Source organism: Sinanaerobacter chloroacetimidivorans (assembly GCF_018128545.1).
Taxonomy (GTDB): Bacteria; Bacillota; Clostridia; order Peptostreptococcales; family Anaerovoracaceae; genus Sinanaerobacter; species Sinanaerobacter chloroacetimidivorans.
Genome location: NZ_JAGSND010000003.1, coordinates 346,029 through 401,780, shown reverse-complemented (window position 1 = coordinate 401,780; position 55,752 = coordinate 346,029). Strand labels below are relative to the sequence as shown.

Annotated in this window: 65 protein-coding genes, 1 other RNA gene and 2 riboswitches (2 of these 68 running past the window's edge); of the genes, 12 read left to right on the top strand and 54 right to left on the bottom strand. The window is 44.7% G+C overall.

All coding sequences use genetic code 11. The features are described from left to right. The 24 genes from KCX82_RS07330 to KCX82_RS07215 all read right to left on the bottom strand — a co-directional run. Positions 1–373, bottom strand: partial view of an Ig-like domain-containing protein gene (locus tag KCX82_RS07330; protein WP_227017797.1) — the start only. 965 nt of this gene lie to the left of the window's left edge; only the first 373 of its 1,338 coding nucleotides appear in the window; the start codon lies at positions 371–373; the stop codon falls past the left edge of the window. A 26-nt stretch (positions 374–399) separates the two neighbouring features. Continuing rightward, positions 400–879 (bottom strand): hypothetical protein, encoded by a 480-nt coding sequence (locus tag KCX82_RS07325; RefSeq protein WP_227017796.1) that lies wholly within the window; start codon positions 877–879, stop codon positions 400–402. Beyond that, complete coding sequence (locus tag KCX82_RS07320; RefSeq protein WP_227017795.1) at positions 876–1,289, bottom strand: hypothetical protein; 414 nt, start codon at positions 1,287–1,289, stop codon at positions 876–878. The genes KCX82_RS07325 and KCX82_RS07320 overlap by 4 nt, the downstream gene beginning before the upstream one ends. 62 nt (positions 1,290–1,351) lie before the next feature. Then, positions 1,352–1,495: a hypothetical protein gene (locus tag KCX82_RS07315; protein WP_227017794.1), complete on the bottom strand. Its 144-nt coding sequence runs from the start codon at positions 1,493–1,495 to the stop codon at positions 1,352–1,354. Between the two features lies 1 nt (position 1,496). Further along, positions 1,497–1,643, bottom strand: coding sequence for a hypothetical protein (locus KCX82_RS07310; RefSeq protein ID WP_227017793.1), 147 nt, complete (start codon positions 1,641–1,643; stop codon positions 1,497–1,499). 44 nt (positions 1,644–1,687) lie between these two features. Next, positions 1,688–2,518 carry a hypothetical protein gene (locus KCX82_RS07305; protein WP_227017792.1) on the bottom strand — a complete coding sequence of 277 codons (831 nt, stop codon included), beginning with the start codon at positions 2,516–2,518 and terminating at the stop codon, positions 1,688–1,690. A gap of 13 nt (positions 2,519–2,531) precedes the next feature. Continuing rightward, entirely contained in the window at positions 2,532–3,485 is a 954-nt protein-coding gene (locus KCX82_RS07300) for a hypothetical protein (RefSeq protein WP_227017791.1), read from the bottom strand. After that, a complete protein-coding gene (locus KCX82_RS07295) occupies positions 3,486–4,799 on the bottom strand; it encodes a P-loop NTPase family protein (protein ID WP_227017790.1) in 1,314 nt (437 codons plus the stop codon). 12 nt (positions 4,800–4,811) lie between these two features. Next, on the bottom strand, positions 4,812–5,444 hold the full coding sequence (locus KCX82_RS07290; RefSeq protein ID WP_227017789.1) for an SAF domain-containing protein: 633 nt from the start codon (positions 5,442–5,444) through the stop codon (positions 4,812–4,814). 96 nt (positions 5,445–5,540) lie between these two features. After that, positions 5,541–5,894, bottom strand: a complete 354-nt coding sequence (locus KCX82_RS07285; protein WP_227017788.1) for a SpoVG family protein — start codon at positions 5,892–5,894, stop codon at positions 5,541–5,543. A gap of 33 nt (positions 5,895–5,927) precedes the next feature. After that, positions 5,928–6,191, bottom strand: coding sequence for a DUF6133 family protein (locus KCX82_RS07280; protein ID WP_227017787.1), 264 nt, complete (start codon positions 6,189–6,191; stop codon positions 5,928–5,930). Positions 6,192–6,239: 48 nt separating this feature from the next. Next, a complete protein-coding gene (locus tag KCX82_RS07275) occupies positions 6,240–6,803 on the bottom strand; it encodes a YodL domain-containing protein (RefSeq protein ID WP_227017786.1) in 564 nt (187 codons plus the stop codon). Positions 6,804–6,816: 13 nt separating this feature from the next. After that, positions 6,817–7,578 carry a DUF3849 domain-containing protein gene (locus KCX82_RS07270; RefSeq protein WP_227017785.1) on the bottom strand — a complete coding sequence of 254 codons (762 nt, stop codon included), beginning with the start codon at positions 7,576–7,578 and terminating at the stop codon, positions 6,817–6,819. Further along, positions 7,568–8,116, bottom strand: a complete 549-nt coding sequence (locus KCX82_RS07265) for a hypothetical protein (RefSeq protein WP_227017784.1) — start codon at positions 8,114–8,116, stop codon at positions 7,568–7,570. Before KCX82_RS07265 ends, KCX82_RS07270 begins: the two co-directional genes overlap by 11 nt. A gap of 15 nt (positions 8,117–8,131) precedes the next feature. After that, positions 8,132–8,965, bottom strand: a complete 834-nt coding sequence (locus tag KCX82_RS07260) for a DNA adenine methylase (RefSeq protein WP_227017783.1) — start codon at positions 8,963–8,965, stop codon at positions 8,132–8,134. Between the two features lie 248 nt (positions 8,966–9,213). Then, positions 9,214–9,513 carry a hypothetical protein gene (locus KCX82_RS07255; RefSeq protein WP_227017782.1) on the bottom strand — a complete coding sequence of 100 codons (300 nt, stop codon included), beginning with the start codon at positions 9,511–9,513 and terminating at the stop codon, positions 9,214–9,216. A 195-nt stretch (positions 9,514–9,708) separates the two neighbouring features. Then, the gene (locus KCX82_RS07250) at positions 9,709–10,248 is read right to left on the bottom strand and encodes a hypothetical protein (protein WP_227017781.1); all 540 of its coding nucleotides are present in this window, start codon (positions 10,246–10,248) and stop codon (positions 9,709–9,711) included. A gap of 81 nt (positions 10,249–10,329) precedes the next feature. Further along, positions 10,330–11,499, bottom strand: coding sequence for an antirestriction protein ArdA (locus KCX82_RS07245; RefSeq protein ID WP_227017780.1), 1,170 nt, complete (start codon positions 11,497–11,499; stop codon positions 10,330–10,332). 1 nt (position 11,500) lies between these two features. Beyond that, positions 11,501–11,731 (bottom strand): hypothetical protein, encoded by a 231-nt coding sequence (locus KCX82_RS07240; RefSeq protein WP_227017779.1) that lies wholly within the window; start codon positions 11,729–11,731, stop codon positions 11,501–11,503. A gap of 78 nt (positions 11,732–11,809) precedes the next feature. After that, entirely contained in the window at positions 11,810–13,681 is a 1,872-nt protein-coding gene (locus tag KCX82_RS07235; protein WP_227017778.1) for a DUF6329 domain-containing protein, read from the bottom strand. Positions 13,682–13,768: 87 nt separating this feature from the next. Continuing rightward, positions 13,769–14,821, bottom strand: a complete 1,053-nt coding sequence (locus KCX82_RS07230) for a hypothetical protein (protein WP_227017777.1) — start codon at positions 14,819–14,821, stop codon at positions 13,769–13,771. A 163-nt stretch (positions 14,822–14,984) separates the two neighbouring features. Next, positions 14,985–15,239 (bottom strand): hypothetical protein, encoded by a 255-nt coding sequence (locus tag KCX82_RS07225; protein ID WP_227017776.1) that lies wholly within the window; start codon positions 15,237–15,239, stop codon positions 14,985–14,987. A 140-nt stretch (positions 15,240–15,379) separates the two neighbouring features. Beyond that, a complete protein-coding gene (locus tag KCX82_RS07220) occupies positions 15,380–16,069 on the bottom strand; it encodes a Crp/Fnr family transcriptional regulator (RefSeq protein ID WP_227017775.1) in 690 nt (229 codons plus the stop codon). Positions 16,070–16,108: 39 nt separating this feature from the next. Next, entirely contained in the window at positions 16,109–16,687 is a 579-nt protein-coding gene (locus KCX82_RS07215) for a TetR/AcrR family transcriptional regulator (RefSeq protein WP_227017774.1), read from the bottom strand. A gap of 179 nt (positions 16,688–16,866) precedes the next feature. Between KCX82_RS07215 and KCX82_RS07210 the strand changes: the two genes are divergently transcribed. The 5 genes from KCX82_RS07210 to KCX82_RS23220 all read left to right on the top strand — a co-directional run bounded on the left by KCX82_RS07210 (position 16,867) and on the right by KCX82_RS23220 (position 20,649). After that, entirely contained in the window at positions 16,867–17,604 is a 738-nt protein-coding gene (locus KCX82_RS07210; RefSeq protein WP_227017773.1) for an ABC transporter ATP-binding protein, read from the top strand. Beyond that, on the top strand, positions 17,594–18,616 hold the full coding sequence (locus tag KCX82_RS07205; protein ID WP_227017772.1) for an ABC transporter permease: 1,023 nt from the start codon (positions 17,594–17,596) through the stop codon (positions 18,614–18,616). The genes KCX82_RS07210 and KCX82_RS07205 overlap by 11 nt, the downstream gene beginning before the upstream one ends. A 62-nt stretch (positions 18,617–18,678) precedes the next feature. Continuing rightward, positions 18,679–19,644, top strand: a complete 966-nt coding sequence (locus KCX82_RS07200; RefSeq protein WP_227017771.1) for an HlyD family secretion protein — start codon at positions 18,679–18,681, stop codon at positions 19,642–19,644. Between the two features lie 62 nt (positions 19,645–19,706). Next, complete coding sequence (locus KCX82_RS07195) at positions 19,707–20,042, top strand: cupin domain-containing protein (protein WP_227017770.1); 336 nt, start codon at positions 19,707–19,709, stop codon at positions 20,040–20,042. Beyond that, on the top strand, positions 20,035–20,649 hold the full coding sequence (locus KCX82_RS23220) for a 4Fe-4S binding protein (RefSeq protein ID WP_227017769.1): 615 nt from the start codon (positions 20,035–20,037) through the stop codon (positions 20,647–20,649). The genes KCX82_RS07195 and KCX82_RS23220 overlap by 8 nt, the downstream gene beginning before the upstream one ends. Before the next feature lie 424 nt (positions 20,650–21,073). On the opposite strand, the gene ssrA is transcribed toward KCX82_RS23220, so the two are convergent. The 7 genes from ssrA to KCX82_RS07155 all read right to left on the bottom strand — a co-directional run bounded on the left by ssrA (position 21,074) and on the right by KCX82_RS07155 (position 25,380). Next, positions 21,074–21,443, bottom strand: a transfer-messenger RNA (tmRNA) gene (gene ssrA / locus KCX82_RS07185). A 272-nt stretch (positions 21,444–21,715) separates the two neighbouring features. After that, positions 21,716–22,030, bottom strand: coding sequence for a hypothetical protein (locus tag KCX82_RS07180; protein WP_227017768.1), 315 nt, complete (start codon positions 22,028–22,030; stop codon positions 21,716–21,718). Between the two features lie 113 nt (positions 22,031–22,143). Next, complete coding sequence (gene smpB, locus KCX82_RS07175) at positions 22,144–22,611, bottom strand: SsrA-binding protein SmpB (protein WP_227017767.1); 468 nt, start codon at positions 22,609–22,611, stop codon at positions 22,144–22,146. A 94-nt stretch (positions 22,612–22,705) separates the two neighbouring features. Continuing rightward, positions 22,706–23,233, bottom strand: a complete 528-nt coding sequence (lepB, locus tag KCX82_RS07170) for a signal peptidase I (protein ID WP_227017766.1) — start codon at positions 23,231–23,233, stop codon at positions 22,706–22,708. A 100-nt stretch (positions 23,234–23,333) separates the two neighbouring features. Continuing rightward, a complete protein-coding gene (gene lepB, locus KCX82_RS07165; RefSeq protein ID WP_227017765.1) occupies positions 23,334–23,846 on the bottom strand; it encodes a signal peptidase I in 513 nt (170 codons plus the stop codon). 4 nt (positions 23,847–23,850) lie between these two features. Then, positions 23,851–24,393, bottom strand: coding sequence for a signal peptidase I (gene lepB / locus KCX82_RS07160; RefSeq protein WP_227017764.1), 543 nt, complete (start codon positions 24,391–24,393; stop codon positions 23,851–23,853). 12 nt (positions 24,394–24,405) lie between these two features. Beyond that, complete coding sequence (locus KCX82_RS07155) at positions 24,406–25,380, bottom strand: RluA family pseudouridine synthase (protein WP_227017763.1); 975 nt, start codon at positions 25,378–25,380, stop codon at positions 24,406–24,408. A 254-nt stretch (positions 25,381–25,634) separates the two neighbouring features. Here KCX82_RS07155 and KCX82_RS07150 point away from each other — a divergent pair, with 254 nt between their 5' ends. Further along, a complete protein-coding gene (locus KCX82_RS07150) occupies positions 25,635–26,216 on the top strand; it encodes a hypothetical protein (RefSeq protein ID WP_227017762.1) in 582 nt (193 codons plus the stop codon). 22 nt (positions 26,217–26,238) lie between these two features. Here KCX82_RS07150 and KCX82_RS07145 read toward each other — a convergent pair whose 3' ends face one another. After that, positions 26,239–26,523 carry a hypothetical protein gene (locus tag KCX82_RS07145; RefSeq protein WP_227017761.1) on the bottom strand — a complete coding sequence of 95 codons (285 nt, stop codon included), beginning with the start codon at positions 26,521–26,523 and terminating at the stop codon, positions 26,239–26,241. A gap of 155 nt (positions 26,524–26,678) precedes the next feature. Between KCX82_RS07145 and KCX82_RS07140 the strand changes: the two genes are divergently transcribed. Continuing rightward, complete coding sequence (locus tag KCX82_RS07140; protein ID WP_227017760.1) at positions 26,679–27,185, top strand: hypothetical protein; 507 nt, start codon at positions 26,679–26,681, stop codon at positions 27,183–27,185. A gap of 105 nt (positions 27,186–27,290) precedes the next feature. Next, a complete protein-coding gene (fba, locus tag KCX82_RS07135; RefSeq protein WP_227017759.1) occupies positions 27,291–28,220 on the top strand; it encodes a class II fructose-1,6-bisphosphate aldolase in 930 nt (309 codons plus the stop codon). 139 nt (positions 28,221–28,359) lie between these two features. Here fba and KCX82_RS07130 read toward each other — a convergent pair whose 3' ends face one another. The 3 genes from KCX82_RS07130 to KCX82_RS07120 form a co-directional block, all read right to left on the bottom strand. Next, positions 28,360–29,175 (bottom strand): epoxyqueuosine reductase, encoded by an 816-nt coding sequence (locus tag KCX82_RS07130; protein WP_227017758.1) that lies wholly within the window; start codon positions 29,173–29,175, stop codon positions 28,360–28,362. A 136-nt stretch (positions 29,176–29,311) separates the two neighbouring features. Next, the gene (locus KCX82_RS07125) at positions 29,312–29,908 is read right to left on the bottom strand and encodes a hypothetical protein (RefSeq protein WP_227017757.1); all 597 of its coding nucleotides are present in this window, start codon (positions 29,906–29,908) and stop codon (positions 29,312–29,314) included. A gap of 212 nt (positions 29,909–30,120) precedes the next feature. Then, positions 30,121–31,128 carry a LysM peptidoglycan-binding domain-containing protein gene (locus tag KCX82_RS07120; RefSeq protein ID WP_227017756.1) on the bottom strand — a complete coding sequence of 336 codons (1,008 nt, stop codon included), beginning with the start codon at positions 31,126–31,128 and terminating at the stop codon, positions 30,121–30,123. Between the two features lie 2 nt (positions 31,129–31,130). Beyond that, a riboswitch (cyclic di-AMP (ydaO/yuaA leader) is annotated at positions 31,131–31,255 on the bottom strand. A gap of 217 nt (positions 31,256–31,472) precedes the next feature. On the opposite strand from KCX82_RS07120, the gene KCX82_RS07115 reads away from it, so the two are divergent. The 3 genes from KCX82_RS07115 (at position 31,473) to KCX82_RS07105 (ending at position 32,764) form a co-directional block, all read left to right on the top strand. After that, complete coding sequence (locus KCX82_RS07115; RefSeq protein ID WP_227017755.1) at positions 31,473–31,775, top strand: DUF2089 family protein; 303 nt, start codon at positions 31,473–31,475, stop codon at positions 31,773–31,775. Beyond that, a complete protein-coding gene (locus KCX82_RS07110; protein WP_227017754.1) occupies positions 31,776–32,099 on the top strand; it encodes a hypothetical protein in 324 nt (107 codons plus the stop codon). Positions 32,100–32,167: 68 nt separating this feature from the next. Continuing rightward, entirely contained in the window at positions 32,168–32,764 is a 597-nt protein-coding gene (locus KCX82_RS07105) for a YdcF family protein (RefSeq protein ID WP_227017753.1), read from the top strand. Between the two features lie 120 nt (positions 32,765–32,884). Here the strand turns inward: KCX82_RS07105 and ilvN (KCX82_RS07100) are convergent, their stop codons facing one another. The 8 genes from ilvN (KCX82_RS07100) to uvrB all read right to left on the bottom strand — a co-directional run bounded on the left by ilvN (KCX82_RS07100) (position 32,885) and on the right by uvrB (position 44,038). Next, a complete protein-coding gene (ilvN, locus tag KCX82_RS07100; protein ID WP_227017752.1) occupies positions 32,885–33,370 on the bottom strand; it encodes an acetolactate synthase small subunit in 486 nt (161 codons plus the stop codon). 4 nt (positions 33,371–33,374) lie between these two features. Next, positions 33,375–33,845: an acetolactate synthase small subunit gene (gene ilvN, locus KCX82_RS07095; protein ID WP_227017751.1), complete on the bottom strand. Its 471-nt coding sequence runs from the start codon at positions 33,843–33,845 to the stop codon at positions 33,375–33,377. A 16-nt stretch (positions 33,846–33,861) separates the two neighbouring features. Beyond that, positions 33,862–35,481 carry a biosynthetic-type acetolactate synthase large subunit gene (gene ilvB, locus KCX82_RS07090; RefSeq protein WP_227017750.1) on the bottom strand — a complete coding sequence of 540 codons (1,620 nt, stop codon included), beginning with the start codon at positions 35,479–35,481 and terminating at the stop codon, positions 33,862–33,864. A gap of 27 nt (positions 35,482–35,508) precedes the next feature. Then, positions 35,509–36,576: a branched-chain amino acid aminotransferase gene (locus KCX82_RS07085; RefSeq protein WP_227017749.1), complete on the bottom strand. Its 1,068-nt coding sequence runs from the start codon at positions 36,574–36,576 to the stop codon at positions 35,509–35,511. A gap of 171 nt (positions 36,577–36,747) precedes the next feature. After that, positions 36,748–38,178, bottom strand: coding sequence for a nicotinate phosphoribosyltransferase (locus tag KCX82_RS07080; RefSeq protein WP_227017748.1), 1,431 nt, complete (start codon positions 38,176–38,178; stop codon positions 36,748–36,750). Then, the gene (locus KCX82_RS07075; protein WP_227017747.1) at positions 38,171–39,139 is read right to left on the bottom strand and encodes a DMT family transporter; all 969 of its coding nucleotides are present in this window, start codon (positions 39,137–39,139) and stop codon (positions 38,171–38,173) included. Before KCX82_RS07075 ends, KCX82_RS07080 begins: the two co-directional genes overlap by 8 nt. 45 nt (positions 39,140–39,184) lie before the next feature. Beyond that, positions 39,185–42,028, bottom strand: coding sequence for an excinuclease ABC subunit UvrA (gene uvrA / locus KCX82_RS07070; RefSeq protein ID WP_227017746.1), 2,844 nt, complete (start codon positions 42,026–42,028; stop codon positions 39,185–39,187). 33 nt (positions 42,029–42,061) lie between these two features. Next, complete coding sequence (uvrB, locus tag KCX82_RS07065) at positions 42,062–44,038, bottom strand: excinuclease ABC subunit UvrB (protein WP_227017745.1); 1,977 nt, start codon at positions 44,036–44,038, stop codon at positions 42,062–42,064. 173 nt (positions 44,039–44,211) lie between these two features. Continuing rightward, a riboswitch (cyclic di-AMP (ydaO/yuaA leader) is annotated at positions 44,212–44,389 on the top strand. Between the two features lie 328 nt (positions 44,390–44,717). On the opposite strand from uvrB, the gene KCX82_RS07060 reads away from it, so the two are divergent. After that, entirely contained in the window at positions 44,718–46,172 is a 1,455-nt protein-coding gene (locus tag KCX82_RS07060; protein ID WP_264373215.1) for a citrate/2-methylcitrate synthase, read from the top strand. A 194-nt stretch (positions 46,173–46,366) separates the two neighbouring features. On the opposite strand, the gene hypE is transcribed toward KCX82_RS07060, so the two are convergent. The 11 genes from hypE to KCX82_RS07005 all read right to left on the bottom strand — a co-directional run. Further along, positions 46,367–47,347 carry a hydrogenase expression/formation protein HypE gene (gene hypE, locus KCX82_RS07055; protein WP_227017744.1) on the bottom strand — a complete coding sequence of 327 codons (981 nt, stop codon included), beginning with the start codon at positions 47,345–47,347 and terminating at the stop codon, positions 46,367–46,369. 71 nt (positions 47,348–47,418) lie between these two features. Beyond that, complete coding sequence (hypD, locus tag KCX82_RS07050) at positions 47,419–48,465, bottom strand: hydrogenase formation protein HypD (RefSeq protein WP_227017743.1); 1,047 nt, start codon at positions 48,463–48,465, stop codon at positions 47,419–47,421. Between the two features lie 59 nt (positions 48,466–48,524). Further along, positions 48,525–48,743 (bottom strand): HypC/HybG/HupF family hydrogenase formation chaperone, encoded by a 219-nt coding sequence (locus KCX82_RS07045; RefSeq protein WP_227017742.1) that lies wholly within the window; start codon positions 48,741–48,743, stop codon positions 48,525–48,527. Between the two features lie 139 nt (positions 48,744–48,882). Then, positions 48,883–49,728 (bottom strand): formate dehydrogenase accessory sulfurtransferase FdhD, encoded by an 846-nt coding sequence (gene fdhD / locus KCX82_RS07040; RefSeq protein ID WP_227017741.1) that lies wholly within the window; start codon positions 49,726–49,728, stop codon positions 48,883–48,885. Between the two features lie 22 nt (positions 49,729–49,750). Beyond that, complete coding sequence (locus tag KCX82_RS07035) at positions 49,751–52,213, bottom strand: carbamoyltransferase HypF (RefSeq protein WP_227017740.1); 2,463 nt, start codon at positions 52,211–52,213, stop codon at positions 49,751–49,753. Positions 52,214–52,252: 39 nt separating this feature from the next. Beyond that, positions 52,253–52,951: a hydrogenase nickel incorporation protein HypB gene (hypB, locus tag KCX82_RS07030; RefSeq protein WP_227017739.1), complete on the bottom strand. Its 699-nt coding sequence runs from the start codon at positions 52,949–52,951 to the stop codon at positions 52,253–52,255. 125 nt (positions 52,952–53,076) lie between these two features. Continuing rightward, positions 53,077–53,424 (bottom strand): hydrogenase maturation nickel metallochaperone HypA, encoded by a 348-nt coding sequence (gene hypA, locus KCX82_RS07025; protein ID WP_227017738.1) that lies wholly within the window; start codon positions 53,422–53,424, stop codon positions 53,077–53,079. Next, complete coding sequence (locus tag KCX82_RS22950) at positions 53,424–53,891, bottom strand: 4Fe-4S dicluster domain-containing protein (RefSeq protein WP_264373213.1); 468 nt, start codon at positions 53,889–53,891, stop codon at positions 53,424–53,426. Before KCX82_RS22950 ends, hypA begins: the two co-directional genes overlap by 1 nt. Before the next feature lie 9 nt (positions 53,892–53,900). Next, positions 53,901–54,983 carry a hydrogenase large subunit gene (locus tag KCX82_RS07015; protein WP_227017737.1) on the bottom strand — a complete coding sequence of 361 codons (1,083 nt, stop codon included), beginning with the start codon at positions 54,981–54,983 and terminating at the stop codon, positions 53,901–53,903. Between the two features lie 19 nt (positions 54,984–55,002). Then, entirely contained in the window at positions 55,003–55,359 is a 357-nt protein-coding gene (locus tag KCX82_RS07010; protein WP_227017736.1) for an NADH-quinone oxidoreductase subunit C, read from the bottom strand. A 1-nt stretch (position 55,360) separates the two neighbouring features. Next, a protein-coding gene (locus KCX82_RS07005) for an NADH-quinone oxidoreductase subunit B family protein (protein ID WP_227017735.1) crosses the window boundary here: on the bottom strand, positions 55,361–55,752 show its 3' portion. Its footprint extends 76 nt past the window's final position; 392 of the gene's 468 nt are visible here — the last part of the coding sequence; its start codon lies beyond the right edge, outside the window; its stop codon occupies positions 55,361–55,363.

Here is a 55,752-nt window from a genome sequence, read left to right as displayed (position 1 = left end):
TCTGCTGAATCGTTAGAATATCTCCGGCATTCAAGTTTAAGGTGAATCTTACGCTCTGGCCCGTTCCGCCTCTTCCTCCGTCTCCGGTAGGTGCGTTTCCGTTTGCCCCGGCTGTCGCGCTTGCCAGGATTTCATAGATGCCTTTCGTCTGTATTGTGCAGGTATTCCCTGCACCGATCGACGTATCAACACCGATAACCGTTGGCCCATTTATATTCGCGGCGTAGGATACATTAGGAGAAAAGAACTGGCCTGCATAAAATGATCCTGCAATCAGAATGGCAATTAGAAATATGCTAATCGCTTTTCTGGTAATATTAGGCTTGTATCCCTCTCCCCTGAAATTCATTATATTCGTGGTTTTATTTCCCATTGTAAATCTCCAATCTTCTAATTGTTTTATCTCCTTCCATTTACGGTGTACATTGAGCTCCTCATTATGACCTTTTGAGGGACTCCGTTAAGCCTGTAAAAGTCCGATTCGTAGCTTACTGTGACGATAACAGCGGGCTGCTCGATTACGGTTTCATGCCCTGCCTCGTCTATAAAGGTGTAGGGATAAGAAAATGCGGTGTCAGTCTTCAGCTTGCCGTCCTCATATGTCCTGTGCCTGCCCGAATCGTCAAAAATGTGCATCTGCCATGTGCATTTTTTATTCAGCATTCCTTCCACTGTCGCCACCGCATCCTCATCCTTCAACAAAAGCTCTCCTTCACCATAGGCTTCCTCGTTAAAATACAAGACAGCGGCGGCAGCACATTTGTCAGCCTCGTTTTTCATTGCCTGTTCTGTCAGCTCATAGCGCGCGTAGTCGGCATGAAACGTGAGTGACATGACATTGATCAATATAATCGCAACTCCGACAATCAATATTTTCATGGCCTTAACCTCTCACTCGCTATTTCGTTTTCAATTACAAAGATGCCCCTGTTTTCCTCGTCGCTAATGCCGAAGAAGCGATTGCCCGCCATTACACTTGCTACCGGCACTTCTATCCTGTAATGGATCCTTTCATTTTCATTGTAGCTGTTCACCCTGTATTTCGGCACCTCGTCCGCGTCGATCACGATTTCCGATTCCTGCGTTCCTGCCCTTGAGGCAAGCTGCTGCCTCAGTCTGCTGAGGTTTGCCTCAGTGAAGCACCCGTCCTGCCTGGCCTGCTCCGCCGCCGTATAAACATCACTCGCAACGTCCATCTTCATCTGCGCGTTTTTCTCCTGAAGGGTAAACTGCACGATGAAAATAAGGAGCAGAGGAAGTATGGCGGCCAATACGATCACCTGTTTCATTGTTGCTTTCTCCCTAGTAATAAAGCCGGAGAAGCTTCCCCGGCTTTATATATATTCTCTTTTTACGGGTATGTCTGCTGCTGCTCGATTTCACTTCTCCACAAGCCTCCCACTGAACTTTTGATGGAATCGTCGTCGCCCGCGACGAGAGAGTAAATGGCAAGTCCAAGCATCAGCATTGCGATCATCACGATTACCTGTTTCATCCTATCTTACGGATGGAACCGTGATCTCTTCGATCTGATCCATGGACGAATCCGCAATGGTACCCGCGCTTTTCGCAAACTCGCCGACCAGCCCCGCGAGGGCAAGGCCGAGCATTACCATAGCGATCATTACAATAACCTGTTTCATATTATCTTTCCTCCTACTAAATGTTTTTCTGAGCTTGGGATCAATCACTGAAAGACCCCGTATCCGATTTTCATTTGAATTAAAACGACAAAATCCAAGAATACCACCATGATGGCGGCGATGACAGGGAGATAGACCAGCACGCTGACTGTCTCGTCGCTGCGCCGGAGCCTGGTGCTCCTTATGCTTTGCGCCTGTCTTTGCTGCATTAAGATGACCTCCTGCAGCTCAAGGGGTTTCAGTTCATCAAGCTCAATGAGCAGGTGAGCCAAATCCCTTCCCATTTCTGTGTTGACAGCGGATGAAAAGGTTTCATACGCCTCCTCTTTCCGATTCAGCCAAAGCTTGTTCAGCATCATGAGAAACGCCGGTTTTGTGAATTCGGCCACCGACGCTAGCTCTGAGATGATATATTCCGCTCCCACGGAGTTTCGGCTCTGCAGCGTCGCCAAATTTTTCAAAAACCCGATCAGCTCAAGCAGTTCGCCGTCAGCTTTCCGTTTTTCATACTGAGAAAATGCACGGTTGAAATAGAAGAAAGGCGTTTTGATCCCCTTCAGGTTGCTCTTTGGGATTGTCAAAAGAATAAACGCGATGGCGAGCATTATGAACGCCCAATTGTGCGAGAGAAACCCATACCCAAATAAAAAAGCGCCTCCCGCGAAGCGTATTCCATGATAAATATCCTTATCGAAGTAGTAACGAGTCCCCGTCAGGATATTATCCTGCCTTCCCTTAAACTGGCCTTTTATAATGTCAATCTGAACCTGCAGCTTTTGCCCTGTATTGAAGCTTTTCTCACGGTATATGAGAATTAATATCCCTGTAATGAGAAGAATCCCCGCCAGGACATAGATCACAATGTCCACAAACAAAGCTCCACCCCCTCTAAAAATCAAATTTTTTATTTTGCACCAACTCCAGCAGAAGGTAACCGGTAAAAAAAAGAAGCAGAAAATAGATAAACAGGATGAGTCCCTGTTTCGTCATGAACTGCTGATACAGAAAGCCGGTAAGGCCCAAATCGAATTTTTCTATGGCAAAATATGAGAAGACCAGATAAATTCCCGGACAAAACAGCTTTACCAGGATAACGGATTCTAAATTGCTTCGCTTCCTTTCCTCAGCAAGTACCCTTGCTTCCCTCAGCTGCGACAGGATATCCTCCAGGGATACAACAACGTTCATTCCTTTAGCTTCCGCCTGAAAGATATTGTTTGCAAGCATTTTCGCCCAGTTGGTTCCGATATTGTACGCAAAGATCCTTGTCGCGTCCCGGATTTCCTCCATGTTTTTCGTAGTCCTCATCTTGATCAGAAGATGAAAGAGCATTTTTCGTGTCAGCGGCAGATCGGCGACATCCTCAATCACCGCCTCCAACGCTTCTTCAATGTTAAAGCGGGATATCCGGTACTTGTTGAGAATGGAAACAACAAGCTGCTCCGCCTCAAAGCTGGCGCGGGACCGTTCTCGTTCAAGTTTCACACGCAAAAGAAGAAAAGGCGCTGCGCCAGCTGCCGCCGCCATTACCAGCCCGGTTGAATAATTAAAAATTGCGGAGCCGATAATGAGAAAGAGCAGAAAGAGAAGTGCGGTGATGCTCTTAAACGCCCCCACTGAGACCCTTCCACCCCACGCCGTTTCAAGCAGATACCGGAGAGACCGATCAAGCCTGCCTTCCGGTTTCCCCGCCGCCTTTTTTTCTCTGCGCTTGCGGTAACTGTTCATCTCAGCTAAGATCAATTGCTTCCATTCCGTTAGACCTTTCACGACAAGGATAGTTATACCTGCTATAAATAATATGGATGCAAGAAGTATGATTGGTAAATTCCGATAGGACAACTAGACCACCTCCTCTGATTGCTCATCCAGTTCTTTCAGTAATTGATCAAAGGCCTTAAATGCAATCAGATCCTCATCTTCGCCCAGCATCTGCTTCTCCTCACCTATATAATAGTTCCACCGCCAGGTATCCCTGTCCAAATCATAGCTGCAAATCCGGACCATGGAGATTTCTCCTGTTACGCGGTCACAGCTCATCTCATAGATTGCATTCAGTCGTTTCCGGCTTTTATCCTTAAGCTGAATAAAATGAAAGATATAATCAAAGGCGCCGGCTACCCGCAGGGCCATCGTCTTCATATCCCCTCCAACGGAACGGGAAATTTCCCATGCCGCGTCATTTGGGAAATCCAAAGGTTCACGGATATGGAAGGTCATCTTCATCCGCCTCGTGCCCTTCCCCGCGATTCTTACGGCGGTGTCGAGGGCTATGCCGTCTCTTGCTTCTCCCAGGATGAAATAGTCTGCGTCGCTTCGGAGCAGGTTCTTTGAGATCCCGGCAAGTTTTTCGTTGTCTGCGATAAGCTGCACTACCGGGGCCTCTGGGATGAGCTTGTGAATGGGGATCTCCGGATCCGTCTCCAGCATGACACCCTCGAGGCTGGGATCCTCATAGCTTTGCCAAGTGGCAAGAAAAGTCGTCTTTGAGCTTCTGATGGCGCCCGTAAACACCACGTTATACCCAAGCTTCACCCACTCTTTGAAAAGCGGCACGGCCTCCGCGGGGATTGTTCCCCTTTCCGCCTGCTCTTCAAAGGTATAGGTGGGGATGATATATCTCCTAAAAATGATCACATCCTGGTCCGGCTTTGTCATGCCGCCGCTGAAAATCGTGATCCTGGTCCCGTCCAACATGTAAATCTCATGGAACTCCTTGTCCAGCCTTTCCTCAGGAGTGAGAAGCAGGAGCGCCCTCACAAGCTGTTCCCGTCTTTCGCGGCTTATCTTCTGGGGCATGAGCTTCATCTGACCGTCATCCAAAAAATATATCCTATCACCGATTATTTTTGCGGAGCTGCTTTCCCTGTAGCTTTCCGAAAACCATTCCGCCATGCCGGAGAGTCCCCAGTTCTCGTGGTAGACTGCCCATTCAAGCGATTCGTAACAGGCAGGATACCAGACATCTTCACACTTGTTCTGTACAAGGAAGCTCCTAATTTTTTGGATGAATTCTTCAACCTCATCCTGATACCCTATGATTGCCTTCTTTATTTTCTGCGACTGGTCCTGCATATGGGAGGCGTTTTCCCATTCCTCGAAGAAGTTGTCGGAAACGCTTCTGCACAGCTCCTGGAAATATTCTTCCTGGTTCAACTTCGTTTCCTCCTATTCCGCTTTCTGTACAATCAGAAGGCGCTGCCCAGTACTGCCTATCACCTGATAGAGTGCCTCGTATTCCTCCTGAGTGGCGATGATCTCTATGTGGTCAATGACTCCCGTCGCATCCGTGCGGTTCAGCATGTCCGCATACTCCTGCCCCGCCGCGCTGGAGACTTCGCGCTCCTGGGCATCCCTCACATAGGCAACCATGTATTCCCCAAGTTTCTGCTTGCCGTCCGCGAGGTAGATTTCGATCGTGTCGCCCCTGCGGACGGCGGCGCTCCGGCTGTCGATCCACTCTGCCGGTAGCTTATAGATGGACTCTCCCCGGTCCGTATCGATATAGAAGTCGTTTGTATAGGTCATTTTCCTGCAGACCTGAGCCCCGGCAGGGATATATTGAGCCGCAACGGTTCCGTCGAGCTCCGATTTATCTTTTATCACTCCGTTAATGAGGCTGTCCTTCGGCAGGGATTTTTCTGTAAGCAGCTCATCCGTGATCGTCTGCCCCTTCTGGATTTCCGCGGACGCGCAGATTACCTGCTCATACTTTGTATGCTCCCTGCCGTAACCCTCCCAATAAAACAGCAGGCTCAACGCCGCGATAATGACGATGATGCCTGCCATTGCTTTTTTCATTTCCATGCTTATTCTGTTGTTTTGCTGCAAGTTTGTTCTCCCTTCCATCCAATTATAAGCTTCATTACACGGAAAACTAATTTCTCAATTTTCCTCCTACATTCCAGTCATGGCAGGCTGGTTCTGGGACGGAGAAGAGGCTTCCTGCTGAGTAGCCTTGACTTGTCCCTGAGCCAACGTCTGCTGGTACGCAGAGAGCACTGCGTTATCAAATTCAGCTTTCGCCTCCTTGGTGCAAGGGAAGCAAATATCCTTATATTCTCCGTTTCCCGCCTTGTAGCTGGGCATGGACACAAACAGCCCATTCGTACCCTCCATCACCTTAACGCCGCGGACGGCAAAATCACCGTAGATATTCACCGACGCAGTGGCGCGAAGAGTACCCTCCGGATGAATGGAGTGGATTTTCACGTCGTACTTGGGTACGGCTTCTTTCATGTTTTTTGACATTGTGTTGATCTCCTTTCAGAATGGCCGGCATTCTCAGCCGCCATAATTAAACATATCCTCGATACGCTCTGTCAACGTTGGCAGCACCGTATCGCCAAACAGTGCATACAGCCCCGCCAGTATCAGGGCGCCGATAACCACCGACATCAGAATCTTGATGGCTGTATCCACGTAGCCTTCGGCACGGTTATCGGCAAGTACGATTTTCGCTCCGGAAAAAACAGGAACGGCAAAAGAAATCGCCGCTCCGATCCTGCTTACCATGCGATCCTTTATTCTTTTTAAAAATCTGATCATTGGATAATCCTCCATTTGTATTCGTTTCAGGGCAGTAAAAGAGACAGCTTAGACTGTCTGCATACTCATTCCCTTGCGTTGGGTTTGTTCCTGCCTCTCAAATCCGATCTGGCGAAAGTCGGAGCGGTCCACATAGTAAAATGTGCTTCCATCTGCATCATACAGCTCGATCACGTCGGACATGTTCAGAGGATGACCGGAAAAGCCGGGAGGCTGCCGTGTACTGAACCGTTCATAGATTCTCTCCAGATCATTGGTTTCAAGCTGACCGTCGTAGGCGACCCGGTAATCCTGCGGTTGCGGCGCTCCAAACTGCTGGAGCATATCCTCATAGCGGATGAATTTCATGCGCACATCGACCCTGGAATCAAGCTGCCAGATGCGGACACTTTTCAGTGGGGCGGCATTTTCACTGCCATTCATCCCCTCTCCTGCAAGGAATCGCTCCAGTACGCCGTCAGTCCAAATCGGCGTCAACCCCCGGCTCTGCAGCCATGCGGCCAGCTCGTCACACTGAAAGATGCGGTCGACAACCGCCTGATCCTTTTCGGTATATCCGGCAGGGGTTCCATAGTAGGAAATCATGCCGCTTTTGATCATAATGCCCGGCATGTTATCACCTCCATCACTTCATTTCCAGCCCTCCCATAACGGCCGTTTCACTGTCCGATGTTTGCTGTTTCTGAAGCTCCGCAAGTTTTTCGCTGGCCCAGTCAGGAAGAAGGGCCTCCTTGAGAATTCCCGTAAAGTCCGCGCGGTTCCAGCGGGTTTTCTCGCCATCGGCGAGGCAGGTGGCAAACACCGCCCTGCCGGAAGAATTAGGGTCGCAGCCGAACCCCCAAGTTGCCAGCCAGAGCTGGTTCTTCGGATTCCAGTGACTTTCGCTGAGGATATCCTGCGACAGTACCAACACCTTTCCCTCATAGTTCAGATATTTGGAGTCTAATTCGCAGTTGGTAAAGTCAAACAGTCCGAGAGCCTGATATGCGAGGCGATACTGATAGATGAAGCCGTCCAGCACTGCGGGGTGACTGTCCATCACGAAGTCCAGATTATAATTTTGGTTATAGACGCTGTCCTTGTCGGGCGGAATATAGGGGTGCTTCGCCCATTCTTTGTTATCCTCGGAGAAATCCTTGTTCCAATCCTGCTGCTTGACGGTGTTTGCAAGCACCCAGTTCACGCGCTTGTAGCCATATGCCGCGATGACGCTCTCGGCGCAGTCGGCTTTCAGGTGCGTCCCGTCGAAATCTCGACGGATCGCGTCCTCTATGAATTTTTTGCAGAGGATGTTTTCCTTATGACTGTCACGCCAAAGGTTAATCTGATTCAATCGCTTTGCTTCATTTCGGGAATAGGGATAAAGATAAATAAAATCATTTTCCATAGACGATTTCCTCCAGCATAATCAACTCATCCAGCTCCGCGAGGCAGATACCGCTCTGTGCCAGTACTGTAAGAATGCCGGGCGGGACATCGGAGATGTCGAACTGATTTCCCGCTTCTGTGACCGTAATCTCACCGCCGTCCCTGTCCGCACTGGCTTCCAGCTTGGCACTGCTGGAGATCCCTGCTTCTTTCAGAAGATAATCGGGGATATAAATGTTCTGGCTGTCGTCCAGCAAATCCCGGCAAAGAGAACAGCTCTCCACCCACTGGGCAGGGTCATTTTCGCCTGTGTCGTCATCCTCGCCTCCGCAGTTATTACACCTGCCGCAGGCTTTGGCGAGGGCTACGGTCAAGTCGGTGGACATTTCGCTGAGCATGGAAATCACATGTACCATCTCTATCGCGGTCATCTGTTCTTTGTGAATGACGAGGACATCCTCGCCGGCGTGAAGTTCCAGCGCGTTCCCGCCGTCAAAGCCGCATAACTCACAGGCGCGTTCGGGGAGCATAATCTCGGGGTACTCGTTATTTTTCATATGGTCTAATCCTCCTTAAAAATTTTCGCTGCCCGGCAGCTCGAACAAATTTATCTGCATGGGCGCTTCTCTGCCTCGCTCCCACATGTCGTAATTGGCGATGAGTATTTCAGGGAACTGTGCGCCGTTATCGTACCGCTGCTTGATGTTGTTGATCCGGGTAAACGCTTCGATCATGACGCCTGGAGTGTCGTACAACTCTCGGATAAAATCACAGTCGTTGTAGGACAACAGGAATTTCCCCTCGATTCGCATCAGGGTATCCCTAAGCCGGACATGATCCTTTCTGCAGAATCCGTCCTCGCCGATATTTTTGTAGTACCCCTCGGTTTCAAAGTACGGGGGATCGCAATAAAAGAAACTGACAGGGCGGTCGTACTGCCGGATCAGATGGACGCAGTCCTTGTTTTCGATCACCACCTTTGCAAGGCGCCGGTGAGCTTGCTCAATGAGGGGAAAGTTGGAGCGGATATCGTGTGGCTGGCTGCCATAGCTTGTAAGCCCAGAGGCATAGCTGTAGCGAATAAGCTGATAAAACCATGCCGCCCTTTGTACGTCACTTGCGGTGCTGTCGCGGGCAAGGGTGCTGCGCACCAGTTCAAAGTCCTCTCTGGAGTTGAGTACAAACCTCAGGGCTTCCGTCAGTTCCTGCGGCTTTTCCCGTACGCATCGGTAAAGGTTTGTGAGCAGGCTGTTGAAATCGTTGTAGACCTCGAAATCATTGGCGGGAGGTTTGTGAAACAGCACCCAGCCTCCGCCGCCGAACACCTCGATATATCGCTCGTAATACGGTGGAAAGAGAGCGACGATCAGCTCACGCAGGGCCTTCTTTCCGCCAATCCATGACATGAAGCTGTTCAGGAATCATCACCTCCCCCCAGCGTCAGTCGAAGCTGCCCATTGCCCAAATGCAGGGTTCGTGCTTTCATGAGCCCGCTCTGAGCTCCGCCATTTTTTTGTTCCACATCGGAACACCTCCTTTTTCAGGCTGCTTTCCCGAAAAAAGGCGCAAAAAAAAGCAGGGTCGCTATCCTTTTGGGAAAACGGCCCCACTGATCAAATTTGGGATAAAAAAAGCACGGTTGTCTTTGTCCGTGCTACTTGATTACGCCAAGCTCTCTGAGTATTGCCACACAGTCCCTGGCGCCTTGGATGTACAGGTATTTTTGATATTCATAGTCTGCTTCTTTGGACAACGATAAAAACCGCTTCATCAACTCCCTGCTTCCCGTGTCCATGGCTTTGTTTTGCTCAATTTCCTCGCTGAGCCCGGCAACCTCGTGGGCGGTTTCCTTAAGCCGGGGATGGTCTGCCATCATCCGCTCATAGGCAACCTGTGTCCGCTCAAAAAGGCTTTGCTCCAGCAGTTCCAGTATTTTTATATCCATCTGCTCCATTGGCTCACCTCCTTAGCACAACACAATGCCACACTTTTTGTGGAATAGCTAGAAATAAAGAATTCTTTATTTTATAGCTTTATCATGAAAAAGAAATTATCTCGAATAACCTTTAATACACATTGTCCCAAGCGGGATTTGCTCATTATTCGTGATAATTCTATGGCTCGGATAGGGGTAATCCTTCATATGCCCTCATCCCATTTCCACGCCCTGCCCTGGGATATCGCTGTGCTGCTCCAGCTCTGGCTGATCCGGATAGCAGGAATTCAACAGTTCCGCGACTTTCTCTGGGATATGGTCAAAGTCCACGTGATGATCACGCTCGATAGATACGGTATACCAATAGTCATAAGGAATATATACCGCCGAAAGGTATTTGGAATCCGCAGGCCTCATCTTTTCAAATCCCTGGTCAATCACTCCCCGCGGGGTTAAAAAGAAGGTGCCCCAGTGTTCACCGGAGGACTGAAGATCAAGGTAGATTAGGCCAAGTCCAATATGGCCGGTGTTTCGCCCCCGGATAACAGCCGGCAGCTGAACGAATTCATATCCACAGTCGAGATTGTCGGTGTTGTAGACCTCCACGAACAGATCGTGCATCTGCTTCAATATCTCTTTGGCGTATTCGTCATTGTTTGAATTGCAGGATCTGTCCAGCCTTGCAAAGTCCACTTTCGGCAGCAGGGCATTCAGCTGCTCAATATAGGCCGACTGTAAATTTTCATTATCCATTTTTTACACCTCTCATTGCAATTTTAGTGATGTTCAGGATGGCCCAGGAACATAGCTATCCCATTTGCATGTTTCAGCATGCTACATACCCCCCATTTTTATATTTTGCCGATCATTTTGGCAAAGCAGTTCCTCCACGGCGGGAGTGCTGCCCCGGTAGACAATGTATCCATAATCGGTAAATCTTCCGTTTTCCATTTGGATGCGGTGTTCTCCATATCCTTTGAAATCAATGTATTCCTCCAGATTTTCATCTAAATCGTAATGGCCGGATTCTATGATCATGTACCTGCCATACTCCGTGGGGGTTTTGAGCCCCGGCACTGCAGTGAATTCATAAAAATTATCCGCCAGTACCGCTACATCCTCCGGAGTTTTGGGCTGTGCCATTTTCACGATGGCATGGAACGCGTCACGGCCTTGATCATCAAAGCCAGTATATGACCGCGCCAGATTATTGAGGGTGTCCATGTGTTCGGAGAGAGGATAGTCTTCGGTGAAAATCCGGTAGACCTCCTCGCTCATTGCGTGGCAGTCCAGCGTTGTGACGCAGGGTTGGATGGTTTCTACGCCAAGGCGACAGAGCGCCTTTCGGATTTCGACCTCCCAGCAGGGCAGATACAGATATTCGTATTTTACTCCACTCTGATAATCGCCCACCTCTAGCCTGACTGTTGCCACATCTTCGCCGCGATAGCTGTACTCCGGGAACTGTTCGCCGTTGTAAAGCTCCTGTTTCTCATTTCCGGTGGAATACAGCACGCCATATGGTGTAACGACGCCTTTTTGGTCACTAATAAGCCTTCTCCCAATCTCTGCAAAATCTGTCTGCTCCATTTGCCGGGTGTTCATGACAAGCTGCCGATTCAGTTCATAATTTTTTCCGATTCTGGTGATATCGGAGAAGTCGATGACAACAGTATATGCGTGAAGATTGAAGGTAAGGTTGATCATGTCTTTTACTGTAATAAGCTGCTCGGCATGAACTGCTGCCCGAAAGGTCTGCATCTCGCTTTTGTCAAGACTGTCCAGACGCTTGGCGAGGTACTGCATCTCATCGGCGTTGATGTACTGGTCGACCAACCCCTGCAACGCCCTTTCATCACCGCTGATCTTGTCCACCAGACAATTTTTCTCTATAGTTATGCCAACGCCGATTTCATCCAGAAGCTTTTCCAAATCCGGTTCAGATGCGGGAAACGCAATGACAGCTGTACGGTAGGATGGGGCGTCATATCTTCGTAGCGTCATTTCAAACATCGACTTCTTCCTTTCTGTTTTTTCTCTGGATTTTTTCCACATCGGTCCTGAGGCAATCGCCCTCTGATCTGTAGCAGATAAATCCGTGGGAAGGATACGGGCATTCGCCGCAGCTTTTGAATGGGCCGTGCAGAGATTCAATCGATTCGCGCTTTCCGGTTGTCGTGAAGCTTTCCGAATCGTAATGGGCGATGTTCTTATTTTTTCGGTATCGTACTATCATGGCATTTTCCCTTTCCTGAAAGCAAAAGGGCCGGAGAATAGAGGTGCATCCCACGCTCGGCTCTCCAGCCCTTGCAGTTTACATATTTAGTTCCTGCGTTATTCCCATTTCTTTTATTTGATCTGCCGGAGTTTTTACATTCTGAGGAAGTAACTCATAGCGGTCAAGCTCATCCATGCAATCGATGGCGTCTGATAATTCACTTGGCCTTGCTTCCTCCAGTACGGCAAGAAATTTTGTTACGCGCTCCTGGTTTCCAATCATATCTTTAATTTGAGCTGCAAGCCGATTTAACCCATGAATATTCCCTTCGAGATTCATGGTGTTGGACAATCTTTTTATGGAGCACTCACAGCTTGCGACATCACATTGGCTGAAATCATTAATACCGTGTTTGGAAAGCGTAATCCACAATTCACTTTCTGATACGGGAAGCTCCAGTGTGAATTGTCTTCCCCTTTTTTCGGGAAGATAGGATGGATAGACTTGAAGCTTGAAAACATATTCCGTGTCACCGTTAAGTTCTGACTGCGTTTGATGATGGCTGTCAGGATCAAATACTTCGTTCAGTTTTAATTCCCGCTTTGGCTTAATGTCATTTTCCCAATACTCTTTTAGGATACTAATCAGACTTTCATCCTTCTCTCCGGAATGATATTTTTCCGCCCACTCCAGATAACCGTCAAAATCCGTGCCGAGCTCAATCAGTCTTTTTGCGGCATCTATTGACTCAGGCCGAATGCAGGCATGAAACGCGGCAAAATTATTATTATCAATCTTCATACCGCGGTCGACACAGCTGTATATCATCCAGGCATTCCCTTGCCTGGATAGCTGGTCGAAAAATTCTGCGGCGTATTGGTTCGCATTGATCCCCTGCTCAATAAGCCGAAAAAGTATCTGCCAATCCTCGCGGCGCTGCGCAAGCAGCAGAAGAGCAGGGTCGGCAGCCTGGATTTGCCCAGGGGTGCACTCCTGAACAAGGGTGTGTGCCATGCGACGATTGTGGCCGTTTTCACTATGATATTCAAGGGAGCAGCGGACAATCTTGCCGAACAGCCCCATATCCAAATCTTTCACCGAGGATTCTGCATTCCGCATCATCAGCACCACCCTGTCGGAATCCCCAGCGTTGACAGCTTTTTTACAGGCATCCAGGTAGATGTCATTCGGGATGCTGTTCTGCGTTTTCTGGAGCATCTCCAAGGTCATCTGCGTTCCAATCCTGCCCGGACGGCCAGCTGCGTGGATTAGCACGACACCCTGATCCTCTGCTTTTGGGAACGCCTCAAGAAACGCTGCCATGTTGCCGTCCTGTATTGCCAGGATAGCAAGATCCGTATCGCTGATCCTAAGTGGGAGGTCGCCGACCATGTTGATATATTCGGTAATGCTTCCGGCTACTCGGCGCAGAAGATTCTCTACCGCCATGGTTTTATCCTGAAGCTGCGTTCTCATCTCTATGAGACTGTCAGCGACAATCAGACGTTCCTCTTCGTTCAGGTGCACAATGAGACCCTCGGACCTTTCAGCTTCACCCAGTCGAATGAACCGGGCATGTATGCCGTCTGAATGAAAGGCTTTTGTGATAGCTGAGGCGATGAGGTTCATACGATCAAGATCGCTCTCGCTTTCTCCAAGGGTCTTTCCCGTGGCGAATTTCTTTGTGGTGCCGTTGCCCTCATCATAAATCCGAAGATAAACGTCTGTATATATCCCCTCACTGGCGCCATAATCCGTCGTGCAGAAGATATCGGCGTTCTGGGGGAATTCCTTTCCATCCAGCCACTCGCTATCCAATAAAAAATATTCTTCCGGGAGATATCCTGTGTTTTCAAGGCGATAGGAGAGTTCTTCAAAAACCTCCTGTGCCGTGCGCTGGCCGTCGTACTCCAGTTTGCTTGGCTGATTGGGTGTGGGTTTCCATCGGGCAGTTTCTATGCGTTTCATATGATTTCCTCCTTGTATTCGTCATGCCCTGTTAAGGTTGTAAAGTAAAAATAACAGCTTCATATTCAAAACTGCCATTATACAAATTTACATATTCAGATGGTTTTGTATGAACCGTAACGGCCCATGGATATTATCACAGAGTTCTTTTAGTTGTACTTCATCTTCCGGAGGATTACCTCTCATTGATAACTGCAATTCTGAAATTTGCAATTCATCCATTTGGTCAATTATCTTTGCCGCTTCATTCAAGCAATCCAAATCAATCACGGACATATCACCGACCAAATCCAGATAGCGGATACACTTCACGATTTGATAGAAGGTTTCGTTTTTGGTTTGAAAATTATAGGCTTCTTGCAGCTCGGAAGCAGTTGCAGGCAACTTCAGTTCATGCATAAGAACAGCGCCATCAGTGTCCTTTTTAACCCTCAGAAGATCTTCTTCCAGATCGCCAACCACGATTTGAATATGGAAGATGGGCTTCTCCATTTGTGTCTCTTGCTCTGTTTTATATGCTTCAACCGCTTTTGGTGAGACATGTTCGATTTTCTTTTTTAGCTCAAGTATCTTTTGTTCCTGGTCAAATGTAAGATAAGGGATATATTTCTGGCTCTGGTCTAAAGCACGATAGACTTCCTTTAATTCTTCGTTGTCAAACAGCTTGTGCTTATTTATGAGTCCGGATCGAACTGCGAAATCCTCTTTGGCTCCGGAATAATCATTATGATAGTAGTGGCCAAGGGTAACACCTTCTCTGTCATAGGTATATCGCCAAGTTACAAACTGATAGCCGTGTTCTCCCAGATCTGTTCCTGCCAAGACGATATTCTCATGTTCGCTTAGCAGCTTATATCCGTCTCGCAGATCGGCGGCTTTTAGTGGCGAGGCATTTTCCACTGCCTGTACATATATTCTTGTCTCCTCAGAAATTTCCGTCACCAGACTGCAAAGTCCTTTTTTCTCTTCCGTGTCCAGATGCTCTGAATAATGATAGTTCGCGCCATCTGGCGCCACATGACAAAGCGGTGCACCGTCGAAAGAAAAATAGAAGGCGCCGTTTTCCTTGATTCCTTCCGCGGAGATATTAAACTGCATGAGTCTGCGGCTAATCTCCTGAAAATATCTGTTGCTGTTCAACTTAACCCCTCCTTTAAAGCAAGTTGTTTCAATAAAAAAGACCATATCGCAGCATTATGCTGTAATATGGCCTGATACAAATACCTATTCTATTTTACAGTTATCCTATAGATAGGAAAGCTGCACTAGTAAATTTTACTTGATTTATCTCACAACGTAGTTTTTAATTAATTAACTGTGGAGCGCTTCCAGCTCTGGAAATTTGTTTACCAGTTTCACTTAATTCTAATGAATCATATTTGTTTCTGGCAGAGTCCGTTACACCAGAGTATTTGGTTTCTGTCTTAGAAACAGGAGCATCATTTTTCATGGCCATTAACGCTTCTTGCCTCAGCCGATTCATTTCGGGCTTATTATTTTCGCTTTTAGCCATCATATATGCGCTCTTAATTGAGTTTAAATCCTTAGGTATTTCCATAATGACACCTCCATTAATTCATAATAATAGAAAACTCTTGGCTATTATTTTTCATCTCATTGGTATCCCTCCCAAACAATTAAAAATTTAATCCTTATAGCCATTATACTTTCTAAAAAGCTCTAATAATGTTGCCGATGTTACACATTTGAATTTTTAATAAACGGCATGTTTTTAATAGTTATGGATTTAACATCATAATCGATCAAGCCATTTCTTTTCATTTTGCTTAGCTCTCTAGAAAGAGATGCTCTTTGAATACCTAATCTCTCTGCCAATTCTTTTTTTGTTGTTCTTAATCGAATAGTCTTACTTCCTTGCTGATGGAACTCATAATCCAGAAAATCTACAATTCGTTGCCTTATTGATTTCATGATAATCTCATTAATTTTGTCGGTTAGAATTAATGTCTTATTTGAAATTTCTTTTAGCAAGCTGTTCATAAACAATTCGTTCCCCTTGCATATTTCAAGTACTAGTTGTTTTGGCAAGTGAAGTATTGTAGATCTGGTTAGTGATGTGACCGTCATCGGATATTCGTTTCTACCTGAAAACACCAAATTAGCTCCAATCACATCTCGATTTGAAAATATCTTGATTGTTAGTATATTGCCATTTTCATCTATGCTTTGAATTGCAATTTTACCTTCCAGAATAATATCCATAGTGTTACATTTATCATATTTCAGATAAATGATTTGACCTTTGCCATATTCCTTCAGTTCACGCTGAGGACTGCTTAGTAAATGCTTCAATTCATCTTTTTCCAGGCTACTAAAAATCGGTATCTGTGCCATTGCTTCAAAGTAATGCGATAAAACTATCCCCATGCTGTCACCTCAATTAGTTACTACGGAAAATGTGATTTTCTATTTCAGCAACTTCATATATCCAATCGGCCCATATAGACTCATCTTCTTCAATAAATCGCCGATCACTTCCATGGGCAACATCATTTCACTTTGAAGCCAGTATGTTAATACGCCAATTTGAGCAGATGCTAAATATTCTATTATATAGTCCAAATATGGAACCGTTTGCAGTTCTTCACTTTTTAACAACTCAGACAAATTATTTTTTATTATGGCCTTCAATTTATGAGCAAATACCGGATCACCGTTACTTCCAAGCAATACCATCAAGTATTTACTATATTTCTGATAAAACTCTAGTGACGGAATAATTGGATAGATGTCTCCATCTTTTAAAATGATAGTATATACATCTTTAATTTTATTCGTGAAGTCTGCTAGAAACTCATTTTCAATGCTTTCCAGCAAGTCGTAAATATCCTTGTAATAGAGATAAAAAGTGCTCCTGTTTATATGTGCATTCGTTGTGATGTCCTTTATGCTGATTTTCTCAAGTTTATTTTCTTTGCAAAGTTCAAGAAAAGCGTCTTTGATTATCCCTTTCGTTTTTGCAACTTTTCTGGATTCATGATTCATTTTCTTTTTCTCCTTCAAAAAATTCGACATCATCAGATACATTGATGGTTTTTTTTTATGAAACGATCTAGTAATATAATTATAGACATCGTGTTGTCTAAATGCAAGCGTTATTATCATATTTCTTACGGGGTGACACCTTTAACCCAAGAAATGAGATAAATGAAAAGAAGGGTAAAATGGAAAACAAATCTGATTGTATCATTGTAAATCACGTTAATAAGTTCTTCGGAGAAAGACAGGTCCTTAAAGACGTTACGCTGCAGGTACCCTATGGTTCTATTTATGGCTTGCTGGGACCGTCAGGCTGCGGTAAAACCACCACAGTAAAAATAATGGCGGGAATTTCCGAATCCAGCTCGGGAGAAACCTTTGTCCTGGGAAGGAAAATGCCTCAGCTATCTTTGATGAAAGAGATTGGTTATATGGCGCAATCCGATGCGTTATATACCGCGTTATCAGCAGCAGAAAACCTGGAATTCTATGCGACAATATACGGTATGAAAAAAGAGCAATATAAAAAACGCATGCTTGAAGTTATGGAATTGATGAACCTGTCCGATGACCTGTATAAGCCGGTAGCTGCATATTCAGGCGGTATGAAGCGAAGGCTTTCTCTGGCCATGGCCATGCTCCAGCAGCCGAAGGTGCTGATACTGGATGAACCGACAGTTGGGATTGATCCACTCCTTCGCAAGGATATCTGGAGGGAATTATACAAAATGTCAAATAATGGGGTAACTATTCTTGTAACAACTCATGTGATGGATGAAGCTGAAAAATGCCATCAGCTCGCGATGATGCGCAACGGGCTGCTGATCGCGCAAGGAACCCCGAAGGAACTTCAGCGGGAAATCGGTGTAAACAGCATAGAAGAAGCATTTATTTATTATGGAGGTGGTAAATATGAGGATTAAGGCTATGGTCATACGAATCCTGAATCAGCTTCGCCATGACAAACGAACGCTGGCTCTGATCATATTTGCGCCATTGCTGTTGCTGACGATGATCTATTTCATCCTGGACTCTTCCACTATGGATTTAACAGTTGGTATCGTTAACGCTCCGCAGCAATATATGGACAATTTGTATGAAAACAATATCAAAACAGTACGCTGCACAGAGTCTGAAGCAATGCAAATGATGGAACATAAAGAGATCATAGCTGCCGTCGAAATGACCGGGGGGAAACTCTACATAAAACTGGACGGCGGTAATTCAACAAAGGCCGAAACGGCGCTTGCATCCATGGAGGCTGCAAAAAAAAACATGATACCCTCTTCTGAGCGGTACGATTTAAAAACCGACGTTAAATATGTGTATGGCGCGAGTGATTTATCCACCTTCGACAACTTTGGTTCACTGCTGATCGGGTTTATCGTGTTCTTCTTTACATTTTTGATTTCCGGCATCTCCTTTCTGCAGGAAAGGACCACGGGGACTTTGGAAAAGCTGCTGTCGACACCGATTAAACGCTGGGAAATCGTCACCGGATATGTACTGGGATTTGGAGTCGTTTCTGTTATACAGGCAGCGATCATAACATTTTTTGTTATTTACATCCTGGATATTATGATGGTTGGTTCCCTCTGGCTTGTTTTGCTTATCACGCTGCTGTCTGCAATGGTGGCCCTCGCGTTCGGGATTCTGATGTCAACTGCAGCAACAAGCGAGTTTCAGATGATCCAGTTTATCCCGATCATTGTGGTTCCGCAGGTATTCTTCACCGGTCTGTTTGATTTATCGCCGGAGTGGACACTGGTTGGGAAGTTCATGCCCCTCTATTATGTGGCGGATGCATTGGATAAGGTCATGATACGCGGAAGCGGGTTCGGTTCGATTTTACCCGATGTTCTAATCCTATTAAGTTTAACAATCCTATGTATGGCGATTAACACAATTCTTCTCAAGCGCTATCGAAGGATATAAATATTTGTAAATCCCAGCTTAAAAGTACTTAAATATTTACGATATAAAGGAGAATCTAGATTATGAAGATTTTAAAACATAAGAATAAAATGATTCCGTTGGCCTTGATCGTTATTGTATCGTTGGGTATTTTCTTATACGGTAACAACAATCAAAAGTATATCGGCGTGGTGGAAGCTACAACCATTTCTCAGACGACTGAAGTTTCAGGAAAAATTATTGAGATGCCGGTCGAACTTGGCACTCATGTTTCAAAAGGAGATGTGATAGCCAAAATCGACAGTACTGCTCAGGAATATTCCTATGAACAGCTTCAGCTTACGATGGAAAAGGAAAAGACCGCTCTTGCGGAGTTGAAGTTGGGAAGCGGCGAAAGTCAAGCGGAGAACAGCGTTACTGTAGCTGAGTCCAATTACCGCAGCGCCTTGTCATCAAATGAAAAAGCTTCGCAGGATTATCATAATGCGCAATCATTATATGACCAAGGTGCGATCTCCAAGGATGTCCTGGATAAGGCAAAAGTAACCGCGGATTCCGCAGCAAATACAGTGACTGCAACGAAAGCCCAATTGGACAATGCAAGAAGCAATTCCTCCGCGGAATCCACACAGCTTGATATTGATAAGACCGAGAGTCAGCTTCGGGAAATGAAAGAAGACCTTGACAAATATACGATTTTAGCGGCATGCAATGGGGTAGTTATGAGCAAGAGTTACGACAAGGGAGATATGGTGTCGTCAGGCTATAGCCTTGTCGATATCGCTGCTGATGATGAAAAATATTTTGTCTTCTATCTGCCGGTTGATTATTTAAACGAAATAGAATATGACCAGGTTTTTCAGGTAAAAAGCAATGGAAAAGCTTATGATGCAATTGTAAAGTATATTGATGTGGAAAGTGAGTATACCCCCAAGGATTTGCAGACCGCAGCTAATAAGGACCGGGAAAGTGTAAAGATTAAACTTCTTCTGCCGGATAATTGCACCTTGAAGCCTGGCGAAGAGGCAGAAATCAAATTAAAGTTTTAGACTGCGAAGCGCAGTTTTCAATACAATAATAATTTTTTAAAAAACAAAAGGAGATGAGTTTTATGCTTGAAAAAATTTATGAGTTTACAAAAAGTGATGGTAAGATTATTGAAAAGCTCGTTGATGACACACCATTGCTGATCAATCATATGGTTTTACCCACCGGAGAAGGACTTCCGGAACACTATTCCAATTCAAATGTCTATATAATAATCATACACGGTATAATGACATTGACGCTTGGAGACCAATGTTCCGCGAATTATCACGGAGGCCAAATTATCAATATCCCTTACAAAACAAAAATGAATATTATTAATTACCAAAGTGATGTTCTTGAGTTTTTTGTGGTAAAATCCCCAAATCCCAGTGTCTATAAGGAGTATAGCTATGAATAAGATATTACAGCATTTAATACAAATAGCCTTTCTGATTTTGTTTGTTGCTCTTATATTGATAGGAAGGGTGCACCTGTGGATGGGTTTATTTGTCCTGAGCTTCATCGTATCATTATGGTTCAGCCGTATATACTGCGGTTGGATTTGTCCAATCAACACAGCTATGAATTTTATCACTTTATTAAAATCAAGACTCCATATAAAAAGTATTAAAATACCGTCCTATTTATCAAGGCCCTTGATTCGATACATAGTATTGGCGGCTTTTATTGCCGCTTTCCTTTTTACTGTAGTCTCCGGTCGCCAATTACCAGTGCTGCCTGTTTTATTCGCATCGGGAATAATAATAACTTTGCTTTTTCCGCCTGAACTATGGCATTATAATCTATGCCCGTTCGGAACCATTTTTAGTTTTTCTGCCAGACTATCCAAGCATTATATGAAAATTGATTCAAGTAAGTGTATCAACTGCGGGCTATGTTTTCAGGTATGTCCTGCTAAGGCTGTTAATAAAGGAGAAAATTCATATAGAATTATTAAAAACGAATGCCTGGTATGCATGAATTGCGCTAGAAAGTGCCGAAAAAATGCAATAACTTATCAATAGTCTTGAAAAGAGTCCACCAAAGGCAGACTTATAAATTCATCCCCTATATCCATAAGGCCGCTCACAGCTTAATGAAGATTAGTATGTGAGTTTTCACATCAGAAAATGCAAATAAAATCAATGGATTTCTACATTATTAAAAATAGCGCTGACTTAAAAAGCTGCTTTTCTGCCATCTCAAAAGATGCACTCTTTCCATGCGTATTTTTTTACCTTTTTTAAGGAAAGCAAATACCACTTTTTTCTGCAATTGGGGTAAAAATAGGTAAAATGAGAGTTCGACTCCCCCAGACCACTGAAATTTCCCACATGACATCCACGAAATCGATGTTCTAAAAAACGGCTTTTTAGGAGGCAAAAAACACCCAAAAACGGCAGAAATCCTGCGTTTTTCACGCAGGACATCTTTTTTACATACACATAATGGTGAAGGTGGCGAGAGTCGAACTCGCGTCCGAAAGCATTTCCACAAGACTTTCTCCGAGCGCAGCTGATGTTTTTTTGCTTCGCCTCTGTTAACGCCCGTCAGCAGGCTTTATCATCGGCTATCCTATTGGTCCCCCGTGCTACTAGGAGCTCACACGGAGTTTTCCTGTATAATCGACGCCAGGTTTCCCACCTACAGGTGAATGGGAGCTGACGACGCGCCGCTTAGCGGCTGCTGCTTATGCAGCTAAAGCGTAATTGTTATTATTTTTAGCGTTTATATTTAAACGTGCCCCTTTTAACGTAGACTAGGCAACTACGGCTCGCTTATCCGGCTTCTACACCCCCGTCGAAACCTTTACACCCCCATATCATGCTTTTATGCATCAGGGGTTTTTTCAACTTCTGATGTATGTATTAATAATACCACACATAATTTATTTAAAACAGTCTTAAAAAATTAATAATTTTGTTAATTATTTGAATTTGAATTCCTTTTACTAATTTCTCACAGACTGCAGGGCCTAACCCGCTGACCGATCTCAAAGAGCAGCCATTCAGATGCCCCGATAACACCTTCAAAACGCTTTGCTGTACAGAGTATTTCCTTTGAAATCCATACAATTGAAACTTTGCAACTTTACATAGAATCAATCAGTGCATCAAAGCATGTCAAATCAAATTCAACGACATCATACTTTTCGGTGTGAATTAAAAGGTCATGAACCTTTGCTGACTGGAAATCTATAACCAGATAGATCTCTTCAACCTCATCCAAAGAAAATTTTACCGGAAAAGGCGTTATGTAATCTGAATATTCCCCTTTATCCAGTACTAATGGAAACTGCATATCCTTTGTTTTTACTATGATTGGATTGTCAAGCGTCACTTCCTTGCTTTCTGTCGCTTTTCTGAGATGCTCTAAAGATGCCACGTCTAATTTCATTAAGTGCATATTCGTTTTCTCCTTTTCCATCTTCGTTATTGTTGGTTTTATCTTTCAGTACTATTGTAATTCATTTATTACCCTGTTGTATACAGTATATTCAGTATTTTTTTCATCTGTGTTTAGTAATTTTTTGCAGCATGCTTCATTTCCTGCTGAATTCTTCTATCGGCATCGCGTTTTGCAATATCTTCCCGCTTATCATAATTTTTCTTTCCCCGGGCCACTGCGATTTCAATTTTGGCCAGCCCTTTTTCGTTCAGATACACATTCAGCGGAACCAGGGTCAAGCCCTTCTGGGTGGTGTAGCCTATGAGCTTTCTGATTTCCTGCTTGTGCAAAAGCAGCTTTCGGGGCCGTAAGGGGTCCACATTAAAGCGGTTTCCCTGTTCATAAGGGCTGATGTGCATTCCATAGATGATCAGTTCATTGCCTTCAATTTTTGCATAGCTTTCCTTCAGATTCAGCCTTCCCTGACGCATGGACTTGATCTCGGTTCCGGTCAGAACCATACCGGCTTCATACACTTCCTCTATGAAATAATCGTGCCTTGCTTTCTTATTGTTTGCTAAGATCTTTTTTTGTTTCATTCTATCACCTGTCCATAATCCTGTTTCATAAAATGGATCCTAAAATTTCTCCTGTCAATGTATTCGAACTCATTAACTGTATCCTAAGATAAAATCATCTGTTAATTAATCCAATTTCATTAAATGGAAATAATCTGAGGTCTACTCTTCCAAGGATGTCGGATACCGGTATTTCTCCGATGCTGGGATCTCTGCTGTCCAGGCTGTTGGGCCGATTGTCTCCCATGACAAAGATATATCCGTTATCTACAGTAAATGGAGCCATATCTCCGGGAGTGACGCCGCCGTAGATGTATTCTTCGGTCAAAGCCTCGCCGTTTCTGTAAACGACACCGTCCTTCACCTCAATGACATCATCTGCGACACCGATGACCCGTTTGATCAAATCCTTTTCCTCCCCCGTATCCGTGTAAATGTGCGCTTTAAATACGATGATATCTCCATGAGCCGGATCTCCTGTCAAATAAGGTATCTTATTTACAATCAGATAATTGTTAGGCTCAATGGTAGGATACATGGAGTAACCTTTCACCAAAGTCGGTTTAATAAATGTGGTAATAATCAGTGCAATTACCAATGCAACAATAATTGTTTTTGCAAATTCAAAAATCGTCTTTCTCATCCCTGTTTTTATCCCCTTTCAGTTTTTCTTATGTAACCTCTTTTCCTAATCCTGACCCAATGTTTCATGAAACCGCCAAGCGTAAAACCCAATCATTCCACTAATGAAGTGACCCGATCTCGCTGAAGGGATATAGACGGAAAACCGCCTTCCCTATGATTTCATCAATCTTCACGAAGCCTACGCTGGGGTCTCTGCTGTCCGCACTGTTTTGACGATTGTCTCCCATGACAAAGAGACAGCCTTCCGGCACTTCCAGATCCTCCACAAAACCGGAGGTGTAAGGCTCCAGGGTATAATCTTCCTCCTGCAGTTCATCGTTGATGAACAGCTTTCCGTCTTTAATATTGATCACGTCTCCGGGAAGCCCAATAACTCGCTTAATCAGCAGTTTTTCTTTTCCGGCCTGGGTTTTCAGATCTGTGTGAAATACGATAATATCTCCCTTTTCAGGCTCGCTGAAGCGGTAAGCCTGCTTGCTCAGAAATATGTAATTATTTTCGTATAAAGTAGGCTGCATGGATGTCTCTTTTACGATGGTTGGTTTGATAAACTGCATGATGATCACTGCTACAATCACTGCAATAACAATATCTTTGATCCATTCCTTCATAATATTATTTTATCCTTCCAATTTGATTGATAGGCCATACGGTTATGGCACAGGAGCCTCTGATCATCTCCATTTTCAGCGGTCCGACCCTGGAATCCCGGCTGTCGACGCTTTCTTCTCTATTGTCTCCCAGGACAAAAACTTCATCCTCGCCAATGAACATCGGGCCGACGTCCCCCTCGGTATCCCCTATAATGTAATCTTCCTCCAGGACTTCATCATTTCGGAAGACCTTGCCGTCTTTGATTTCTATCTTATCACCGGGCAAACCGATCACTCTGCGAATGGTATTCTCCCCTTTTTCGCCTTCCTCGAGAAAATCCTCCCGGAATGCCACCACCTGCTGAAATTCCGGCGTTCCCCTTACTGTAGTATAGGTGTGCTTTGCCACGATGATCACCTGACCGTCCTGGATTCCCGGCAGCATTGCATTTCCGTCTGAAATCACCGGCCTTACAAGCATGGTAACAATCCAGGCCAAAACCACAGGATAGATATAAATTCTATATTTCTCCTTAAAAGGTCTGTTGTCCTCTGAATTTGCCATCTTCGTCTCCTTTTACTTAGAATCTATCAATTTTGCTTTAATGGCTTCCAAATTTACAGGCAGCGGCGCGATAAACTCTTTGCCTTTTAAATAGGCAAGCGGTGATACGCCATCTTCAAAGTATAAACGATAAGCGTGAAGAAATTGTGTCGTTAAGTGAAATTGCTGTTCTATTTTTTTATTTTGACCGTTTTTTCCGTATTTGACATCACCAATTACAGGAAAACCGGCTTCCGCAAGATGAGCACGGATCTGATGAGTCCTTCCCGTCACCAGCTCCACCTCTACCAGCGTATATCCTTTAGAGACTTTCAGAGGACGGGCAATGGTCTCCATCACCTTACCCTCCGTGGCATCCAGATCCATTACTTTGACTTTATTGCTCTTTTCATCTTTCGTCATTTTATCAAGGAGCTGAAGTTCTTTTTTCATTTCCCCATGGACAATGGTCAAATAATATTTTTTAACATAGCCCTTTTCCCGGATCATCCGATTCAGGCCTTGCAAAGCCAGCTGATTTTTACCGAAGATCACCAGCCCCGTGGTATTTCTGTCAAGTCTGTTTACCGGTGAAGGTACAAAGGTTTTTTCCCGTTCCGGAACATAATCTCCCTGTTCTGCCAGGTATCCGGCTACTTGATTTGCCAGAGTATTCTTTTTTTCGGTTTTATCGCCATGAGTCAAAAGCCCGAAGGGCTTTTCAACGATGATAATATTTTGATCCTCATAAGCAATTTTAAATTGCTTTTTGGCACGGGTTATCTTTTTCTTTTCCTGATAACCAGCGGCTTCTTCTTCTGAAATATAGAGGATTACCTCGTCACCCGTCTGAAGAATTGTACTGATATCGGCTCTGACCCCGTTTAATTTTACATTTTTTCTGATTAATTTATAGATATAGCTCAAAGGCGCGTTCTTGAAATATTTTTTCAAAAACCTGTCCATTCTTTGGTTTTTCTCATTATCCGTTATGGTAAGTTTTATCATGTAACATCCTCGGTTATCGGAATATCCTATGTTTTTTGGTTTTCCCAAATTATTCCCGTAATAGATTATACAACAATACATTGCTGAAATATACGATGTAAAGAAAACTTAATAAAAAATCCGCCTTTATGGTTTGTCAATTCTAACTAACTATGATAGACTAAGACTTAGTTCAGAGGCCTTTTTAGCCGGCCCCTGAACGTAAATCATGTAATTCAGAGTAAATCTTTGAGATATATTTAGGGGGAATTGTGATGAAAAAGTTAAAAGACATACTGTATGATATGAATGATATTTTAGTGGCACTGGTTATTATTGCCCTGGCAGCATTCGTTATCGTCGGAAGAATTGACTCCATTTTAGCGTATCCTTCCACTTTGACCGCACAGGTTGAAACCGAAGAGGATTCCGATGTGCCCCCAAGCTATCAGACTCCGGATCAAAGCAACGCCGGAGACAGTGATAGCGATGATACTGATTCAAATAACGGGGATCCCAGCGATTCCGACAATGATTCCGGAGAGGAAGACAAACCGGATCAGCCATCTTCCGGAAACGGTACCAATTCCAATGAAGGACAAGGTTCAAAAGGTCAAGGCTCAAATGATCAAGGTTCTTCCGGAGCTGATACGGGAAACATTTCCGTAACGATAGAGCCGGGTTCTACCGCATCAAAAATTGCGGATGTTCTGATTGGCAAAGGCCTTTTTGAAAACAGGCAGCAGTTCTACGATGCCGTAGCTGCCGCCAGTGCAGACACCAAATTAAAAGCCGGAACCTTTACAATTCCTTCCAACGCAACTCCTGCAGAAGTAGTAACGATTCTAACCAAGTAGTACATATCTTGAGCTAAATAGATTACTCATCTGATTCCAAAAGCCGGATTACTTTATCTAATCTGGCTTTTTGTTCATCATTCATCATCAGCCGCAGTGATTTGATCGCTTTCATCTGCTTATCAAATTGCGCCCTGTCGTTTTTCATGCTATGTTTTAGTTTCAGAATCTCGTTGAGTAACTCTTGATCACTTTTCCCTTTGTATTTATCGGCTAAATCGGCAGCTCTTTTTGCCTTATTCGCATTGGAATTTTCAAGGCCAACCTGACTTGCCAGTTCCATTAACATTTTATTGTTAATTTCCATATACTGTCCCCTTTCTTTCTGTTGCCAAAAACTGAAGTTTATCTGGCTACCAATAATATATGCACCACTTGGGTTTTTTTTTCATATTATGATGAATAAACTTTGATCTTCGTGCAGGTAATTCCGTTTGTACCTGCAGGAATGGAGGTACATAAATGAATCCGCTCCTTATTTTGATTGTCATTCTTATTTTCTCCAATCAGGGAGGATCTCAGGGCTTTAATTTCCCCATGCAGTTCTTGAATCTTCCCCTGCAGGGCATGAAATCGCCCGTTCAGGGGCTTAAGTTCCCGCCTTTTCCGGGGAAAGCCGGCGGTCCGGGATTCGGCGGCCCGGGATTCGGCGGCGGCCAGGGACCTTTTTTTGATACCTTTAAAATGGAACTGCTGCTGGATCGTCTGCACACCATGACCAATACCCTGGAAAAAGTAAATCATTTAAATCAAATGAGAAATGTACCACTGAGCAAGGATAATGCCATTGACAGAATCCAAGAGTCGCTGGATGCCGCCAGGGGGTTCCTCTATGATTCCAAGTCCACAAAGAAGCTGGATACCATCGCGTCAACACTGACCGGAGTGAAGAAACTTGGTGACATTGAAAACCTTATGGGTAATATAGGGCCAATCTTATCCATGTTATCCAGAGAAGATGATAAATAGTTAACAAAAAATATAAAAAAAGCATATGCAATTCCCTCAAATTGGGGTATAATAACATCGATGATTCGTTATTAATAAAAATGTTAATTATAGGAGGGAATTATTATGGCATTGGTTACATCCAAAGAAATGTTCGCAAAAGCGTTAAAAAGCGACCATGCAGTAGGAGCTTTCAACGTGAACAATATGGAAATTATCCAAGGTATCGTTGATGCTGCAAAGATAGAAAATGCACCATTGATTTTGCAGGTATCAGCAGGAGCAAGAAAATACGCAAAACCAACTTATCTGGTTAAGCTTGTAGAAGCAGCAATTGAGGATTCCGGACTGGATATCGTTCTGCATCTGGACCATGGTGAAGATTTTGAAATATGCAAAAAATGTGTAGATGACGGATTTACATCAGTCATGATCGATGGATCAAAGCATTCCTTTGAAGATAATATCGCTTTAACAAAGCAGGTTGTTGAATATGCACATGCAAAAGGCGTTGTTGTAGAAGCCGAATTAGGAAAATTAGCAGGTATTGAAGATAACATCAAAGTTGACGCTCGTTCTGCTACCTTCACAGATCCTGATGAAGCAGCAGAATTTGTAGAAAGAACCGGCGTTGACTCACTGGCCATCTCCATTGGTACAAGCCACGGCGCTTACAAATTCAAAGGCGACCCATACCTGGATTTCGAAAGACTTCAGAAAATCAGCAGCTTAATTCCGAACACACCACTGGTTCTGCATGGTGCTTCCACAGTTCTTCCTGAGTTTGTGGCATTATGTAATCAATACGGCGGAAATATTCCGGGAGCTCAGGGCGTACCTGAAGACATGATCAGAACTGCTGCTAAATACGGTGTATGTAAGGTCAATATCGATACCGACTTAAGACTTGCCATGACAGCGGAGATCAGAAGGATCTTCATGGAAAATCCTGCTGAATTCGACCCAAGAAAATACCTTGGACCTGCCAGAGATGCCATTCAGAAGATGGTTCAGCACAAGATCAAAAACGTTCTTGGTGCCAGCAACCAGAGATAACAACATTTCTGAACAGTTTATTCATAAAAAATGCACCTGTTTTCTTTTAACAGGTGCATTCTGATTTTACGGGTTTAATGGTTGCCGGTACTCAAGTTATGTATTCAACATGACGGTTGCCGGCACTCAAGATATCTATTCAACATGACGGCTGCCGGCGATTAAAAAAGGAGCATGGCATATTCACGACACATTTTCCGCACACCTCACTGCCGATACTGTTTGCCTTTCCACCTGCTCCGTCGGAATACGAACTCCCAAAATCCGTGTAAAGCGCCGCATTTTTTCTCAGCACCTGATAGCATTTATTCCTGTCATAACCTTCCAAAGTCAATGCTCCGGAGGGACAGCGTTTGACGCATAACCCGCAGCGGCCATTCTTTTTGTAGAGACAATATTCTTCTTCCAAAGGCATATCCGGTTCAACATCCAGATTGGTTACGATGGAGCTATATCTGCCGCAGCATCCGATTTTTGATATGAGCATATTATTAATGCCAAAGGTCCCGAGTCCGGCAGCTCTCGCGAAATGACGTTGAGACCAATTGCTGATCAATTTCTCCTGATCAAAGGTGGCCGTCTCCGGCGATACTTTTGCCTGATATCCCATACCTTTCAGTTCCTCTGCCAAGGATTCATTTACAATACGAAACATGGCATTGGTTTCTTCATAGGCTAAGGCCCATTCCGGGGAGGCTATGTCTCCGGCCGTTTGATTGGTATGTGCCAGCTCCTTCGTAAGGGGTACAAAATAGACAATGACGATGGATGCATCGGGAAGCACATCTGAAGGCAATTGATGTTTCGGAGAAATAATCTCCTTTAAATTTAAGATAGTTGAATGATTGGCCTCTGCAAATCCCACAAGAGGCTCACCCCAGGCAGTGGAAATATCGGCTCTTTCTCCACATTCCTTTATTCTCTGCTGAATCATGCTTGTGATTTTTTCTTTCATTGACGAGCTTCCCCTTTCTGCTTACTTGTCCACCCTCGCTTTTCTTCCGATGCGAATGCAGTAACAGATACGCTGACACTATTATATCGTCTTTATGGTTGTGATGCAAATAATCACCTGGTTGTTATGCAATGAATCAGCTGCTTCTCTGCAATTCTCTTGCAATGATTCCCCGTGCCATATAGGTTCCCATGATAGAGGTGAGATCAAAAATCCTTTCGTAAATTTGAATTTCTTTCCGATAATCTCCCGTAGCAATGGCGAGGATCATTTCAATATTCAGGCTGATGTACTGATTTAATAAATATCTCCATTGATTTTCATCCCAAAAAAGGTTGATCCTGTCTAGAAAGGCTGCGATCTCTCCGGCTGTTTGATACCATTCTTGCGTACCTTGATTTACAAGCTCTTGATTGTTCGTTTTCATTCCTTCCATAATACTCGCTGGTTTTGTCAGGAAATTTGTAAACATATTGTTGAACATACCGGCTATTTCTGTTCCATAAAAAATTTGAAGAGCATTCCGGAAATCGGCGGGCACTTGGTATAATCTTTCGGCCACTGCTTCCTCACTGGGCAAATTCAACATGACGGCATATATATAATTTCTCATAAATACGGCAAGCAGAAACCATAATTTCTGAAATGTATTATTGATATTCATTTGCTCATAAGTAAAAGAAAACCCTTCATCAACAGGCAGGGTTATCAGTTCACGCTCTTGGCACTTCATATTATAAGCCCCTTTCAATATTTCTTCTGTATAATATGAAGTCATCATTGCTTCGGGTACAGATTCATCACTAAAAAAGCACCTGCCGGTCTTCTTCTCCCGAACCCGACACGGACAGTCGGCTGCCAAGAGAATTTACCAGACAGGTGCATAATCATCTATAAGATTATGTTTTCAACTTCAATATTTATCCGGGAATTGATCTATACATGTTAATATGCATATACCATGTTTCCGATCTTTGTTGAAACAGGTTTGGCTAAGATCCATGGATTTGTAGTGGTATTGTCGTAATAGAACAATGATTCGTTCGTAGGATCAACACCGCTTAAGGCTGCTTTTGCCGCTTTTATGCAATCCGCATTTGCCGGCTTGTCGATCCAGCCGTTTACCACCGGAGTGAATTGATAATAACCATTAATGTTCTGATAAATAACATCTGAAACGGAATCCGGGAAGGATCCGGCCTTTACCCTGTTCATCACGACTGCGCCTACAGCTACTTTTGCATCATAGGGCTCAGCTTGGGCTTCAGCCATTATAAGTCTGGACAGCAAGTCCAAATCGCTGGCTGAGTACGCTGTTTCCACAGCTTCGCCTGCTGCAGGCTCGCTTTCTGCTGTATTGATTTTGGCAGCCGGCGGTGTATCGGTTGCTGCCGCCGAATCAGATAATGGTGCGACTTCAAATGATGGTTCAGATGATGGTTCAAATGATGGTTCAGATGATGATTCAGATGATACTGCAGATGCTAGAGCAGATATCAGCGTATCCGCTGCTGATGTTAGCGCTGCTCCTGATGTACCGGATACGGCTGACAGATCACTTAGCGGTGCTCCGGCTGTTAATCCGGCAGGCTGAGGGACATTCACGATCTGTCCGATGTGAAGTTCATCTGTATAGATATTGTTTGCACGCCTGATGGTGTTAAATGGTATTTTGTACCTTTGGGCTATGAAAAACAGTGTATCCCCTCTCTGCACCGTATGGGTACTGCTGGGGACATTTAAAGTCTGTCCGATATCTAAAGAATAGTTTGTAAGGTTATTTCTATTCATTAAGTTGTCTACGGTAGTATAGTAGATCTGGCTTATCTTGTATAAAGAATCACCGCTTACCGTTGTATAGGTGGCTGCATAAGCATGGGCCGAAATAGCCAGCGACAGCCCCAGAGCGAAACCTGCTTTTAACAGAATCGATTTCATTCTCTTAGATTTCATCATTGTATCCTCCTCTTGCCTTCCAGGTTAGTTGACGGATTAGGGTAGAGGTTACCCCGCTTGTGAAAGCTTCACCCCAAGATTAGTTCCCCGGTACTCCTTTTCGGAGATTCGGCTATAGCAACATTTTAATGCAATATTGCTGAGGAATCCAATGGTAACTCTATGAAACGCAGGTAATATTTGCACTTATGCAGGTTTTGCACAGATCGCCTGTCTGTATCGCTGCTCATTTGCAGGTTGCCTTGCCGGCAGTTCATGTTATTTTATTAAAGTTATAATTCACTATAGACTTTAATAATATTATATATTATACTTAATATTATTAAAGTTGGAGGTTACCTATGGCAATCGAAATTGTTCCCGAATGGATGATAAATCTTGACGATGAGGATATTTCTTTTATCAAAAAATTTATTTTGGCATCCGGTTCGCTGAAAGAAATAGCGAGCCAATACAGTGTCACTTATCCTACGGTTCGGCTCAGGCTTGATAAGCTGATACAGAAAATTCAAATCAGCGAAGATACGGCAAATGAGCCTTATATTGCATTAATCAAGCGGCTTGCAGTGAATGAAAAGGTTGATTTCGAAGCCGCAAAAATTCTAATCAATGAATACAAGAAAATGAAAAAGGAGGATCAATAGATGGCGATTGCGAGCATCAGTATCATCATTTTACTGTTGATTTTGGCAGGAGGGATCTTGCTGCAAATCTTTTTATCCAAAAGAGAAAGCAGATGGCCGGGCTTGATTTTACCGTTCCTGTTTTTCGGCTATTCTCTGCTTATGGTTTTCTCCCTTGCCGTTTATGACGGTATGAGCAGCTGGGATATCTTCGCTATGCTGGTATCCACCTTCTTACTGTCCAATATTCCTACCCTTATTTATCTGGGAATCTATTTTGCATGCAGGGAAAAATACAAAAGAAAGAAAGAGCTTGGGAAAATGAATATTCAGGATTTGGAGTAAAAGCTTAGGAATAGAAATAGTAAATTTTAAAGTAAGGATCAGGAATAGATTTTTATTCGGAGTAGACAATGAGAAAGAAATTTTGGTTCCGGTTGTCCTGTGCTGTCATCATCATTTTTCTGATTTTTATAGGTCACTCGGCAATCAGTATTTGGTCATTCAGCAACCAGGTTCAATACGTAAAAACCGATGCAGCTGTGGTGCTTGGCGCTGCTGTCTGGGGGAACGAACCTTCTCCCGTTTTTCGGGAAAGGATCAATCACGCCATTTGGCTTTACAAGAATGATTATGTAGATAAAATAATATTTACCGGCGGCAAAAGCAAAGGAGACGAATTTGCGGAGTCGGAGGCGGCAAGGGAATATGCCATTCAAAACGATGTCAACGAGGAAGATATTTTCATTGAAACAAAATCAAAAATCACGGAAGAAAATCTTAAATATGCATATGAAATCGCAAATGAAAATCATTTGAAATCCTTTACCATTGTAAGTGATCCGCTGCATATGAAAAGAGCCCTTTTCATAGCGGAAACTATCGGTATGGAAGCTTATTCCTCCCCTACTCCGAGTTCTGTTTATAAAACTTTCGGCAGTAAGCTGCCTTTCTTCCTGCGGGAGTTATTTTATTACGTAGGTTATATTGTTACCTTGCCTTTCAGATAACAGCTTTTGGGCATATCACAAAAGGAAACATTCTAAAAAATTTATATAGGGGAAAAATTTCATTTTAAAACCTCCTAATTGATGTTTTCACTGCATCAGCCAGGAGGTTCAAAAATTTCTTTATACGATGTCTGCGCCCTTCTGCAGTGCGATGGTTCCGGTTCGGGCCACCTCCTGAAGATTGTAATGAGACAGCAATTCAATGAGAAGGTCGATCTTCTCCGGCCTGTCGCTCATCTCAACCGTTAATGTGGTATGGGAAATGTCTACGATTTTCCCTTCCATAATTTTAACGATATCAATAATTTCCCCTCTTTGAGCCACAGACATTTTCACCTTCACCAAAGCGAGCTCTCTTCTGGTGATTTCATCCTGGTTGAGCTTTCTTACCTTGATGACATCGATTTGCTTATTCAGCTGCTTGGTGACCTGCTCAGCGATATAGTCGTCACCGTCTACCAGCAGCGTAATTCTGGAGATCTGCTTATCTTCCGTGGTTCCCACTGCCAAGCTGTCGATGTTGAATCCTCTCCGGGCAAAGAGCCCTGAAATTCTGGACAAAACTCCAGCCTTATTCTCTACCAATACCGATATCGTATGTTTCATATCTCTACCTCTTCATTGCTACTACGCCTGTCTTCACCAGCTCAATAATGCCATAAGGTTTAAAGATCTCAATCATCTCGCTGATTCTGTCTTCCGTATCCAATGCCTCTAAAATCAAATATTCCGAACTCATTTCTATGACTCTTGCATTACATGCATTTGCGACTACGATAATGCCAACCCGATCCTTTACCTCGGCTTTCACCTTCATTATTAAAAGAACCTTGCTGATCATGCTTTCCGGGCTGATATCTTCAATAGAAATAATGTCCTCCAGCTTTTCCAGCTGGCTGATCACCTGAGCGATGACAATATCATCGCCCCGAACAACGATGGTCAATCGGGAAAATCTTTCATCTTCTGTGGAACTTCCTATAAAAGAATCAATATTATAGCCTCGGCGTCTGAATAAGCCTGAAACTCTGCTGGTTACACCAGGCGTATTATTGACAAGTGCAGATAATACATGTCTCATAGTTTTATCCTCCATTTCAAACTGATGATTCCTTTTCATCTACGATACACTCCAACAGGAAGGTGCCTTTGTGGTTAAGCATTTCCTCAATTGCACGTTCCGCTTCCTCCATACTGCTGATGCTTTTCGCCGGTATGCCGTAAGCACCGGCAATAGCCGTCACATCAGGGCTGCCGCAAAGATCTACGGCAGTTATATTATTTTTGTAGGCTGTCTTTTGAATTTCACAGACCAAGCCAAGCTTCTGATTTTTCATCACGACGATCTTTATATCTACATTGTGCTGACAAATGGTACCGAGCTCCATCATCTGCATCTGGAAGGATCCGTCTCCGCAAACGGCGACGACGGTTTTGTCCGGTGCTGCGGTTTTCGCTCCGATAGCTGCCGGAATGGAATAGCCCATGGTTCCCATTCCGCCGGAGGTAAGAAATCTTCCCTCCCTGACGTCACAGTTTGCTGCAGACCAGATCTGATTCTGGCCGACATCGGCGCAGTAGATATTATCGTCCGGTAGTTTCTTGGAAAGCATATTTACAAAAGCTTTCGGGTTGATACCATAGGATCTGGGATCATAATCCAAAACTAATTTTGATTTTTTCTGTTTTAACATGTCGGTCCATTCATCGGCTTTTCTGGATGGTTCCGCATCCAGAATCTGATTTAGAACTTCCTTAGCATCCCCTACAACGGGAATAAATGTGCTGAGATTTTTGCCGATCTCCGCGGGGTCAATATCGATGTGTACGATTTTCGTACTTTTCCCTACTGCTGCGGGAAGCAGCACAGCTCTGTCTGAAACTCTGGCCCCGATGATAATCAGAAGATCCGAATCGGAAATCGCCTGATTGGCAATGGATTTTCCGTGCATTCCCAGCATGCCCATGTAAAGAGGATGTGCGGTAGGAACCGCTCCGATTCCCATCATGGTAGATACCACTGGGATGTTCAGTGTTTCGATAAACTGGCGGAATACCTCCTGACCCCCTGCGGCGAAAATTCCGCCGCCTACGCAAATTAAAGGTCTTTCTGCATGATTGATGGCTTTCATTACCCGTTTGATCTGGCCCGCATGACCCTTAATAGTAGGTTTATATCCTCTCAGTTCCACCTCATCGGGGTAATAGAAATCAAATTTATGATTCTGCACGTTTACCGGGATATCGATCAAAACCGGACCCGGCCTTCCGGTGGAAGCGATATGAAACGCTTCTTTTATAATTCTGGGCAAGTCGGCAGCATTTTTTACCAGGTAACTGTATTTTGTGAAGGGCTCGGAGGCTCCTGTCATATCCGCTTCCTGGAAAACATCTCTTCCCAGAAGATCGCTGGATACCTGCCCTGTTATCGCTACAAGCGGGATGCTGTCCATATAGGCGGTACCAAGAGCAGTAATCAGATTCGTAGCACCCGGGCCTGAGGTTGTAATGCAGACTCCCGGACGTTTTTTGATTCTGGCATAGCCACTTGCTTCATGGCCCGCGTGCTGCTCATGTCTTACCAGGATATGTTTAATCTTAGTAGATTTTGATAGCTTGTCGTAGAGAGGGCACACTGTGGCGCCGGGGTAACCGAAAATTACCTCTACTCCTTCCAGTTCCAAGCTTCTAACGATGGCTTCTGCTCCTGTAATCATAGTTCTTCTCCTTGTCAAGTCTTGGGGCTAAACCTTTACCGTCCAACCGAATGGATCCTCCAGCTTTCCTAATTGAATGCCGGAAAGGGTATCATATATTTTCTGTGAAAGGGTACCGATCTGATTGTCATGGATGGTGATCTTTCGATCCTTCCAGCACAATTCTCCGACCGGTGATATTACCGCTGCCGTTCCCGAAGCAAATACTTCGGAAAGCTTTCCTTCCTCGTAGGCCTTGAAGACATCTTCGATGGTGATCCTTCTTTCCGATACCTTCATGCCCCAGGATTTTAACAGCTGAATGACGGAGTCTCTTGTAATTCCCGGCAGGATGGTTCCCTCCAGCGGAGCTGTGATGATTTCATTATCGATGACGAAAAACGCATTGGAAGTTCCGATCTCCTCCACATATTTTCGTTCTGCACCGTCCAGCCACAGCACCTGGGAATAGCCCTTGTCATGGGCTTTTTCCTGTGATTTGAGACCTGCCGCATAGTTTCCTCCGATTTTGGCAAATCCGGTTCCTCCGGGAGTGGCTCTAACATACTCATCCTCGACAAAGATCTTTGTCGGTGCAAGACCGCCTTTGTAATAGGGGCCCACAGGGGAGAGAATGATCATAAAGAGATATTCTCTTGATGCTCTTACACCTAAAAACGGCTCACTGGCAATAATAAAAGGTCTGATATATAAAGAAGTTCCTTCCTTCTGCGGGATCCAGTCGGAATCAACATGTACCAATGCCTTGATGGCTTCCACATAAAGTTCTTCATCGATCAGGGGGATACACATTCTCTCGTTGGTTCTGTTCGTTCTTTCCGCATTTTTGTCCGGGCGGAATAAAAGAATGTCACCCTCCTTTGATTTATAGGCCTTTAAGCCTTCAAACATCTCCTGCGCATAATGGAAAACCGCAGCTGCCGGTTCCAAAGTGACAGGCCCGTAAGGGACGATCCTTCCATCATGCCAGCCCTTGCCTTCCGTATAATTCATGACAAACATGTGGTCTGTAAATAAGGTTCCAAACTCCAGCGTATCCGGGTTGGGTTTCTCCTTTGGGCTCGTTGTCTTTGTGATGTTGAATTCATACTTCATGTTGATCACCTTACCTTTCTATATGGCGATTATGTAATGAAATCTACAAACCCTGCCTGATGATGACAAGATTTGCAGATTCCAGCTGCTTAAACAAATTTATTTTTCATTATATAAGAACTTATTATAAGGTTTTGTTGTAAAGATTTCAATACCGAATGCCGCAGTAATCTACTCTTTATACTCCTCGATGAGCTTGTGCTTCAGTTCCCAAAGTTCTTTGGACAGATCCACATAATATTCATGGGGGTTTTCAAATCTTAAAATTTCTTCCCAGAGAGTATCGATCTGTGCTTTGCAGTAATCCCTGATTTCACCGATGCTTGGGGATTTATAGACACAGACTCCCTTGTCAAAAATCGGTACCCGTAAATTCTTCGCATAGAAATTGGAAATTTTCTTTCTTTTCCAGACAATCTGCGGATCGAATATTTCATATTCGCTTCCGTCGGGAATGCTCTCATGATCCAGGGTAATCACATCGGCGATGGCTTTGTCGCTATCTTTGTCAAAGAGTCGATAGACCGTTTTGAAACCGGGATTCGTAATCTTCTCCACGTTTTCACTGATCTTCATTTTCGGAATGATGACTCCGTCTTTTTCCAGTCCGGCAAGTTTATAGACACCACCAAATACCGGTTCCGATTTTGATGTGATCAGCCTTTCACCCACTCCGAAGGAATCGATGCAGGCTCCCTGAACGATAACATCCCGAATAATATATTCATCCATGGAATTGGAAACAACGATGGAACACTCTTTGAGGCCTGCCTTGTCCAGCATGGCTCTGGCCTTCTTAGTCAGGTAGGTAACGTCTCCGCTGTCAATTCGAATTCCCATCTTTGCCGGTTTCATTTCCTTAAATACTTTTATGGCATTAGGGATCCCGGATCTAATCACATTGTAGGTATCTACCAGCAATACGCAGTTTTCCGGATAAATGGAAGCATAGGTTTTGAATGCTTCATACTCATTGTCGAACATCTGAACCCAACTGTGTGCCATGGTGCCCAATGCCGGCACATCGAAATCTCTTTCTGCCAACGCGCAGGCCGTTCCGATGCAGCCGCCGATATAGGCTGCTCTTGCTCCGTGAACTGCTCCCGAACCGCCGTGGGCTCTTCTGGTACCAAACTCCATAACGCCTCTGCCTTTGGCAGCACGAACGATACGGTTTGCCTTGGTAGCAATCAGGCTCTGATGGTTGATCGCAAGCAGCATAATGGTTTCTACGAATTGGGCCTGTATAACAGGCCCTCGGACCGTAACCAGCGGTTCTCCTGGAAAGATTGGGGTCCCTTCCGGAATGGCCCAAACGTCACATTCAAACTTGAAGTTTCTTAAATACTCTAAGAAACCTTCGCTGAACATGCCTTTCCCTCTTAGATATTCAATATCTCTATCATAAAATTTCAAATTGTCCAGGTAATTAATCATCTGCTCCAGGCCTGCGGCGATGGCGAAGCCGCCTCCGTCAGGAATTTTCCTGAAAAACATGTCAAAATAAGCAATGTCATTTGACATTCCCGTTTCGAAATAACCGTTTGCCATAGTTAATTCATAAAAGTCTGTCAGCATGGTCATGTTAATGTGTTCAATCATTGGATGATTCCTCCGCTTTTCCCTTTTCTTTAATAACGATGTAACCCGCGGTTATCACGATAACACCTCCGACAACCTGGATCATCGTAATGGTCTCCCCTAAAAATAGCCACCCGAAAAGGGTAGTCGTAATAGGTAAGAAGTTTGAAAACATGGATGTGGTCGTGGGACCTAATATATGAAGGGACTTTACCTGGATGAGAAAGCCCACTCCTGCACTTAAGGTTCCGAGATATATAATTCCTCCTATTACCGAAGCGGTCACTGCTCCCTGCGATGGCAGATGAGTCAATGCATATGGCCAGGTCAGTAATATGGTACAAATTAACTGATTTAAAGTTAAAGTCGCACTATCATAATGATCGTGCAGCGAAGCCGTAATAAAATTATAAAGGTTCCATGTGAGTACTGCTCCGAAGGCCAGTAAATAACCGATCAGTCTTCCCTCAAAGAGGATTTGATAGTCCACTCCGATGATCATAGCGATTCCCAAAATAGAAAGCGCAATTCCGATCCCCATCTTTCGCGTTGCCTTCTTTTTAAACACAACTCTGTCGATGATAATGGAAAGAGCGGGAACAAAGGCCAATACGATGGTGATCAACGATATGGGCAGATAATCCATCGCCGTATATTCAAAGGAAAAATAGCCGATTTCTCCCAGGATGGAACACAGGAGGAATATAGGAATATCCTGTTTTCTTACAATAGTTTTTCCATCCTTTTTCAGTTTTATCAGCAGCACCACAGTAAAGCCGACGACATATTTAAAAAACAATAATGTAATTGGTTGAAAGGTCTCCAATGCATGCTTGGCAAAGATATATTCCAATCCCCATGCAAACATTAAAAATACCATCAGAGCATACATAATTCTTTTTTGGGAATCCAAAATTTCACCACCAAATATTTCAGCGCCAACCTGCGTGCAAATCCTACAAACGGATGATAAAACTATCATCCGCTCTTGATTAGGTTTAATTAATATTATATTGTACCAGATTTTTCATTTCTGTAAAACCTTTTTTAAAAATTCTCCTGTATAAGATTCTTTTATTTTGGAGATTTTTTCCGGATCTCCGGTGGCAATGATCTGACCTCCCCGGTCTCCTCCATCGGGACCCAGATCTATGATGTGGTCTGCCGTTTTGATCACATCCAGATTATGCTCGATGACAACCACTGAATTCCCTGCATCCACGAGTCTGGAAAGAACCTGAATCAGCTTGTCTACGTCGGCAAAATGAAGACCGGTGGTAGGTTCATCCAGGATATACATGGTCTTTCCCGTACTTCTCTTGGATAGTTCCGAAGCTAGTTTGATTCTTTGCGCTTCACCGCCGGAGAGCTGTGTGGAAGGCTGTCCCAGCTTGATATAGCCAAGGCCTACTTCCTCCAGAGTTTCCAGCTGCCTTGCGATGCTCGGAATGTTCTTAAAGAATTCCACCGCTTCCGTGACATTCATATCCAGTACATCGTAAATACTCTTGCCCTTGTATTTCACCTCCAGGGTTTCCCGATTGTAGCGTTTTCCCTTGCAGACCTCACAAGGTACATAAACATCCGGCAGGAAGTGCATTTCAATCTTGATAATGCCGTCGCCGCTGCAGGCCTCACATCTGCCGCCTTTTACGTTAAAGCTGAATCGGCCCTTGCTGTATCCTCTTACCTTTGCTTCAGGAAGCTGGGAAAATAAATCCCTGATCGGCGTAAACACGCCGGTATAGGTGGCAGGGTTGGATCTTGGCGTTCTGCCGATGGGGGACTGATCGATATTGATGATCTTGTCAATATGTTCAATTCCTTTGATATCCTTGCAGCTTCCGGGTTTTTCCTTGGACCGGTTGACCTTTGAAGACAGGCTCTTATATAAAATCTCATTTACGAGACTGCTCTTGCCGGAGCCGGATACTCCCGTTACGCAGACAAACTGCCCCAGAGGGAAGTTTACGTTTATATTTTGCAGATTGTTTTCCGTAGCGCCGATGACCTGAATGGATTTTCCATTCCCTTCTCTTCGCTTTTTCGGAACTTCAATTTTCTTTTCTCCGGTTAAATACTGCCCGGTGATGGAGTCCCTGCATGCCATGATCTCATGCACATTTCCCTCGGCAATGACATGTCCGCCGTGTACACCTGCCCCGGGACCGATATCAATAATATGATCCGCAGCGAACATGGTATCCTCGTCATGCTCCACAATGATCAGGGTATTTCCCAGATCCGTAAGGTTACGCAGGGTTTTCAGCAGCTTTTCATTGTCCTTTTGGTGGAGTCCGATACTGGGCTCGTCCAGAATATAGAGTACGCCTACCAGGCTGGATCCGATCTGGGTAGCCAGACGAATTCGCTGGGACTCACCGCCGGATAAGGTACCTGAGGCTCTGGCCAGTGTCAGATAATTCAGGCCTACATCAATTAAGAAAGTGAGCCTCGCTTTGATTTCCTTCAGAATCTGATGGGCAATCATGGTGTCCTTTTGATTTAATTTGAGATTCTCAACAAATTTCAAGCATTCCCTGACAGAAAGATTGGAAAATTCCGCTATGTTTTTCCCAGAGACAGTAACTGCCAGAACTTCCGGTTTTAACCGCTTTCCTCCGCAGGCTTCACAAGGAGTCTGGCTCATGAACTGCTCCATCTTTTCTTTTATATAATCGGAGTTTGTCTCCTGATAACGTCTTTCCAGATTGTTAATCACACCTTCAAAGGGGTGGTTCCGATAGGATTGAGACCCGCTGCTCCTGCTTTCATAGTAATACTGCAAATTCCTGCCCTTTGTACCATACAAAAGCTCTTTTTTAAACTTTTCCGGCAGGTCTTCATAGGGAGTACTCAAATCTACCTTATGTTCTTTTGCCAGGGCCTCTATCATCTGCCGGTAAAAGGTTCCGTATTCCATGGAGGAAAAAATGTTGCCCAATGCCCCTTCATCAATGCTGAGACTCTTCTCGGCAATGATAAGATCCGGATCGATTCTCTGGAGAAAACCCAACCCGTTGCAGACAGGGCAGGCACCGAAAGGACTGTTAAAGGAAAACATTCTGGGTTCCAGCTCTTCAATGCTGATCCCGTGATCCGGGCAGGCCAGCTTGGTGCTGAAAAGAAGATCTTTCTCCTTTTCCTCCGGTTTTTGAACCATAGCAACGATCAGGCCCTCTCCATGGTTTAGGGCCAGCTCAATGGATTCCGACAGCCTGCTTTCGCTGTCCGGCTTGATGATGATACGGTCAATGACGATTTCTATGGTGTGTTTGTAGGTCTTTTCCAGCTTGATTTCATCCTCACCCAGCTGCTTGATTTCACCGTCGATTCTTGCACGGGTGAAGCCTTCCTTTTTAATTCTTTCCAGGATTTTTTCATGTTCCCCTTTACGCTCTCTCACCACAGGCGCCAGAATGGTGGTTCTGGTCCCTTCGGGAAGCGACATAAGATTATCAACGATCTGATCCACAGACTGGCTGGTAATCTCCTTTCCGCAAACGGGACAGTGCGGGACGCCGATTCTGGCGTACAGTAGTCTCAGGTAATCATTGATTTCCGTAACCGTCCCTACAGTGGAACGGGGATTTTTGCTGGTCGTCTTCTGGTCGATGGATATGGCCGGGGATAAGCCCTCAATATACTCAACATCGGGTTTTTCCATTTGTCCGAGAAATTGTCTTGCATAGGCAGAAAGGCTTTCCACATAGCGGCGCTGCCCCTCCGCATAGATCGTATCGAATGCCAGAGATGACTTCCCCGATCCGCTGAGTCCGGTGAGTACTACCATTTTGTCCCTTGGTATTCTTACATCTATATTTTTCAAATTGTGCTCGTTAGCACCTTTTACAAAGATATCTTTTGTCATTTGCTCCTCCGTTGGCATCTTTGAAGTCTTTTATCAAAGCTTCACCTTAAATTCAAAGATGCGGTCTCTCAGCTGGGCAGCCCGCTCAAACTGCAGATTTGCCGCAGCATCTTTCATTTCCTTCTCCAGTCTCTTGATATAATCTGTCAATTCCTTCTTCGTCAGTTCAAGAGGACTCTTTCCTTCATAATATTCATCACTTTCTTCCGCTACCCTGGTAGCTTCTATTACCGATCTCACTGCTTTTTCAATGGTTTTCGGAGTGATGCCGTGTTTTTCGTTATATTGTCTTTGTATCTTTCTTCTTCGATCTGTTTCCGAAATGGCCTTACCCATAGCTTCACTGACTCCGTCGGCGTACATGATTACCCTTCCGTTTACATTTCGAGCTGCACGTCCTATGGTCTGTATCAGCGAGGTTTCCGTTCTCAGGAACCCCTGCTTGTCCGCATCCAGTATGGTGACCAGGGACACTTCCGGAATATCGAGCCCTTCTCTCAGCAGATTGATGCCTACCAGAACATCAAAGACGCCGATCCGCAGATCTCTTATGATTTCCATTCTTTCCAAGGTCTCGATCTCGGAGTGAAGATACCTTACTTTTATACCCACATTTTTCAGATAATCCGTCAAACTCTCAGACATTTTTTTCGTCAGAGTCGTGACCAGCACTTTTTCCCCTCTGGCGGTTACCTTATTGATCTCACCGATGAGATCATCGATCTGTCCTTCGGTTTTTCGCACTTCAATTTCGGGATCCAGCAAACCGGTTGGCCGAATTACCTGCTCCGCAATGACGTTACCGCTATGCTCCCGTTCATAAGCTGCCGGCGTGGCACTGACATAGACCACCTGATTTACCATGGATTCAAATTCTTTAAATTCCAAAGGTCTGTTGTCCAGAGCAGAAGGCAGACGAAATCCATATTCTACCAGTGATGTTTTTCTGGAACGGTCTCCGGCATACATACCTCTGAGCTGGGGAAGCATGACGTGGGACTCATCGATGATAATGAGAAAGTCCTTGGGGAAATAGTCGATGAGCGTATAAGGCCGGCATCCTTCCGGCAGGCCGTTAATATGCCGGGAATAATTCTCAATCCCCTTGCAGCTTCCCACTTCCCTCAGCATTTCAATGTCATATCTTGTTCTTTGCTCTATTCTCTGGGCTTCTATAAGCTTTCCCCGGTCTTTGAACCATTTGAGCCTCTCTTCCAGCTCCGATTCAACCGAATCGATGGCACGCTCCATGTTTTCTTTGGAAGTAACATAGTGAGAGGCGGGGAATATGGATACATGGTTTCTGATCCCATTGATTTCTCCTGTGATGGGGTTGATTTCCTTAATGACTTCAATTTCATCGCCGAATAGCTCAATTCTTACCGCATGTTCCGCTCCGGCAGGAAAGACATCGATAATATCTCCCCTCACCCGGAAAGACCCCCGGTTAAATCCCAAATCATTTCTTGTATATTGAATATCGACCAGCTTTCGCAGAATATCATGTCTGTTTTTCTCCATTCCCGGCCTCAGGGACAGCACCTGATTTTCATAGTCCACAGGACTTCCCAGCCCGTATATGCAGGATACGCTGGCTACAATGATCACATCTTTTCTCTCTGCCAGAGCCGCCGTCGCAGAGTGGCGCAGCTTTTCTATCTCATCGTTGATATCGGAATCTTTTTCAATATAGGTGTCCGTCGAAGGTACGTAGGCCTCCGGCTGGTAATAATCATAATAGCTGACAAAGTACTCTACCGCATTTTCCGGAAAGAATTCCTTAAATTCACCGCAGAGCTGGGCAGCCAGGGTTTTATTGTGGGAAATCACCAGTGTCGGTTTCTGCACTCTCTCAATTACATTAGCCATGGAAAATGTCTTGCCTGATCCCGTTACACCGAGCAGCGTCTGATGTTTTTCTCCCTTCAGGATCCCTTCCGTGAGCTGCTCAACAGCCCTGGGCTGATCTCCCATCATTTTATATTCTGATACTATTTTAAACTCATTCATGGCATCGCCTCATTCCCATATATATCGTAACTATTTTATCACAAGTCTCCGGTTTATGCAAGAACATCTGTTTGTTTTCTGCCGGAACCCTGCAATTTAGCGGTATTTCGGTCTAAAAATAATTTTTCCAGCTATCTTGTGTTTTATTAACAATTGTAATATAATTTGAGAATACAGTTAGAATGTTGAGTCTGGGAAATCCAGAACGGGAGAACCAATTATTGGGGTGCATCCGATAAAAGTGCGGTGCTTTGCAGATTGCGCAGGCTGATTCGCAGCAAAAGATATCGGTAGGACAGCTCTTCAGTCCGAACCCGTCAGCTAATCTCGTAAGCATTGAGGAGTCACTGGGTAACGGTTAATCGTTTACCCGTTATATTGTGTGTTTACTCTTCAGTGATACTGTAAGTAGAAGCAGTGTCACTTTTTATTTAACTGAAAATTCTAACTAAGGAAGGCAATAGGCATCGGAAATCTGCAAATCAACGATTTCCTTGCGTAAGTTCGCCACCAACGGCAATTTTCTGCGTAAGTTTGCCACCGACGGCAATTTTCTGCGCAAATTGGTCGAGCTATTTCGCAGTAGAAATCTACAAATAGAATATTTGTGATTTCTTTGCATAAGTTCGATGGCAATTTTCTGCGCAAATTGGTCGAGCTATTAAAGGAGGTGTATCTCTTGAAATTAAAGAAAATAGGAAAGTATAAAATGAGCCCCCTTGCCGGCGAAAGAAACGTATCCGCAACCCCTGAGCAGGCAGCACAAAAACGGAATCTGGAACTGCAATTTGTGAACACCATGTCCAAGAAGCTGTTGCATAATAATGCGATCGACTCTGCTTTATACGGAAAATATGACGTAAAACGGGGACTTCGTGATTCCAATGGAGCCGGAGTTGTGGTTGGGCTTACGAAAATTGGTGATGTCCAGGGATATGAAGTCAACGAGAAAAAGGAAAAGGTAGCCGTAGACGGAAAGCTTTATTATCGGGGCATCGATGTGGAAGATATCGTAAACAATTGCCTGGCAGACAACCGTTTTGGTTACGAAGAAACCTGCTATCTCCTGCTCTTTGGAGAATTACCTACCCCGAAAGAACTTGAGGTCTTCAAATCTGTTCTTGGGGAAAAACGGGAGCTCCCCATGGGATTTGCAAGGGATATGATCCTGACAGCTCCAAGCAAAAATGTAATGAACAAGCTGGCAAGAAGCGTTCTTGCCCTGTATTCCTATGATGAAAATCCTGATGATGTTTCCGTAGGCAACGTATTACGCCAATCTATCAATCTGATTGGTTATTTCCCTTCCCTTATCGCTTACGGCTATCAGGCAAAACGTACTTATTACGATAATGAGAGTTTACATTTGCATTATCCGGATCCCAAGCTCTCTACTGCAGAAAACATTTTAAGAATGATTCGTCCTACAGGAGAATATACGGAACTGGAAGCGAAGCTTCTGGACATTTCCATGATATTGCATGCGGAACACGGCGGCGGAAACAACTCTTCCTTTACGACACACGTGGTCTCTTCCTCCGGTACGGATACGTACTCGGCCATTGCTGCAGCCATCGGTTCCCTGAAGGGGCCGAAGCATGGCGGCGCTAATGTGGAAGTACTTGAAATGATGTCCAACATCAAGGCAAACGTAAAAGACATAACCAATCATCAGGAAGTAGAAAAATACCTCATCCGTATTTTGCATGGTGAAGTTAACGACAAATCCGGACTGATCTACGGGCTTGGACATGCTGTTTATACGGTATCCGATCCAAGAGCGACCCTGCTGAAAAAGATGGCGAGAGAACTTGCCATTGATAAAGGTCTGCTGGATGAATTTATGCTTTATGACTTTATTGAAAATCGTGCACCGGACCTCTTCCAGGAAATCAAGGGAACCTCGAAAAGGATGCCGGCGAATGTAGACCTGTATTCCGGCTTTGTTTACAATGCATTGAATATCCCCATTGATATCGCAACACCGATCTTTGCCACTTCCAGACTGGCGGGCTGGTGCGCCCATAGAATTGAAGAACTGGTGGCAGGCGGCAGGATCATGAGACCGGCTTATAAATGTGTGCAATGTCATCTTCCTTATACTCCTCTGTCAGATAGAGATAAGGATTTATAATGATATGGGTCTCGGTTTTACCGGTTCGTTTTTCTATTTACAGGACGGTCTATAAATAACAAAGGATTCATTTTATTAATATTTCAGTTAATTAAATGATAGCCATTATGAGCAGAATACTAATTCTGCAAATAATGGCTATTTTTAATGGACAAATATTATCTTAAGAATTCTCTTTTATTAATTAGGCCAAATCAACAGATCCTCGGCAGCCCTTCCCCATAGAGGACATCTACCACTCTGCTGCCGCCGATTCGGGTTTTCATGACGACACCTTTTCCGGCTGTGGCTTTTCCGATGATCACCGCATCTCTGCCTACAGCTGTTTCTTTCATCAGGGTCAGTGCTTTCTCCGCATCTTCTTCCGGTACGATGACGATCATCTTACCTTCATTGCCCATGGTAAGCGGATCCAGTCCCAGAATATCACAGAATCCCATTACCTCCGGATGAACAGGAATATCGTCCTCCCTAAGCTCCACGCCGCATTGAGAGGTATCGGCGATTTCGTTCAGAACGGTTGCAAGGCCGCCTCTGGTGACGTCACGCATGGTTTTTACATGGATTCCGTGCTGAAACAACGTATTGGGAATATCATTCAGGCAGGCGCAATCGCTGGCTATGTTATTTTCAATTTCCATTCTTGCGCTTAAGATACAAGCGTGGTGATCTCCCAGGGTTCCGGAAAGAAGGATGACATCTCCCTGCTCGCAATTGGCCGCGCTGACATCCCTTCCCTCAGGGATCAATCCGATGCCGGAGGTATTGATGAAAAGTCCTCCGCGTCCTTCTACAACCTTCGTATCACCTGCTACGATGACAACACCGGCTTTTTTCGCCGTTTCCGCCATGGAAGCGACAATGGTTTCCAGCTGATCCAGCTCCAGGCCTTCTTCCAGAATAAACCCTGCCGTAAGATACTTTGGCTCTGCTCCCAGCATGAGCAGATCATTGACAGTACCGCAAACAGAAAGTTTGCCGATATCCCCGCCTTTGAAAACCACGGGCGTTACCACGAAAGAGTCCGTGCTGTAGGCAATTTTGCCCGGCAGATCAAGTACTGCAGCATCCTCCATCTTATCTAAAACTTCATTTCCGAAGTATTTTCCAAAAATATTCCGCATCAGTTCGGCAGAGGCTTTCCCCCCACTGCCGTGAGACATATTGATTTTCATGATGATTCCTCCATCTTTAGGTTTCTTTATTCGAAATCAGGTACTTCTTATCCGTCATATCAGATTGCAGTCTATCTGTTTCGATACCAGATTCCGCAGGCACCCTCTGAGGATACCATACAAGGTCCGTACGGGCTTACCGGATGGCAGCCGGAACCGAACATGGGGCATTCGTTGGGATTGATTCTTCCGACGATAACGTCGCCGCAGCGGCAGCTTTCAGGCAATTCGATGTCTCTGTCCAAGCCTCTGCTTCCGCCGTCAAAGCGCTGATATTCTTCCTTGATGTACAGTCCGGAATCCTCGATTGGCCCCAGACCTCTCCAAACCGCTGCTCCCGGTTCAAAATACTTTTCTATTAATGTCTGTGCCTTTTGATTGCCCTCCGGCTTCACAGCGTTGGAATACAGATTATGAACCGTCTTTCCGTCAGAACGGGCTTCCAATTGCCTCACTACGTCATAGATAGCCGCCAGAATATACTCCGGTTCAAATCCGGTTACCACAAAGGGCTTATGATAGGTCTCTGCCAGTTCACCGTAGGATTGGCTTCCAATGATCACACTGACATGTCCGGGACACAGGAATCCTTCAATTCCCTTTTCATTCTCACAAATCCATGTAAGAGCAGGCATTACGGTTTTCAGTGCTGTAATGATCCTGATATTCTGAAGTCCCCTGGAAATTGCTTCCTCCATGACGAGGGCATAAGCAGGCGCGGTAGTTTCAAATCCAACTGCCGCAATGACATAGGTGATATTGGGATTTGCCGCTGCTTTTTCAAGTATTTCAAGAGGGGAATACATCAATTCCACTTTGGCGCCGTCCCCTTTGGCCTGCGCCAGGCTTCCCTTTTCTCCGGGAACCTTCATCATATCTCCGAAGGTGCAGAGGACGTGATTCTCCTTCAAGGCGTATTCAATACAGCGGTCGATATACGCTGCCGGGGTCACGCAAACGGGACAGCCGGGTCCGGAGATCAAACGAATTTTAGGAGAAAGCAGGCTTCGAATCCCACTCTTAAAAATGCTCGCGGTATGGGTTCCGCAAACCTCCATAATGTTAACCTCATCCCCTTGGTATTCCTTCAGATATTTTATTATTTGCTCCGCATTCATCTTTTCTTTCCTCTCTAAGCCAGCCTGATACGCAAGGCCGATTTACTGCTGATCCACTCCTAAACTCCGATCTCCTCCAACTCCTGGAAAAGATCAATGAGTTCCTGGGCTTTTTCCTTGCTCATGACCTCGATGGCACAGCCTGCATGAACCAGTACATAATCGCCAACCGCAGGATCCACAAGACCGATATTGACATCTACGAGATTTCCATTAAAGTCCACTTTGGCCTTGGGCCCTTCTATGGAAATGATTTTGCCGGGTATTGCTATACACATAATTTTATCTCCTTAAAACAGCTTCCGTTTCACCAGAATGGCCTTTTCCGGTCACATTTCTGGCAACAGTATTATTTTATGTATTTTTTATATTTTGATAAACAGGGATTTTCTATCCTCACAAGGATAGCATATCATGTTATTCTCCCTTTGAATAGACATTCATTCTCCCATTTCTGGTAAATCCGATCAGGGTGAGCCCGTACTCCCGTGCAATGAGAATGGCTTTATCCGTAGGTGCGGAATGGGAAGCGATGACAGGGATCCTGCTTTTTACGGCCTTTAATGCCATGTCGGAAGGAATTCTTCCGCTGGTGAATAATATGCCTTTTGAAAGGTCCATATTATCTCTCAAGGCACAGCCGATGACTTTGTCAACTGCATTATGCCGTCCGATATCCTCACAGAAATAGGGATTCCATGCTCCCTTTTCATCCTTTATTCCCAGAGCGCAGCTATGGGTCCCGCCGGTGGATAAAAACAGCTTTGATTCCCGTGTAATAAAGGAAGCTAGCATAAAGATATCTTCCGGTTTCCATTCTATAGGTCTGATTTCGGAAGGCAGCTTTTTTTCCGGCTCCCCGCTGCCTGATTGTAACGGGTCAAAGACCCATGGTTCACTGCAGCCGCTGCGCAGCGACCTTATATGAGAATCCTTCTGCTCCTGGGTTGCAGCTTCCTGATAGGTTGAGTCATCCTGCATCAGCCGTACGATGGCTCTGGAACCAAATTCACAGACATCGATAAGGTCTACCTCTTCCACGGTTTCGATGATACCCTCCGTAAACAGGTAGCCCAGAACCAATTCAGCCAGATTGCCCGGCGTGCAGGGGATCTTTACGCGAAGCAAGCCGTTGATATAAACAGACAGGAGATTTTCCACAATCACTTCATCACTGATGGTTTTCTCATCTTCTGCCGTTTTTCGGATAATATCAAAGTTCTTCTTTTCTAAAAGATTTTCATAACTGTTTTGTAATTTCACAGTAAATCCTCTCAATCCAGGTTTAAGCCTTATTTTCCATGTAATGCATGCCGATATAATTCTGCCCTACACAGATGCCGCCGTCGTTGGGCCCTACGGAAATGTTATAGTAAACCTGGAAGCCTTCCTTCCGCAGAAGATGCAACGTTTTTTCCATAAGGATTTTATTCTGAAAGACTCCCCCGGTAAGGGCCGCCTCATTTGTGCCCTTCTCTTTTCTGATTCCGATACACTTCATGCGGATCATTTCCGCCACTGCATCGTGAAAACCCAAAGCAATCCGTCCTTTATCAATTCCCTCCCGCAGTGCCTTTACGATGCTCCGGAAAATGGGAGCCGAATCGATACCTCCGGGACCTGCTTCCCCTATCGCGAAGGACATGGGGACGGGTTCCAATCCCCGTTGCAATGCGCTGGCCGCCTCGTTTTCAAGCATGATAGCACATTCTCCTTCGTAGCGGTTCACCTGCTGAATGCCGGAAAGAGCCGCCACCGCATCGAAAAGTCTTCCCATGCTGGAACTCTCAATGGTATTGATGCCGTGTTCCAAGGCACCTTTCACCATAGGCCATCTGGGATCCTCCTGCCATACCTGGGGCAGATCCTCCCATTGAAGCTCTCCACGTTGAATATGGTGATACAGATAGCACATGGAAGATTTGAAGCCCTCTTTCATAGAGGTGTCCCCTCCGACCATTCTGACATAATCCAGATGACCCAATCTATCAAAGCCGGCACCTTCGCACAAAAGGAATTCTCCTCCCCATACGTTGCCGTCGGTGCCATAGCCTGTTCCGTCAAAGCTGATTCCAATGACCGTTCCTTTCAGATGGTGCTCTGCCATGACGGAAGCCACATGAGCATGATGGTGCTGAACCTTCAGGATTGGAATGTTATGCCGGCTTGCATACTCCTCCGTAAATTTAGTCGTAAAATAGAGCGGATGCAGGTCACATACGGCAAGGTTGGGACGGATTCTGAACAGTTCCTTCATCCGATCGAGATTTTCCTGGTACAAGTCGCAGGCCTCTTTGCTGTCCAGATCCCCGAAATATTGGCTGACATAGGAAAAGGGGCCCTTGCTCAAAGCAAAAGAGGATTTCAACTGCCCTCCCGCAGCAAAGATCATTTTATGTTTCGATAGTTTATTTGCTATATACAATGGAACCGGGGCATAGCCTTTCGACCGGCGAATCATCTGCGGCTGACCGTCTATAATTCGAGCTACCGAGTCGTCCAGCCTGATTCTGATTTTTCTTTCGTTATAAAACACCCCTGCCAGATTCGGGTTCGATGCCATAAGGGCAAACATCTCTTCTTCATCTTTAATAATGGGCATATCCGACAAATTGGCGCTGGTCATGATCAGCGGACCGCAGAGCTCCAGGAGCATATGCTGAAGTCCCATGCTCGGCAGAAAAGCACCGATAAATCGGCTGGAACGATACACTTCTTCACAGATACTTTTATCTGTGTCTGCCCATTGAGCCGCTGTGCCGCTGCCAGGGGCTTTTCCGTTTTCTTTCCGTTCCTGCTTTCGCTCCAGCAAGACGATGGGCTTGGCACTGGAAAGAAGCAGACGCTCTTCCTCTTCACTCATCGAACAATGGTTTTTAATTTCTTCTATATTTTGAAACATCACGGCAAAGGGTTTTTCTTCTCTGATCTTTAAATTTCGCAGCATTTTTACTGCATCCTCCCGGAAAGGGCTGCAGACAAAATAATAGCCCCCAACGCCCTTCAGTGCAATGATGCTGCCGTTTAAAATCAGATTCATGGCCCAAGCCAGGGGCTCTGCATTTTTCTGCGCATCCGTACCGCTTCCCTTCCAGCCGATGAGACCGATGGCAGCTGCCTCTTGCCGGGACACCTTCAGGGAACTGCTCTCTGTTGGGTAATCCCCCGACAGACGGTATTCCAGCATAGGTCCGCATTCATGGCAGGAGATCGTTTGCGCATGATATCTACGGTCATGACGATTGGTATATTCTCCATAACAAAATTCACACATTGGAAAATCCATCATCGACGTATTTTCACGGTCATAAGGAATCTTATCAATGATGGTATATCTCGGCCCGCAAACCATGCAGCTGATAAAAGGATGCTGAAATCTCGGATTCCTCTCTTCCTGAAGTTCGGCCAGGCAGTCGGGGCAAATGGACAAGTCCGCCGGAATCATAGCGGCTTCATCGTCTCCCTCATCGCTGTCCAGGATCACAAAAGATTCAAAGTCCCGATATGGAAGCTCCAGGATATTTATATGAACGATTTCTGCAGGCACCGGTTTTTCTTTTTTCAATGCCTCTAAAAATGCTTCTATCCTGTCCGGGGTATCTGACAGAACAATATCCACTAAGCCTCCGATGTTCAGAACTTCTCCCTTCATGCCGAAGCGGTCTGCCAGCTTAGCAACAAAGGGCCGGAAACCGACCCCTTGAACAATTCCCCATATTTTAATTTTAACTGTTTTCGTTTCTTTCATAATCCCATTTCCCTCCTCAAGAGAAGCAAGAATGAATTATTATTCGTGGTGATGGTGGTGATGGTGATGCTCGATTGCCTTTGCTTCTTCTGCCTTCTTTTCGATCCAGGCAGCAACCTCAGTAAAGCCCTCCCCAGTTTTACCGGAAACCTTGAACACCGGGACTTCCTTGTTCAGAGCTCTCACGCCCTTCATGAAGAAGTCTTCGTCAAAGTCAAGATAAGGAAGCAAATCGACTTTATTCAGGATAATGATATCCGCCTTCTCAAAAGCCAGGGGATATTTGTAAGGTTTGTCACTTCCTTCGGTGACGGTGGAAATCAGCATTTTGCAGTGCTCTCCGATACTGAACTCCGCAGGGCAAACCAGGTTTCCTATATTTTCTATGAAAAGCACTCCCTTTTCATCAAATTTCATATTTTGGACAGAATTATGGACTAAAGGTGCATCCAAATGGCAGGCACCGAAGGTGTTGATCTGGAAGGTGTCAATGCCAAGTCCTCTTAAATCCTTCGTGTCAATATCGGATTCAATATCCCCTTCTATAACGTAAGGTTTTCGGTTTTTTAAATTTTTTATGATGTTTTTTAATGTTGTTGTTTTTCCTACGCCGGGTGCACCCATCACATTGATCACATAAATCCCCTGCTCCGTTAAATCCTCATTTAAATGAGCCGCGATATGATCATTTTCATCATGAATATTTTCCATTACATTGACTTTTAGAACATCATGCACTTTGATTACCCTCCGATATTTCTGTTTCTAAAGTTTGTTGCGGCAACGACAGATTTTCGTTCTTACTTTCATCTTTTCGTTTGCTTACTATTTTTCGTTTGCTTACTATCATTATATATAAATCTTCATTCTTTTTCAATTTCTATAGAATCGATATAAAATTCTTTTCCGATCTCTGTCGGCTCACCGGTTTCTCCGCATGTCGGGCAGGAAAAGGAAAGGAGCTCCCTCTCAAACAATTCTCCGCAGCCGGTGCATCGCAGCTTAGGTTTTCTATGCTCGATTTCTATGACGGCACCCTCACATAGGGTTCCTTCCGAAATCACATCGAAATACATTTGGATGGAATCGCCGATAAAGCCTGAATAGTCTCCTACCACAAGCTTTATGGATTTTATTCGAGAAGCACACAACTCAGTTGCGTGCTTCTCTGCTATTTTTATTATTTGTTGTGTGATTGGAAATTCATGCATTATTCTGCTTTTGCCTCTTCCTGTTTCACAGCTTCTTCTTTAGGAGCTTCCGGCGTTTCCGGAGCTTTTGGAGCCTCTGCTGCCTTTGGGGCTGCAGGTGCCTTAGGCACTTCCGCCTTTGGCTCTGTCGGAGATGCCACGTAGGTATCTACCACTTTTTCCGTGCTTGGTGTTGTGTATGTATTCTCATTGGTCAAGCACTTTTTAGGGCATACTTCTACACAGCAGCTGCATTGAATGCACTGCATTCTTTCAATGGTCCAGGATTTTTTCGCCCGGTCTACGACCAGTGCATTGGTTGGACACTTTTTCTGACAGATTCCGCAGAAAATGCAGGAATCGATCTCATTTTCAATATGTCCCCTTGTTCTTTCCTGCCATTCTCTTGGTATCACAGGATACATGAGAGTTGCTGGCTTTTTAAACAAGCTTCTCATTACCATTTTTCCTATTTTAAATGCTGGCATCACTCTCACCTACCTTTCTGTACAACTGATGCATGGGTCGATTGTCAACACCAGCATCGGAACATCCGCCAGATCACACCCCTGCAGCGTCTTTACCATAGCAGGAATATTCATATTGGTCGGTGTTCTTACTCTGATTCTTTCGAGGAACTTGGAATCCGCACCCTTTGAATAATAATAGGCTTCTCCTCTAGGCTGCTCTAATCTTGCAATGAATTCACCCTTTGGAACGTTACCCTTAACAGCCACGGAAATTTCACCTTCCGGTATCATATCAACCGCTTTTTCAATCAGCTCGATAGACTGGAATATTTCGCGAATTCTAACCAGCGTTCTTGCATAGCAATCACCGGCTGTTTCCACGCAAGGCTCAAAGCCCAGCTTGTCATAAACTCCGTTGCCGGTAAGACGCATATCCTGTACCACTCCGGATGCTCTTGCCATAGGTCCTACAGCGCAAAGCTCCATAGCATCTTCCTTGGACAGATAGCCAACGCCAACCAGTCTGTTCTTTACGGAATAATCGTTGATAAAGGTATCGGTCAGTTCTTTCAGTTCTTTTTCCATTCCTTTCAGAACGATAACCATTTCCTTCAAGGTTTCAGCATCGATATCTTTTCTCACTCCGCCGACTTTGCAGACTGAGAAAATAACTCTTCCGCCTGTGGTCTTTTCAAATAAGTCCAGAACCTTTTCACGAAGTCTCCAGCAATGCATGAACAAGCTTTCGAATCCGAATCCGTCGGCCAGCAGTCCCAGCCACAGCATATGGCTGTGTACTCTGGAAAGCTCATGCCAGATGGTTCTTAAAAACTCTGCTCTTTCAGGAACTTCAATTTCCATGAGTCCTTCTACAGTATGGCAATAGCCCCAGCCATGTCCAAAGCTGCAGATACCGCAGATTCTTTCTATTACATAAACTAATTCTGTATATTCCTTTTTCTCTACCAGCTTTTCCAGTCCTCTATGAATAAAGCCGATGGAAGGGATCGCTTCAATAACAGTTTCATCCTCGATTACCAGATCAATATGAACCGGCTCAGGAAGAACCGGGTGCTGCGGTCCGAAAGGAATAATAGTTCTTTTACCCATAATATCTACCCTTCCTTTCTCAGTCTTTTGGGTTCCAAGGAGTCGCCTTGGATACCTTGAAGAAGTTGCCCCCGTAATTCAGAGCCATATGCTTGAACTTTACACCGAAGAGATCCTGCATTTCATTTTCATAGATGAATGCCGGCCAGTAAACACCGGTGATGCTCATGATTTCTTCTTCTTCGGGAATGCTAAGCTTCAGATTTAACAGCGTGTGATCCTTGTCAAAGGAATAGATGATTTCAAATCCTTCGGATACCTTGGTACAGCAAGCTTGGCCAAGACGATATCCTTCCGCTTTTAAATCCTGAACTTTTTCTATCAATTGAGCAGGCTCAATCGCTACGAAATTCTGGATCTTATATAATTCAGCCATATTAAGCCTCCTCCTTTTCCGTAATTGCAGGTGCTGCAGTTTTTTTATCCATAGCAGCACGTTTTTCAGCCAATACGCCAAGACCTTTTACAACGCCGTCAATGATGGCTTCCGGTCTGGCTGCACAGCCAGGGACATAAACGTCTACGGGGATAACCGTATCGATACCGCCCATAATATTATAGCACTCTTTGAAAATTCCGCCTGAAGTTGCACAAATTCCAATTGCGACTACAACTTTTGGTTCCGGCATCTGCTCATAGATTTGCTTTACTACATTAATATTCTGTTCATTCACAGACCCTGTCACGAGAAAAATATCCGCATGCTTTGGATTACCGGTATTGATAATTCCAAATCTTTCTACATCATACATGGGTGTAAGACATGCCA

Excerpts from the sequence above, each read along its gene's own strand:
- KCX82_RS07250 (WP_227017781.1), bottom strand. The coding sequence starts at position 10,248 with ATGGATAATGAAAATTTACAGTCGGCCTATATTGAGCAGCTGAATGCC.
- uvrA (WP_227017746.1), bottom strand. The coding sequence starts at position 42,028 with ATGACAAAAGATATCTTTGTAAAAGGTGCTAACGAGCACAATTTGAAA.
- KCX82_RS07195 (WP_227017770.1), top strand. The coding sequence starts at position 19,707 with ATGCTTGAAAAAATTTATGAGTTTACAAAAAGTGATGGTAAGATTATT.
- KCX82_RS07080 (WP_227017748.1), bottom strand. The coding sequence starts at position 38,178 with ATGATTGAACACATTAACATGACCATGCTGACAGACTTTTATGAATTA.
- KCX82_RS07200 (WP_227017771.1), top strand. The coding sequence starts at position 18,679 with ATGAAGATTTTAAAACATAAGAATAAAATGATTCCGTTGGCCTTGATC.
- KCX82_RS07120 (WP_227017756.1), bottom strand. The coding sequence starts at position 31,128 with ATGAAATCTAAGAGAATGAAATCGATTCTGTTAAAAGCAGGTTTCGCT.
- KCX82_RS07215 (WP_227017774.1), bottom strand. The coding sequence starts at position 16,687 with ATGAATCATGAATCCAGAAAAGTTGCAAAAACGAAAGGGATAATCAAA.
- KCX82_RS07180 (WP_227017768.1), bottom strand. The coding sequence starts at position 22,030 with ATGCACTTAATGAAATTAGACGTGGCATCTTTAGAGCATCTCAGAAAA.
- KCX82_RS07275 (WP_227017786.1), bottom strand. The coding sequence starts at position 6,803 with ATGCCGGGCATTATGATCAAAAGCGGCATGATTTCCTACTATGGAACC.
- lepB (WP_227017766.1), bottom strand. The coding sequence starts at position 23,233 with ATGAGAAAGACGATTTTTGAATTTGCAAAAACAATTATTGTTGCATTG.
- KCX82_RS23220 (WP_227017769.1), top strand. The coding sequence starts at position 20,035 with ATGAATAAGATATTACAGCATTTAATACAAATAGCCTTTCTGATTTTG.
- KCX82_RS07260 (WP_227017783.1), bottom strand. The coding sequence starts at position 8,965 with ATGTCATGGATTGGCGGAAAGAAGGCCCTGCGTGAGCTGATCGTCGCT.
- KCX82_RS07220 (WP_227017775.1), bottom strand. The coding sequence starts at position 16,069 with ATGGGGATAGTTTTATCGCATTACTTTGAAGCAATGGCACAGATACCG.
- KCX82_RS07325 (WP_227017796.1), bottom strand. The coding sequence starts at position 879 with ATGAAAATATTGATTGTCGGAGTTGCGATTATATTGATCAATGTCATG.
- KCX82_RS07240 (WP_227017779.1), bottom strand. The coding sequence starts at position 11,731 with ATGATAGTACGATACCGAAAAAATAAGAACATCGCCCATTACGATTCG.
- KCX82_RS07085 (WP_227017749.1), bottom strand. The coding sequence starts at position 36,576 with ATGAAGTATGAATTCAACATCACAAAGACAACGAGCCCAAAGGAGAAA.
- lepB (WP_227017765.1), bottom strand. The coding sequence starts at position 23,846 with ATGAAGGAATGGATCAAAGATATTGTTATTGCAGTGATTGTAGCAGTG.
- KCX82_RS07265 (WP_227017784.1), bottom strand. The coding sequence starts at position 8,116 with ATGAAAAATAACGAGTACCCCGAGATTATGCTCCCCGAACGCGCCTGT.
- KCX82_RS07105 (WP_227017753.1), top strand. The coding sequence starts at position 32,168 with ATGAGAAAGAAATTTTGGTTCCGGTTGTCCTGTGCTGTCATCATCATT.
- KCX82_RS07145 (WP_227017761.1), bottom strand. The coding sequence starts at position 26,523 with ATGGAAATTAACAATAAAATGTTAATGGAACTGGCAAGTCAGGTTGGC.
- fba (WP_227017759.1), top strand. The coding sequence starts at position 27,291 with ATGGCATTGGTTACATCCAAAGAAATGTTCGCAAAAGCGTTAAAAAGC.
- KCX82_RS07130 (WP_227017758.1), bottom strand. The coding sequence starts at position 29,175 with ATGAAAGAAAAAATCACAAGCATGATTCAGCAGAGAATAAAGGAATGT.
- ilvN (WP_227017752.1), bottom strand. The coding sequence starts at position 33,370 with ATGAAACATACGATATCGGTATTGGTAGAGAATAAGGCTGGAGTTTTG.
- KCX82_RS07205 (WP_227017772.1), top strand. The coding sequence starts at position 17,594 with ATGAGGATTAAGGCTATGGTCATACGAATCCTGAATCAGCTTCGCCAT.
- hypA (WP_227017738.1), bottom strand. The coding sequence starts at position 53,424 with ATGCATGAATTTCCAATCACACAACAAATAATAAAAATAGCAGAGAAG.
- KCX82_RS07285 (WP_227017788.1), bottom strand. The coding sequence starts at position 5,894 with ATGTCAAAAAACATGAAAGAAGCCGTACCCAAGTACGACGTGAAAATC.
- hypE (WP_227017744.1), bottom strand. The coding sequence starts at position 47,347 with ATGAAAATCAATATGTCTCACGGCAGTGGGGGGAAAGCCTCTGCCGAA.
- KCX82_RS07140 (WP_227017760.1), top strand. The coding sequence starts at position 26,679 with ATGAATCCGCTCCTTATTTTGATTGTCATTCTTATTTTCTCCAATCAG.
- KCX82_RS07035 (WP_227017740.1), bottom strand. The coding sequence starts at position 52,213 with ATGAAAGAAACGAAAACAGTTAAAATTAAAATATGGGGAATTGTTCAA.
- KCX82_RS07210 (WP_227017773.1), top strand. The coding sequence starts at position 16,867 with ATGGAAAACAAATCTGATTGTATCATTGTAAATCACGTTAATAAGTTC.
- KCX82_RS07115 (WP_227017755.1), top strand. The coding sequence starts at position 31,473 with ATGGCAATCGAAATTGTTCCCGAATGGATGATAAATCTTGACGATGAG.
- KCX82_RS07245 (WP_227017780.1), bottom strand. The coding sequence starts at position 11,499 with ATGACGCTACGAAGATATGACGCCCCATCCTACCGTACAGCTGTCATT.
- hypD (WP_227017743.1), bottom strand. The coding sequence starts at position 48,465 with ATGAATGCGGAGCAAATAATAAAATATCTGAAGGAATACCAAGGGGAT.
- KCX82_RS07315 (WP_227017794.1), bottom strand. The coding sequence starts at position 1,495 with ATGAAACAGGTAATCGTGATGATCGCAATGCTGATGCTTGGACTTGCC.
- smpB (WP_227017767.1), bottom strand. The coding sequence starts at position 22,611 with ATGAAACAAAAAAAGATCTTAGCAAACAATAAGAAAGCAAGGCACGAT.
- KCX82_RS07310 (WP_227017793.1), bottom strand. The coding sequence starts at position 1,643 with ATGAAACAGGTTATTGTAATGATCGCTATGGTAATGCTCGGCCTTGCC.
- KCX82_RS07290 (WP_227017789.1), bottom strand. The coding sequence starts at position 5,444 with ATGAAAAAAGCAATGGCAGGCATCATCGTCATTATCGCGGCGTTGAGC.
- KCX82_RS07235 (WP_227017778.1), bottom strand. The coding sequence starts at position 13,681 with ATGAAACGCATAGAAACTGCCCGATGGAAACCCACACCCAATCAGCCA.
- KCX82_RS07010 (WP_227017736.1), bottom strand. The coding sequence starts at position 55,359 with ATGGCTGAATTATATAAGATCCAGAATTTCGTAGCGATTGAGCCTGCT.
- KCX82_RS07110 (WP_227017754.1), top strand. The coding sequence starts at position 31,776 with ATGGCGATTGCGAGCATCAGTATCATCATTTTACTGTTGATTTTGGCA.
- KCX82_RS07075 (WP_227017747.1), bottom strand. The coding sequence starts at position 39,139 with ATGATAGTTTTATCATCCGTTTGTAGGATTTGCACGCAGGTTGGCGCT.
- KCX82_RS22950 (WP_264373213.1), bottom strand. The coding sequence starts at position 53,891 with ATGCCAGCATTTAAAATAGGAAAAATGGTAATGAGAAGCTTGTTTAAA.
- KCX82_RS07320 (WP_227017795.1), bottom strand. The coding sequence starts at position 1,289 with ATGAAACAGGTGATCGTATTGGCCGCCATACTTCCTCTGCTCCTTATT.
- ilvB (WP_227017750.1), bottom strand. The coding sequence starts at position 35,481 with ATGATTACAGGAGCAGAAGCCATCGTTAGAAGCTTGGAACTGGAAGGA.
- KCX82_RS07270 (WP_227017785.1), bottom strand. The coding sequence starts at position 7,578 with ATGGAAAATGATTTTATTTATCTTTATCCCTATTCCCGAAATGAAGCA.
- KCX82_RS07225 (WP_227017776.1), bottom strand. The coding sequence starts at position 15,239 with ATGGAAATACCTAAGGATTTAAACTCAATTAAGAGCGCATATATGATG.
- KCX82_RS07015 (WP_227017737.1), bottom strand. The coding sequence starts at position 54,983 with ATGGGTAAAAGAACTATTATTCCTTTCGGACCGCAGCACCCGGTTCTT.
- uvrB (WP_227017745.1), bottom strand. The coding sequence starts at position 44,038 with ATGAATGAGTTTAAAATAGTATCAGAATATAAAATGATGGGAGATCAG.
- KCX82_RS07150 (WP_227017762.1), top strand. The coding sequence starts at position 25,635 with ATGAAAAAGTTAAAAGACATACTGTATGATATGAATGATATTTTAGTG.
- KCX82_RS07125 (WP_227017757.1), bottom strand. The coding sequence starts at position 29,908 with ATGAAGTGCCAAGAGCGTGAACTGATAACCCTGCCTGTTGATGAAGGG.
- ilvN (WP_227017751.1), bottom strand. The coding sequence starts at position 33,845 with ATGAGACATGTATTATCTGCACTTGTCAATAATACGCCTGGTGTAACC.
- KCX82_RS07155 (WP_227017763.1), bottom strand. The coding sequence starts at position 25,380 with ATGATAAAACTTACCATAACGGATAATGAGAAAAACCAAAGAATGGAC.
- KCX82_RS07255 (WP_227017782.1), bottom strand. The coding sequence starts at position 9,513 with ATGGAGCAGATGGATATAAAAATACTGGAACTGCTGGAGCAAAGCCTT.
- lepB (WP_227017764.1), bottom strand. The coding sequence starts at position 24,393 with ATGGCAAATTCAGAGGACAACAGACCTTTTAAGGAGAAATATAGAATT.
- KCX82_RS07280 (WP_227017787.1), bottom strand. The coding sequence starts at position 6,191 with ATGATCAGATTTTTAAAAAGAATAAAGGATCGCATGGTAAGCAGGATC.
- KCX82_RS07045 (WP_227017742.1), bottom strand. The coding sequence starts at position 48,743 with ATGTGTATAGCAATACCCGGCAAAATCATTTCCATAGAAGGGCCCAAG.